At 51.1% G+C, this 57,671-nt stretch carries 53 protein-coding genes, 7 tRNA genes, 1 rRNA gene and 1 other RNA gene (1 of these 62 running past the window's edge); 55 read left to right on the forward strand and 7 right to left on the reverse strand.

Annotated features, from left to right (window positions below; translation table 11 throughout):
* The 7 genes from AB1S56_RS03355 to AB1S56_RS03385 all read left to right on the forward strand — a co-directional run.
* Positions 1-1,138, forward strand: a 23S ribosomal RNA gene (locus tag AB1S56_RS03355) (it extends 1,793 nt beyond the left edge of the window).
* Between the two features lie 178 nt (positions 1,139-1,316).
* Positions 1,317-1,393, forward strand: a tRNA-Met gene (locus tag AB1S56_RS03360).
* Between the two features lie 3 nt (positions 1,394-1,396).
* Positions 1,397-1,472, forward strand: a tRNA-Val gene (locus AB1S56_RS03365).
* Between the two features lie 10 nt (positions 1,473-1,482).
* Positions 1,483-1,559: transfer RNA gene (locus tag AB1S56_RS03370), tRNA-Asp, on the forward strand.
* Positions 1,560-1,619: 60 nt separating this feature from the next.
* Positions 1,620-1,695, forward strand: a tRNA-Phe gene (locus AB1S56_RS03375).
* A gap of 10 nt (positions 1,696-1,705) precedes the next feature.
* Positions 1,706-1,789, forward strand: a tRNA-Tyr gene (locus AB1S56_RS03380).
* A 6-nt stretch (positions 1,790-1,795) separates the two neighbouring features.
* Positions 1,796-1,871: transfer RNA gene (locus AB1S56_RS03385), tRNA-Lys, on the forward strand.
* Between the two features lie 197 nt (positions 1,872-2,068).
* Here AB1S56_RS03385 and ssuE read toward each other — a convergent pair.
* Complete coding sequence (ssuE, locus tag AB1S56_RS03390) at positions 2,069-2,629, reverse strand: NADPH-dependent FMN reductase (protein WP_340872497.1); 561 nt, start codon at positions 2,627-2,629, stop codon at positions 2,069-2,071.
* Between the two features lie 175 nt (positions 2,630-2,804).
* Here ssuE and AB1S56_RS03395 point away from each other — a divergent pair, with 175 nt between their 5' ends.
* From AB1S56_RS03395 to AB1S56_RS03505, 23 genes are all read left to right on the forward strand, one after another.
* Entirely contained in the window at positions 2,805-3,959 is a 1,155-nt protein-coding gene (locus AB1S56_RS03395; protein ID WP_340872498.1) for a helix-turn-helix domain-containing protein, read from the forward strand.
* A gap of 98 nt (positions 3,960-4,057) precedes the next feature.
* A complete protein-coding gene (locus AB1S56_RS03400) occupies positions 4,058-5,179 on the forward strand; it encodes a sn-glycerol-3-phosphate ABC transporter ATP-binding protein UgpC (RefSeq protein WP_340872499.1) in 1,122 nt (373 codons plus the stop codon).
* 135 nt (positions 5,180-5,314) lie between these two features.
* Positions 5,315-5,872, forward strand: coding sequence for a sigma-70 family RNA polymerase sigma factor (locus tag AB1S56_RS03405; protein WP_340872500.1), 558 nt, complete (start codon positions 5,315-5,317; stop codon positions 5,870-5,872).
* Positions 5,847-7,289: a DUF4179 domain-containing protein gene (locus AB1S56_RS03410; protein ID WP_340872501.1), complete on the forward strand. Its 1,443-nt coding sequence runs from the start codon at positions 5,847-5,849 to the stop codon at positions 7,287-7,289. Before AB1S56_RS03405 ends, AB1S56_RS03410 begins: the two co-directional genes overlap by 26 nt.
* A gap of 135 nt (positions 7,290-7,424) precedes the next feature.
* A complete protein-coding gene (hprK, locus tag AB1S56_RS03415; RefSeq protein ID WP_340872502.1) occupies positions 7,425-8,363 on the forward strand; it encodes an HPr(Ser) kinase/phosphatase in 939 nt (312 codons plus the stop codon).
* 63 nt (positions 8,364-8,426) lie between these two features.
* Positions 8,427-9,470, forward strand: a complete 1,044-nt coding sequence (lgt, locus tag AB1S56_RS03420) for a prolipoprotein diacylglyceryl transferase (protein ID WP_340872504.1) — start codon at positions 8,427-8,429, stop codon at positions 9,468-9,470.
* A gap of 43 nt (positions 9,471-9,513) precedes the next feature.
* Positions 9,514-10,173 carry a pyrophosphatase PpaX gene (gene ppaX / locus AB1S56_RS03425; RefSeq protein WP_340872505.1) on the forward strand — a complete coding sequence of 220 codons (660 nt, stop codon included), beginning with the start codon at positions 9,514-9,516 and terminating at the stop codon, positions 10,171-10,173.
* Entirely contained in the window at positions 10,170-10,661 is a 492-nt protein-coding gene (locus AB1S56_RS03430; RefSeq protein WP_340872506.1) for an acyltransferase, read from the forward strand. The genes ppaX and AB1S56_RS03430 overlap by 4 nt, the downstream gene beginning before the upstream one ends.
* 235 nt (positions 10,662-10,896) lie before the next feature.
* Positions 10,897-12,120: an ATP phosphoribosyltransferase regulatory subunit gene (locus AB1S56_RS03435; protein WP_340872507.1), complete on the forward strand. Its 1,224-nt coding sequence runs from the start codon at positions 10,897-10,899 to the stop codon at positions 12,118-12,120.
* Positions 12,117-12,761, forward strand: coding sequence for an ATP phosphoribosyltransferase (hisG, locus tag AB1S56_RS03440; protein WP_340872510.1), 645 nt, complete (start codon positions 12,117-12,119; stop codon positions 12,759-12,761). Before AB1S56_RS03435 ends, hisG begins: the two co-directional genes overlap by 4 nt.
* A gap of 88 nt (positions 12,762-12,849) precedes the next feature.
* Entirely contained in the window at positions 12,850-14,136 is a 1,287-nt protein-coding gene (gene hisD / locus AB1S56_RS03445) for a histidinol dehydrogenase (RefSeq protein WP_340872511.1), read from the forward strand.
* Between the two features lie 56 nt (positions 14,137-14,192).
* Positions 14,193-14,792: an imidazoleglycerol-phosphate dehydratase HisB gene (gene hisB, locus AB1S56_RS03450; protein ID WP_340872512.1), complete on the forward strand. Its 600-nt coding sequence runs from the start codon at positions 14,193-14,195 to the stop codon at positions 14,790-14,792.
* Between the two features lies 1 nt (position 14,793).
* Positions 14,794-15,429, forward strand: coding sequence for an imidazole glycerol phosphate synthase subunit HisH (gene hisH, locus AB1S56_RS03455; protein WP_340872513.1), 636 nt, complete (start codon positions 14,794-14,796; stop codon positions 15,427-15,429).
* 27 nt (positions 15,430-15,456) lie between these two features.
* A complete protein-coding gene (gene hisF / locus AB1S56_RS03460; RefSeq protein WP_340872514.1) occupies positions 15,457-16,215 on the forward strand; it encodes an imidazole glycerol phosphate synthase subunit HisF in 759 nt (252 codons plus the stop codon).
* Entirely contained in the window at positions 16,215-16,886 is a 672-nt protein-coding gene (gene hisIE / locus AB1S56_RS03465; RefSeq protein WP_340872515.1) for a bifunctional phosphoribosyl-AMP cyclohydrolase/phosphoribosyl-ATP diphosphatase HisIE, read from the forward strand. Before hisF ends, hisIE begins: the two co-directional genes overlap by 1 nt.
* 134 nt (positions 16,887-17,020) lie before the next feature.
* The gene (locus AB1S56_RS03470; protein WP_340872516.1) at positions 17,021-17,971 is read left to right on the forward strand and encodes a ribose-phosphate pyrophosphokinase; all 951 of its coding nucleotides are present in this window, start codon (positions 17,021-17,023) and stop codon (positions 17,969-17,971) included.
* Positions 17,972-18,218: 247 nt separating this feature from the next.
* A complete protein-coding gene (locus AB1S56_RS03475; protein ID WP_340872517.1) occupies positions 18,219-19,982 on the forward strand; it encodes a tetratricopeptide repeat protein in 1,764 nt (587 codons plus the stop codon).
* A 22-nt stretch (positions 19,983-20,004) separates the two neighbouring features.
* Positions 20,005-20,967 (forward strand): thioredoxin-disulfide reductase, encoded by a 963-nt coding sequence (gene trxB, locus AB1S56_RS03480; protein ID WP_340872581.1) that lies wholly within the window; start codon positions 20,005-20,007, stop codon positions 20,965-20,967.
* 180 nt (positions 20,968-21,147) lie between these two features.
* Positions 21,148-22,098 carry an ROK family glucokinase gene (locus AB1S56_RS03485; protein WP_340872519.1) on the forward strand — a complete coding sequence of 317 codons (951 nt, stop codon included), beginning with the start codon at positions 21,148-21,150 and terminating at the stop codon, positions 22,096-22,098.
* 13 nt (positions 22,099-22,111) lie between these two features.
* A complete protein-coding gene (gene rapZ, locus AB1S56_RS03490) occupies positions 22,112-22,999 on the forward strand; it encodes an RNase adapter RapZ (RefSeq protein WP_340872520.1) in 888 nt (295 codons plus the stop codon).
* 14 nt (positions 23,000-23,013) lie between these two features.
* Complete coding sequence (locus AB1S56_RS03495) at positions 23,014-24,000, forward strand: YvcK family protein (protein ID WP_340872522.1); 987 nt, start codon at positions 23,014-23,016, stop codon at positions 23,998-24,000.
* Between the two features lie 6 nt (positions 24,001-24,006).
* Positions 24,007-24,948 (forward strand): DNA-binding protein WhiA, encoded by a 942-nt coding sequence (whiA, locus tag AB1S56_RS03500; protein ID WP_340872524.1) that lies wholly within the window; start codon positions 24,007-24,009, stop codon positions 24,946-24,948.
* A 94-nt stretch (positions 24,949-25,042) separates the two neighbouring features.
* A complete protein-coding gene (locus tag AB1S56_RS03505; RefSeq protein ID WP_340872526.1) occupies positions 25,043-25,312 on the forward strand; it encodes an HPr family phosphocarrier protein in 270 nt (89 codons plus the stop codon).
* Positions 25,313-25,847: 535 nt separating this feature from the next.
* On the opposite strand, the gene clpP is transcribed toward AB1S56_RS03505, so the two are convergent.
* Both clpP and AB1S56_RS03515 read right to left on the reverse strand, forming a co-directional pair.
* Positions 25,848-26,429, reverse strand: coding sequence for an ATP-dependent Clp endopeptidase proteolytic subunit ClpP (gene clpP, locus AB1S56_RS03510; RefSeq protein WP_340872528.1), 582 nt, complete (start codon positions 26,427-26,429; stop codon positions 25,848-25,850).
* Between the two features lie 898 nt (positions 26,430-27,327).
* Positions 27,328-27,402: transfer RNA gene (locus AB1S56_RS03515), tRNA-Arg, on the reverse strand.
* Positions 27,403-27,619: 217 nt separating this feature from the next.
* Between AB1S56_RS03515 and AB1S56_RS03520 the strand changes: the two genes are divergently transcribed.
* The 6 genes from AB1S56_RS03520 (at position 27,620) to eno (ending at position 34,771) form a co-directional block, all read left to right on the forward strand.
* Positions 27,620-28,645: a sugar-binding domain-containing protein gene (locus AB1S56_RS03520; protein WP_340872529.1), complete on the forward strand. Its 1,026-nt coding sequence runs from the start codon at positions 27,620-27,622 to the stop codon at positions 28,643-28,645.
* A gap of 97 nt (positions 28,646-28,742) precedes the next feature.
* Complete coding sequence (gap, locus tag AB1S56_RS03525; RefSeq protein WP_340872531.1) at positions 28,743-29,747, forward strand: type I glyceraldehyde-3-phosphate dehydrogenase; 1,005 nt, start codon at positions 28,743-28,745, stop codon at positions 29,745-29,747.
* 151 nt (positions 29,748-29,898) lie between these two features.
* Positions 29,899-31,083: a phosphoglycerate kinase gene (pgk, locus tag AB1S56_RS03530; RefSeq protein WP_340872534.1), complete on the forward strand. Its 1,185-nt coding sequence runs from the start codon at positions 29,899-29,901 to the stop codon at positions 31,081-31,083.
* Between the two features lie 46 nt (positions 31,084-31,129).
* On the forward strand, positions 31,130-31,885 hold the full coding sequence (gene tpiA / locus AB1S56_RS03535) for a triose-phosphate isomerase (RefSeq protein WP_340872536.1): 756 nt from the start codon (positions 31,130-31,132) through the stop codon (positions 31,883-31,885).
* Position 31,886: 1 nt separating this feature from the next.
* Positions 31,887-33,425: a 2,3-bisphosphoglycerate-independent phosphoglycerate mutase gene (gene gpmI / locus AB1S56_RS03540; protein WP_340872537.1), complete on the forward strand. Its 1,539-nt coding sequence runs from the start codon at positions 31,887-31,889 to the stop codon at positions 33,423-33,425.
* Between the two features lie 53 nt (positions 33,426-33,478).
* A complete protein-coding gene (gene eno / locus AB1S56_RS03545) occupies positions 33,479-34,771 on the forward strand; it encodes a phosphopyruvate hydratase (protein ID WP_340872538.1) in 1,293 nt (430 codons plus the stop codon).
* A gap of 67 nt (positions 34,772-34,838) precedes the next feature.
* Here eno and AB1S56_RS03550 read toward each other — a convergent pair whose 3' ends face one another.
* Both AB1S56_RS03550 and AB1S56_RS03555 read right to left on the reverse strand, forming a co-directional pair.
* Positions 34,839-35,099 (reverse strand): hypothetical protein, encoded by a 261-nt coding sequence (locus AB1S56_RS03550; RefSeq protein ID WP_340872539.1) that lies wholly within the window; start codon positions 35,097-35,099, stop codon positions 34,839-34,841.
* 17 nt (positions 35,100-35,116) lie between these two features.
* A complete protein-coding gene (locus AB1S56_RS03555; RefSeq protein WP_340872540.1) occupies positions 35,117-35,779 on the reverse strand; it encodes a TetR/AcrR family transcriptional regulator C-terminal domain-containing protein in 663 nt (220 codons plus the stop codon).
* A gap of 169 nt (positions 35,780-35,948) precedes the next feature.
* On the opposite strand from AB1S56_RS03555, the gene AB1S56_RS03560 reads away from it, so the two are divergent.
* The 8 genes from AB1S56_RS03560 to AB1S56_RS03595 all read left to right on the forward strand — a co-directional run bounded on the left by AB1S56_RS03560 (position 35,949) and on the right by AB1S56_RS03595 (position 44,151).
* A complete protein-coding gene (locus AB1S56_RS03560; protein WP_340872542.1) occupies positions 35,949-37,142 on the forward strand; it encodes an ABC transporter permease in 1,194 nt (397 codons plus the stop codon).
* A gap of 187 nt (positions 37,143-37,329) precedes the next feature.
* Positions 37,330-37,566 (forward strand): preprotein translocase subunit SecG, encoded by a 237-nt coding sequence (secG, locus tag AB1S56_RS03565; protein WP_340872543.1) that lies wholly within the window; start codon positions 37,330-37,332, stop codon positions 37,564-37,566.
* A gap of 162 nt (positions 37,567-37,728) precedes the next feature.
* A complete protein-coding gene (gene rnr / locus AB1S56_RS03570) occupies positions 37,729-40,740 on the forward strand; it encodes a ribonuclease R (RefSeq protein WP_340872545.1) in 3,012 nt (1,003 codons plus the stop codon).
* A 279-nt stretch (positions 40,741-41,019) separates the two neighbouring features.
* A complete protein-coding gene (locus AB1S56_RS03575; protein WP_012772186.1) occupies positions 41,020-41,220 on the forward strand; it encodes a cold-shock protein in 201 nt (66 codons plus the stop codon).
* 481 nt (positions 41,221-41,701) lie between these two features.
* Positions 41,702-42,184 carry an SsrA-binding protein SmpB gene (smpB, locus tag AB1S56_RS03580; RefSeq protein ID WP_340872553.1) on the forward strand — a complete coding sequence of 161 codons (483 nt, stop codon included), beginning with the start codon at positions 41,702-41,704 and terminating at the stop codon, positions 42,182-42,184.
* A gap of 255 nt (positions 42,185-42,439) precedes the next feature.
* Positions 42,440-42,805, forward strand: a transfer-messenger RNA (tmRNA) gene (gene ssrA / locus AB1S56_RS03585).
* Between the two features lie 398 nt (positions 42,806-43,203).
* Positions 43,204-43,662: a hypothetical protein gene (locus tag AB1S56_RS03590; RefSeq protein WP_340872556.1), complete on the forward strand. Its 459-nt coding sequence runs from the start codon at positions 43,204-43,206 to the stop codon at positions 43,660-43,662.
* A gap of 138 nt (positions 43,663-43,800) precedes the next feature.
* Complete coding sequence (locus AB1S56_RS03595) at positions 43,801-44,151, forward strand: hypothetical protein (protein WP_340872558.1); 351 nt, start codon at positions 43,801-43,803, stop codon at positions 44,149-44,151.
* A 366-nt stretch (positions 44,152-44,517) separates the two neighbouring features.
* On the opposite strand, the gene AB1S56_RS03600 is transcribed toward AB1S56_RS03595, so the two are convergent.
* Together AB1S56_RS03600 and AB1S56_RS03605 are read right to left on the reverse strand one after the other, a co-directional pair.
* Positions 44,518-45,204 carry a DUF2628 domain-containing protein gene (locus tag AB1S56_RS03600; protein ID WP_340872560.1) on the reverse strand — a complete coding sequence of 229 codons (687 nt, stop codon included), beginning with the start codon at positions 45,202-45,204 and terminating at the stop codon, positions 44,518-44,520.
* A gap of 62 nt (positions 45,205-45,266) precedes the next feature.
* The gene (locus tag AB1S56_RS03605; RefSeq protein WP_340872562.1) at positions 45,267-47,015 is read right to left on the reverse strand and encodes an S-layer homology domain-containing protein; all 1,749 of its coding nucleotides are present in this window, start codon (positions 47,013-47,015) and stop codon (positions 45,267-45,269) included.
* Positions 47,016-47,242: 227 nt separating this feature from the next.
* Between AB1S56_RS03605 and AB1S56_RS03610 the strand changes: the two genes are divergently transcribed.
* The 11 genes from AB1S56_RS03610 to AB1S56_RS03660 all read left to right on the forward strand — a co-directional run bounded on the left by AB1S56_RS03610 (position 47,243) and on the right by AB1S56_RS03660 (position 57,575).
* A complete protein-coding gene (locus AB1S56_RS03610; RefSeq protein ID WP_340872564.1) occupies positions 47,243-47,599 on the forward strand; it encodes a helix-turn-helix transcriptional regulator in 357 nt (118 codons plus the stop codon).
* Between the two features lie 329 nt (positions 47,600-47,928).
* Positions 47,929-48,138, forward strand: a complete 210-nt coding sequence (locus AB1S56_RS03615) for a hypothetical protein (protein ID WP_340872565.1) — start codon at positions 47,929-47,931, stop codon at positions 48,136-48,138.
* Positions 48,139-48,404: 266 nt separating this feature from the next.
* Entirely contained in the window at positions 48,405-48,593 is a 189-nt protein-coding gene (locus AB1S56_RS03620; RefSeq protein WP_340872566.1) for a hypothetical protein, read from the forward strand.
* Positions 48,594-48,707: 114 nt separating this feature from the next.
* Positions 48,708-49,322, forward strand: a complete 615-nt coding sequence (gene radC, locus AB1S56_RS03625; RefSeq protein WP_340872567.1) for a DNA repair protein RadC — start codon at positions 48,708-48,710, stop codon at positions 49,320-49,322.
* A gap of 141 nt (positions 49,323-49,463) precedes the next feature.
* A complete protein-coding gene (locus tag AB1S56_RS03630) occupies positions 49,464-50,204 on the forward strand; it encodes a hypothetical protein (protein ID WP_340872568.1) in 741 nt (246 codons plus the stop codon).
* Positions 50,205-50,755: 551 nt separating this feature from the next.
* Positions 50,756-51,703, forward strand: a complete 948-nt coding sequence (locus AB1S56_RS03635; protein WP_340872570.1) for a hypothetical protein — start codon at positions 50,756-50,758, stop codon at positions 51,701-51,703.
* On the forward strand, positions 51,700-52,614 hold the full coding sequence (locus AB1S56_RS03640) for a hypothetical protein (protein ID WP_340872572.1): 915 nt from the start codon (positions 51,700-51,702) through the stop codon (positions 52,612-52,614). The genes AB1S56_RS03635 and AB1S56_RS03640 overlap by 4 nt, the downstream gene beginning before the upstream one ends.
* A gap of 95 nt (positions 52,615-52,709) precedes the next feature.
* The gene (locus tag AB1S56_RS03645; RefSeq protein ID WP_340872574.1) at positions 52,710-53,555 is read left to right on the forward strand and encodes a recombinase family protein; all 846 of its coding nucleotides are present in this window, start codon (positions 52,710-52,712) and stop codon (positions 53,553-53,555) included.
* A gap of 93 nt (positions 53,556-53,648) precedes the next feature.
* Positions 53,649-55,250 carry a recombinase family protein gene (locus AB1S56_RS03650; protein WP_340872576.1) on the forward strand — a complete coding sequence of 534 codons (1,602 nt, stop codon included), beginning with the start codon at positions 53,649-53,651 and terminating at the stop codon, positions 55,248-55,250.
* A 270-nt stretch (positions 55,251-55,520) separates the two neighbouring features.
* Positions 55,521-56,801 carry a three-Cys-motif partner protein TcmP gene (gene tcmP / locus AB1S56_RS03655; RefSeq protein ID WP_340872578.1) on the forward strand — a complete coding sequence of 427 codons (1,281 nt, stop codon included), beginning with the start codon at positions 55,521-55,523 and terminating at the stop codon, positions 56,799-56,801.
* 30 nt (positions 56,802-56,831) lie between these two features.
* The gene (locus AB1S56_RS03660; RefSeq protein ID WP_340872579.1) at positions 56,832-57,575 is read left to right on the forward strand and encodes a phage Gp37/Gp68 family protein; all 744 of its coding nucleotides are present in this window, start codon (positions 56,832-56,834) and stop codon (positions 57,573-57,575) included.
* Positions 57,576-57,671: the final 96 nt, after the last annotated feature.

Consider the following 57,671-nt stretch of genomic DNA (forward strand, 5'->3'; position numbering starts at 1 on the left):
TGAAAAGGCCCAAGCGACTGTTTAGCAAAAACACAGGTCTGTGCGAAGCCGTAAGGCGAAGTATACGGGCTGACGCCTGCCCGGTGCTGGAAGGTTAAGGGGAGCGGTTAGGGGTAACCCGAAGCTGTGAACCGAAGCCCCAGTAAACGGCGGCCGTAACTATAACGGTCCTAAGGTAGCGAAATTCCTTGTCAGGTAAATTCTGACCCGCACGAATGGCGTAACGACTTGGGCGCTGTCTCAACGAGAGATCCGGTGAAATTTTAATACCTGTGAAGATGCAGGTTACCCGCGACAAGACGGAAAGACCCCATGGAGCTTTACTGCAGCTTGATATTGGACTTTGGTACGATCTGTACAGGATAGGTGGGAGCCTATGAAGCCGGAGCGCCAGCTTCGGTGGAGGCGTCCTTGGGATACCACCCTGATCGTATCGGAGTTCTAACCTGGTACCGTGAAGCCGGTACAGGGACCGTGTCAGGCGGGCAGTTTGACTGGGGCGGTCGCCTCCTAAAATGTAACGGAGGCGCCCAAAGGTTCCCTCAGAATGGTTGGAAATCATTCGAAGAGTGCAAAGGCATAAGGGAGCTTGACTGCGAGACCTACAAGTCGAGCAGGGACGAAAGTCGGGCTTAGTGATCCGGTGGTACCGCATGGAAGGGCCATCGCTCAACGGATAAAAGCTACCCTGGGGATAACAGGCTTATCTCCCCCAAGAGTCCACATCGACGGGGAGGTTTGGCACCTCGATGTCGGCTCATCGCATCCTGGGGCTGAAGTAGGTCCCAAGGGTTGGGCTGTTCGCCCATTAAAGCGGTACGCGAGCTGGGTTCAGAACGTCGTGAGACAGTTCGGTCCCTATCTGTCGCGGGCGCAGGAAATTTGAGAGGAGCTGTCCTTAGTACGAGAGGACCGGGATGGACGTACCGCTGGTGTACCAGTTGTTCCGCCAGGAGCACCGCTGGGTAGCCAAGTACGGACGGGATAAGCGCTGAAAGCATCTAAGCGTGAAGCCCCCCTCAAGATGAGATTTCCCAATTAGTAAGACCCCTTGAAGACGACGAGGTTGATAGGTTCGGGGTGGAAGCACGGCAACGTGTGCAGCTGACGAATACTAATCGGTCGAGGGCTTATCCTAAAGAATAATCAGCTAAAAAGTTCAGCAAACTTTCGTATCCAGTTTTCAGGGCGCAATTGAGATGCCTGAGTGGACAAGCTCCACGAAGACGGTGAAATTGCACATGACATTTGGTGATGTCATTTCCTGACCTTACATGCGACCCCGAGCGCTGTAAGTGACACTATCGGGGACATGTGGCGGTGTAGCTCAGCTGGCTAGAGCGTACGGTTCATACCCGTGAGGTCGGGGGTTCGATCCCCTTCGCCGCTACCATATGGAGGATTAGCTCAGCTGGGAGAGCATCTGCCTTACAAGCAGAGGGTCGGCGGTTCGATCACGTCATCCTCCACCATATTTACTCAGGAGCTGTGGTGTAGAGGCCTAACATGCCTGCCTGTCACGCAGGAGACCGCGGGTTCGAATCCCGTCAGCTCCGCCATTTTATACCAACAAGTGGATGTTATATGATTCTAATATGGATTCATTTGCAGGAAAGTAAGGCTCGGTAGCTCAGTCGGTAGAGCAGAGGACTGAAAATCCTCGTGTCGGCGGTTCGATTCCGTCCCGAGCCACCATCTATGTTGTGGAGGATTAGCGAAGTGGCCAAACGCGGGAGACTGTAAATCTCTTCCTTCGGGTTCGGTGGTTCGAATCCATCATCCTCCACCACTTCTAGAGCCATTAGCTCAGTTGGTAGAGCACCTGACTTTTAATCAGGGTGTCGTAGGTTCGAGTCCTACATGGCTCACCAGTTTTTTCATAAGGTGAATGCAGGAGAGGCGATGCCTCTCTTTTTTGTTTGTATAGGGATATGAGGCAGTGTTACGTAGAGATACAGCAATGACATGAGTGTGGCTTTGCTGCGGATACACCCAAAAAGCTTCAAGGGGGCAATGATGACTGTGTCCCCTTGAAGCTTTTTTTGGTATGCGGACCCCAACGCTTGACCTACTGTACAGAAGATCTGAGCTGAAGCTCAGCCACAAGCTCCTGCACGGATGCTTGCAACCGTTCGGTGACTTCCTCATTCAAGTCGAAGGCAGTCTCGTTGGCATCACTCTGAATCCGATTGATCTGATTATCTGTAGCATATACGCCTCGAATGAAATGACGAGCTCCCATAGAAGAAAGCACGGGCTTCAGCGAATAGTCGATTGACAGCATATGAGCCAAGGTTCCGCCGATGAACAGTGGAAGCACCAGCTTACCCTCAAATCCTTTCTGCGGCAGCAGATCCAAATATGTCTTGAGTACACCGGTGTAGGAGGCTTTGTAGACAGGGCTTGCAATGATTACGGCTGCAGCCTCCTCCACCAGCTTGTTCGCTTCAACGATGGCTGGACTGCCGAACCGAGATTGGATCAGATCATCTGCGGGCAACGTGACGACTGTTATGGTCTTGGATGGGTACCCGCTTTGCTCAAGCTCGCGGCGAACAAGATCAATCATGCCATTTAATCTGGAGGCAGCATTCGGACTTCCCGATATGATGATTATGGGCTTGGACATGTAAAGCTTCACTCCCTGTCATGGTTTGGATAACTGTTGGTTCGAGCGTATCATGTAAGGCCAGCGGGGTCAAACAACGTTTCCAGCTTCATGGAGGGCTGAATTGTTCAGGGATGTTATGTTACAATTATTCAAATAGAGCGAGTACTATTCAGGTCATGGGGAGTGGAGCAGGATGAGCACAATGGAATGGCTAAGGCCGCTGCAGCATATTTTGAACAGCCCGATACAGCTTTTGACCATAAATGTGTCGGAGTGGAAAGCGAAGGTTGCCATTGCTGAAAGTGTTCCCCCAGGTATACCGGCTAATGTCTCCATAGCACCAGGCGGTTGGGCGCAGCATATGGACAAGCTTTGGATGGTAGCGGAGTATGATGGAGGAGACCGGGTTACCGTTCTAGAATTGGAAGGCGCCAAGCTGACTGAGAAGGAGAAAGAGCTGATTAGCTGGACGCTCCAGCTGGCCAACGCTCCCAGCGCTAAGGGGACGAAACAGAACAGCCATCTGACGGAGTCGGAGAAGCAAGCTCATAAAATCGGTGAATGGCTTCAGAAGCAGCTTGAATCGGAGGAACCGAACTATTCCATGCCGGATCATCTGACGGTCGGGAGCCGATTGTATCATGAAATGATTCCCTTTCTATTGGTGACCGAGCACGCCAATACGAGACAAGACGTCTATCCTGAGCTGGAGAAGCTGCTGCGCTCTTTCCTGTCAGAGGAGATATTGCTCATACCGCTGAAGAGCCAGGAATGGCTCATTTGGGGACCTCTATCCCTGCTGAAAGATGAGGATTCCGATTTTGCCGGTGAGCCTACAGAAGAGGAGACGTTGGAGGACAGCTTAACCTCGATCGCGTTTGGTCTTCATGAAATGCTCGCAAGCGAATGGCTGGGCGAATGCCATCTAGCAGTGACTCAGCCTGTATCTCCGGCTAAGGGAATGGTGGAGACGGCTATTGTGCTGAGAGAAACCATTAGCCTGGGCCGAAGGTTCCATGTCGGCACCAATATTCATCTCCCATGGATGCTGCAGCTAGAGAGGCTGCTGAACGCGATTCCTGAATCCAACCGTTCCAAATATTTGGAGCTGTCGCTCAAGCGGGCAGATCTGTTCGTGGAAGCGGAGATGCTGGCTACGCTGGAAACGTTCTTTTCACTGGACTGCAATGTAAGCGAAACAGCGAAAAAGCTGTATATCCACCGCAACACGCTGCTATACCGTTTGGACAAGCTCAAGCAGGAGACTGGACTTGATGTGAGGCAATTCCGGGATGCTGTGCTGGTGAAGATCATATTGCTATTGTACAAAGTTACGAAAAGGAATTAGTTTTTTTGTAAAGTATGTGCATAGTCATATGCCTCGCTGTGAGTTAAGATAAGTGCATAAGAAATTTAACGAAATTCTTTTTTAGGGGGAAACTAATCATGGCAGGCGTACGCTTAGAAGGCATTTACAAAAAATATCCGGGTTCCGACAAAGCATCTGTAACAGATGTAAACCTCGACATTAAAGACAAAGAGTTTCTTGTATTGGTTGGTCCATCCGGCTGCGGTAAATCGACGACTCTTCGTATGATCGCAGGTCTGGAAGAAATCTCGGAAGGTAAATTGTTCATCGGCGACCGCCTCGTGAACGACGTTGCTCCTAAAGATCGCGACATCGCGATGGTATTCCAATCCTACGCCCTGTACCCGCATATGAACGTGTACCAGAACATGGCGTTCGGTCTGAAGCTTCGTAAATTCAAAAAAGCAGACATCGACAAACGTGTTCGTGAAGCTGCTAAAATTCTTGACATCGAGCATTTGCTGGATCGTAAGCCGAAAGCTCTCTCCGGTGGTCAACGTCAGCGCGTTGCCTTGGGTCGTGCGATCGTCCGCGAACCACAAGTATTCTTGATGGACGAACCGCTCTCCAACTTGGACGCGAAGCTTCGCGGTCAAATGCGCGCAGAGATTTCCAAGCTGACAAAGCGTCTGGAAACAACAACAATCTACGTAACGCATGACCAAATCGAGGCTATGACAATGGGTGACCGCATCGTTGTTATGAAGGACGGCTTCATTCAACAAACGGCTTCCCCAGAAGAGCTTTACAACCATCCGGTTAACATCTTCGTTGCAGGCTTCATCGGCGCTCCGTCCATGAACTTTGTAACAGGTACGCTGGCTGAGCAAGGCGGCTCTGTTCGCTTCAAAGCTCCAGGCGTTGACGTTGTAGTACCAGAAGGCAAAGCGGCTACGCTTCGTTCCAAAGGCTACATCGGCAAAGAAGTTATTCTGGGCATTCGTCCTGAGGACATCCATGAAGAGCCAGTATTCCTGGAAGCATCCCCTAACACGATCGTGAACGCGAACGTTGAGGTTGCTGAGAACCTTGGTCACGAAATGTACCTGTACCTGAACGGTATCGGCACAGACACTGTTATCGCACGTGTAGACGGACGTTCCGGCGTACGCGACGGCGCTAGCGTGAAGCTCGCTCTTGACATGAACAAGACTCACCTGTTCGACAAAGAGTCCGAACTGAACATTTTCGAGAACTAATCCCCCTTATTATAGAAGGAGCCTTCGGTTGATACCGTGGGCTCTTTTTTATTTGCCCAAGATTAAAACCGTTTGATGAGCTGCAACGTCTAATCCATAACCACATGATGAGCTGGCAGTACGGGGAGGGAAGACATGAGCCATGAAAAGAGTGGTCGAACACGTATATCGCTATTCGACGATGAGGATGTATTAATGAGCCGAATAGGACTGGAAAAAAGTAAAATGTTCGGCATTGCTTACGCCTATATGCGAAATGAGCAGGATGCGCTTGAAGCGATACAAGAAACAATAAGCCGAGTCTGGATCAAGAGGTCAGGGCTGCGCGATGAGAACTATTTTGCAACCTGGATGATTCGAATTCTTATTAATGTCTGTATGGACGAGAGGAAGAAACGGAAACGAGAGCGGTTGATGACGAATATTCCCTTGGGAAGTGTACCCTTCCCCCAGCAGGAAACGGATGATCGGATCGGCATGACAGAGCAGATTGCGAAGCTTCGCCCCAAATACCGGATGGTCATCGTGCTGAAATATTATCGGGATATGACGATTACAGAGATCGGAGAGCTGCTCGACCGGCCTGATGGCACGATTCGTACTTGGCTTCACAAGGCGTTGAAGGTGCTGAGAGAGGATATGAATGTGGGAGAGGAGGGCATGAAGCATGAGCGACTCGCGAAAAAAGGTTAGGGAAGAAGCGGAACATAAGGAAAATTTAGAGAAGGTACTTGGATTTGATGAAGACGAGTCTTATCATGATATAGTTGAAAAGCTTCGTGAAGATAGCTTTCAAATGGACAACAGGATAAGGTTGATGAGCTCAGAATGGGAACAGAAAATAGACGCAAGCATTATAATGGGATTGCAGGTCGGGAAACGGCGCGGAATCCGTTATAGGGGGAGCAGATTTAGCATTCAACTGGGAGCAGCAGCTATTTGCATGCTGTTGCTGCTTACGGCATTCGTGCGGATCTCTCCGACATTTGCCGCCTTCATGAAGGAAATTCCGGGCTTTAGCGGATTTGTTGAGTTGATCTCCTATGATCAGTCACTCTCATCCGCAATCGAAAATGAATATTTGCAGCTCGTAGGAATTTCAGTTGAAAAAAATGGGTATAAGCTTACTGTGAATGGCGTAATTGCAGATTCCCAGAGACTTGTTCTTCTCTATACTGCAGAGGGACCAGGGATAAATGAAAAAAACTCAACTTTTCTTCCCTATGAATTAAAGAATGAGAAGGGACAGGAGCTTTCTGCAGTCATTGCTTCCTCTCACTACTATCGAGAATCAAAGCATAATAATGAGGTTGTTCAAGATTACCTTGATATTTTAATGTCCCCTGATACTCCTGTCCCGCAGCAACTAAACTTCCGATTAAAGCTTGGAGAGGAGTGGCTGGAAGTAGACGTCCCAATCGACCATTCGGAATTTGTTGAAAGAGAAGAGCGAATAAATATTAATCAAGAAATTGAGATAGAGGGACAGAAAATCGTTATAGAAAATGCCATAATCACCCCTCTTCAAGTAGCGATTTCGTTTAAAGCGGATCCATCCAATAAAATGAGACTTAACCACTTCATCGATCTACAGCTTGTCGACGAACGAGGACGTACGTATATCACGAACAGCGGAATGGGTGATCTGGATAACAGCATCACCAGAAATTTTCAAAGCCCCTACTTTCAGAAGCCTAAGAAGTTAACTCTAAGTGCCAGAGGCATTCATCTATCGGAAAGAGATTTAAGTCTGACGATTAACACCGAAACAGGTGAAACATTGTCTGCGCCAGACAATAATTTGAAGCTTATAGGCACGAGCAGCAATACTGATACGTTGATTCTGGAGCTGCTCTTGAAACAAAATGATCCTGAAGGATCTAGAGTGATGTATACGTTGTTTAAAAGTGAGGGTACTTTCAAAGACGCGGAAGGAATAGAATACAACTTGGAAGACAGTGGAAATGTAAGCATGCGATGGGATAGCGGATCTAATGAAGCAACTTACTCCTACAGCATTCCCAACAGGAGTTATGCACAGCCGCTAACCTTCAAGATTGAAGAGTATCTCGGGTACGCCTTGCAGGACATCAAGGTTAAGATTAAATAAACGGGAGGCGCTTGCGCGGCGGGAAACGTTGCGTTTGGCGCCTTTTTGCATTACGATGAAGACATTGGAAAAATCCAGATCTTACATAACGCTGATGATAGAGCATGCAGCCTGCAAATGAAGGAGGTCCATACATTGCCGAAAAAAGTGAAAGTATCGGAGCTAGTGAGACAGTTTCAACTTGAGATCGTAGCCGGCGAGGACGGACTGAAGAGAAGCGTGACGGTGGATGATTTGTACAGACCGGGCTTGGAGATGGCCGGCTACTTCCATTACCATCCCGCTGAGCGCGTGCAGCTGCTGGGCAGAACCGAAATTTCGTTCCTCAGTATGCTGGATAGCGAGGAAAGGAAAAACAGAATGGTACGGCTCTGCGACGAGGCGACGCCATGCATTATTTTGACCCGGGGACTGGAGGCGCCGCTGGAGCTGGTAGAGCAGGCCAACGCCACGAACATTCCGCTGCTCCGCAGTAATGTCGCTACTACCATTCTCTCCAGCCGGATTACGGACTTCCTGGAGCATAAGCTTGCCCCAACGGCGACCATTCACGGGGTGCTTGTTGATGTGTACGGCGTCGGCATGCTGATTACAGGCGGCAGCGGCATCGGCAAAAGCGAAACCGCGCTGGAGCTGGTGAAGCGAAGCCACCGTCTTATCGCGGATGACGCGGTCGAAATTCGGCAGACGTCGGATGGCCAGCTGCACGGTACAGCGCCTGAGCTGATCCGCCATTTGCTCGAAATTCGCGGGCTGGGCATCATTAATGTGATGACGCTGTTCGGAGCCGGTGCAGTCCGCACCCAGAAGCGAATTGGTCTGGTTATTAAGCTGGAGAACTGGCAGCAGGACAAGCAATACGACCGCCTGGGGCTGGATGAGGAGACAACACGAATTATCGACACGGACATTCCGCTGGTCACCATTCCTGTTCGTCCGGGACGGAACTTGGCTGTCATCATTGAGGTGGCGGCGATGAACTTCCGTCTGAAGCGGATGGGCTATAATGCGGCGCTTCAATTCACGAACAAGCTGACCGAAACGATCGCCGATGATATCGATGATTACGATTGAGCGGCTGCTGCTTCAACCTGAATGGTGGAAACGGAAATCAAGTAGAGGGAGTCGATAAGAGGAATGCTTACGTTAGCCATTAACCCGGTCGTATTCGAGCTGGGGGGATTGTCCATTCGATGGTATGGCCTAATTCTCGGCGCAGCCGCGCTGGCTGGCCTGCTGTTAGCGGTATGGGAAGGCAAGCGCTTCGGCATCAAGCCAGATTTCTTCATGGACCTGCTGCTGTTCGGCGCGCCGTCGGCAATTATTGCCGCACGTATCTATTATGTGGCGTTTAAGTGGGAAGATTATAAGGACAATCCGATAGACATATTCAAAATATGGGAGGGCGGCATCGCCATCTACGGCGCGATTATCGGCGCTTTCATATGCGGTATTATCTATGCGAGATACAAAGGCTACAGCTTCATCCGCATCGCTGATATTTGTATGCCATCCATTCTAATCGGCCAGATGATCGGCCGTTGGGGCAATTTTATGAACCAGGAGGCGTATGGCGCGCCGGTGGGAGAGGACTTCCTTCGCAATACGCTGCATATCCCATCGTTTATCGTGGACCATATGTTTATTGTGGATCAGGCGTTCCCAGGCGGAGCCTTCCGCCACCCCGCATTTCTATATGAGTCATTATGGAGTCTGGTGGGACTCGGCATTCTGTTTGTTCTGCGCCGTCAGAAGTTTCTGCGCGCGGGCGAGCTGATGGCTTCTTATTTCATCTGGTATTCCATTGGCCGGTTTTTGATCGAGGCGCTAAGAATCGATAGTCTGGCATTTATCGGACCTAGCTGGCTCGCCTCTCTTATTAACGGGCTATGGTCGCCGATGGATGCAGTGTTCGACGCAGGCTATCTCGATCCGTCCTACGGCAATATCCGTATTTCGCAAATGCTGGCACTGCTGCTAATCCTGGCGGCTATTGCCTTTATCGTGATCAGACGATTGAACGGCGGCCCGAAGGTGTACTACTCGGATCCCGTTGTGACGACGAAGCCTGAAAGAAATGGTATGGTGACAGACACGGCTCCTGCTGCAAGCGAGCAAGCGGTTGAGCCGGTGAACACGAAGCCGGAGTCGGGCGGCGAATCGGATCCGCCCAGAGCGTAACATGCCAGCGTGATTGGCTATTTTGAAGGAGGCTTCAAGCAACATGAGACAAGTACGGACGATGCTGTTCGATCTGGACGGCACCATACTGGACACCAATGAATTGATTATACGCTCTTTCCTGGAGGCGCTGAAGGACTGCGTGCCGCAAGGATTCTGTCGTGACCATATTATTCCCAGCATGGGACAGCCGCTGGAGCAGCAGCTGCGTCTGTTCTCCGGCTTGGAGGATGTCGCGCATCTCGTGGCGGCTTACCGGGAAGTGAACCTGAGGCTGCATGACGAGCTGGTGACGGTGTTCGCCCATGTGAACGAGGTGCTGGAGACACTTCATCAGCAAGGCGTGCAGATCGGCGTCGTGACAACCAAGATGAGAATGACAACCGAAAAAGGGTTGAAATACGTGGGCATCTACGACTATGTGGACGCGATTGTGACCATTGATGATGTCGTAAATGCCAAGCCGCATCCGGAGCCGGTGCAGAAAGCGCTGGCGCTGCTGAACGCGGACCCTGCCTCCACCATTATGGTGGGCGACAGCTCCGTCGATATGCAGGCTGCCGTAGCCGCTGGCGTTACCGCAGTGGGCGTGGCATGGTCGCTGAAGGGTGCCGAGGTGCTGCGGAATGCGGGCGCCGACTATGTCATTGACGATATGCGTGAGCTGTACGCATTCTCGGAGGCAGGGGCTGAGACGGTGTGAGAAACGTCGAGCGCTACCCCGTCGAAGGCCCCAATGCCTTGTGGCAGCTATATTCGACGGTGAGCAGAATAAAGGCGGTTCGTAATTTCATCGCGATTCAAATATCCCGCTATTGCCCGAGTCTCCCCATGAAGCGTTGGATTTATCGCCGACTGCTGGGGATGAAGGTTGGCGAGCATACGGCGTTTGCGCTGATGGTGATGGTGGATGTGTTTTTTCCGGAACGGATTACGGTAGGCCGCAACACGATTATCGGATATAATACGACGATTCTTACGCATGAATATTTGATCAAGGAATATCGTCTTGGAGATGTGCGGATTGGCGATGATGTAATGATTGGGGCGAACTCCACGATTCTGCCCGGTGTGACGATTGGGGATCGTGCGGTTGTCGCGGCTGGCACGTTGGTACACAAGGACGTTCCGGAAGGCGCCTTTGTTGGCGGCAATCCGATGAGGGTCATCGAGCGGCGGGGCGAAGGGTAGCTTGCGGCTGAGGAAGAGGATATCCATTCAGGCTTGGAAACGGGGTGCTGCGCTTAGCGCAAAAGCTCCCGAAGCCGGATGGATATCCTCCTTTTTTGCCAATAGGGGTGCAGGCGAAATTGGCTTGACGCGCCAGCAGCGTTCGTGCTACTATAGCAACTAACATCTTTATTTTGGTAGTATGGTAACATATTAACGCTTTAATATAATAAAGGATATAAAAAGGGGAACGGTTATGTCTAAACCTAAAATGTTCGAGAAGCCGATCGGCGTCAAGGATTATTTGCCCGATGCGGTTCGGAAGCTGCGCCAGATCGAACGGGATGTGCTGGCCTGCATGCGCAGATGGGGCTATGAGCAGATTATTACGCCTACAATGGAGTTTTATGATACGGTTGGCACGGCCAGCTCGACCTCGGATCAGAAGCTATACAAGCTGCTAAATAATCGCGGCACAACACTGGTGCTGCGCTCAGATATGACGGCGCCAATCGCGCGTGTCGTCTCTTCGCTGTTGAAGGAAGCGGAGTTTCCGCTTAGGCTGTCCTATCATTCTAATGTGTTCCGCTCCATTGAGGAGGAAGCGGGACGCGAGGCGGAGTTTTTCCAGACAGGTGTGGAGCTTGTAGGGGATTCGTCGGCGGAAGCGGATGCGGAGGTTGTGGCGCTTGCGATCGCCTCGCTGAAGGCGGCAGGCGTGGAGCGGTTCAAAATCGCGATCGGCCATGTCGGATTCCTGAACGGGCTGTTGGGCGAAGCGCTGCCGGGTCGCGTGGAGGAGCAGGAGCTGCTGAAGAGCTGTCTGCTGGGCCGGGACTATGTGGGCTACAGGGAAGAGCTGCGCAAGCTCTCGCTTGAGGAGTCGGTTCAGCGCGAGCTGGAAGGCATCCTGAGGCTGCGAGGCGGAGGCGAGATCTGCGAGCAAGCGCTGCAGGTAAGCTCAGACGAGACGGCTAGAGCGTCGATCAGCCATCTGTGCGACATCTGGGATGCGCTGAAGGCGTATGGCGTAAGCGAGCATGTCCTGATCGACCTGACGATGATCGGCGACTTCTCTTATTATACGGGCATGACCTTCGAGGGTTATGCGGCGGACCTGGGCTTCCCTGTCGTGAGCGGCGGACGCTACGACAATCTGCTTTCGCAGTTCGGCCGACCTGCGGCGGCTACGGGCTTTGCGCTCAAGACGACAAGAGTGCTGGAGCTGCTCGGAGCCGAATCGGAGGAGCCGGAGGCGCGCACGCTGATTGTATACGACGCCGAGGGCCGCAACGCCGCGCTGGCTGAAGCCTCAAGGCTGCGCAGCCTTGGCGTCATGACGGTGGTGGAGCGAATGAGCTGGCATGACCCCCTGGAGGAGCAAGCGGCGGGCGAGAGATTTTTGGCATATAAGGGTGTCCTGTACTCTTCCGTACTGCAGTATGTGAATGGATCGGTGAAGGGAGGCGGCTTGCAATGAGCGCAGCAGAGAAGGAAGTACTGAAGGTCGCCATGCCCAAGGGCAGAATCTATAAGCAGGCATTAAAGCTGTTCCGCGAGGCGGGAATCCCGATTCCTGGCGATTTCGACGATACGCGCAAGCTCATTATCGAGCAGCCGGAAGCCAATATGGAGTTTATTATGGCCAAGCCGGTGGATGTGCCGACCTATGTGGAGTACGGCGTGGCGGATATCGGCATTGTGGGCAAGGATGTGCTGATGGAGGAGGACAAGGATGTCTACGAGCTGCTGGATCTGGGTATCGCCAAATGCAGAATGTCCGTCATTGGCCTTCCCGACTGGAAGCCGGCCATTCATCCCCGCGTAGCGACCAAATATCCCAACGTGGCTTCGGCGTACTTCCGGGAGCTGGGGCAGCAGGTTGAGGTTATTAAGCTGAACGGCTCCATCGAGCTGGCGCCGCTGATCGGCCTTGCTGACCGCATTGTCGATATGGTGGAAACGGGACAGACGCTGAGGGAAAACGGGCTGGTGGAGTTTGAGTCCATCTTCGGCATTACAAGTCGTCTGATCGCGAATCGCGTGAGCTACCGAATGAAGAACGACAGCATTCAAAGCTTGTGCGATAGGCTGGAAGAGACGATTGCGTCTAAGGTATAAGACTTGGAAATCGATGAATCTGCTGCTGCAATGCCGGTAGAGGTATTGGCAGGGATGAGAGCAAGCGGGAGGAAAGGGGCGTTGGCAGATGCGTATCATGCGCGCGGAGCAATTTGGATTGAAGCGTGAGGTGGAGTACGGTACACCGGAGCAGAATGAAGCGGTCCTGCGGATTGTGGCGGACTTGAAGGCCGAGGGCGATTCGGCTTTGCTGCGATATACAGAGGAACTGGACAGGGTGAAGCTGGACGCGTCACAGCTGCGCGTGACGCAGGAGGAGATTGAGGCGGCGTACGAACGGGTCGACGCTGCGTTTCTGACGGCGATCCGGGAGGCGGCCGTCAATATTCGCCGTTTCCATGAGAAGCAGCTGCGTAACTCATGGATGGATCTGCAGCCGGACGGGACGATGCTGGGCCAGATTATGCGCCCGCTGAAGCGGGTGGGCGTCTATGTGCCTGGCGGCAAAGCGGCGTATCCCTCGTCCGTGCTCATGAATGTGATTCCGGCACAGGTAGCGGGAGTGCCGGAGATTGTGATGGTGACGCCGCCTGCGACCGGCGGCAAAGAGGGCATCGACCCGTACATTCTTGTGGCCGCCGCGGAAGCGGGCGTCCGGGAGCTGTACCGGGTCGGTGGAGCTCAGGCCATCGCGGCTCTCGCGTATGGCACGGATTCGATTGCTCCGGTCGACAAGATCTGTGGACCGGGCAATATCTATGTGGCGCTGGCGAAGCGCGCCGTGTTCGGCGCCGTCGATATCGACAGTATCGCCGGGCCAAGCGAGATTGTGGTGCTAGCCGACGAGACGGCGGACGCTTCCTACGTGGCAGCGGATCTGCTGTCGCAGGCGGAGCATGACGAGATGGCTTCGTCGGTACTCGTGACGCCTTCCGCTGCCCTGGCAGAGGCGGTGGCCGCCGAGGTGGAGCGGCAATTGAAGGAGCTGCCGCGCGAGGCAATCGCTCGCAGCTCTATCGACCAGTACGGCGCCGTGCTGCTGGTCGATTCGCTGGAGGATGGCATTGCCGTCGTGAACCAGCTGGCTCCGGAGCATCTGGAAATTCTGACCGTGGATCCCATGAAGCTGCTGGGCTTTATCGAGAACGCGGGCGCCATATTCCTGGGGCCGTATAGCTCGGAGCCGGTGGGGGATTATTTTGCAGGGCCGAATCACATTATCCCGACGAACGGAACGGCTCGCTTCTCATCGCCGGTGAACGTGGACGACTTCCTGAAGAAGTCGAGCCTCATCTACTACAGCAAGGAAGCGCTGATGAAGAACGGCGAAAGCATTATGACGCTGGCGCGCCATGAAGGTCTGGAGGGCCATGCTCGCGCGATCGGGATCCGTTTGGAGAAGGAGCGGGAGTAGGGCCGCTGGCTTGGAGTGTTCAGTTACAAAGTAAATAGAAGAAAGCAGGGGTTGCGATGGCAGAACAAACGGTACGCGAGGCGTCGGTCGCGCGGAAGACGAATGAAACAGATATTACTTTGAAGTTTGCGGTGGATGGTACGGGCCAGGCGAAGCTGGAGACGGACGTGCCGTTCTTGAATCATATGCTGGACCTGTTCGCCAAGCACGGCCAATTCGACCTGACAGTTGACGCGAAGGGCGATATTGATATCGACGACCACCATACCGTTGAAGATATCGGCATTTGTCTCGGGCAGACGCTGCGCGAGGCGCTGGGCGACAAGCGCGGCATTAAGCGGTATGCGAGCGTGTTCGTGCCGATGGACGAGGCGCTGGCTCAGGTTGTCATCGACGTGAGCAATCGGCCTCACTTCGAATATCGCGCACAGTATCCGTCCTCCCAGGTCGGCAGCTTCTCCACGGAGCTTGTGCACGAGTTTCTGTGGAAGCTTGCGCTGGAGGCGCGTATTACGCTGCATGTCATCGTTCACTACGGTCAAAATACACACCATATGATCGAGGCCGTCTTCAAGGCGCTGGGCCGCGCATTGGACGAAGCGACCAGCATCGATCCGCGTGTGACGGGAGTGCCTTCAACGAAGGGAGTGCTGTAGCATGATCGCGATCATCGACTATGGCATGGGCAATCTGCATAGCGTCAGCAAAGCGGTGGAGCGTCTCGGCTATGAGGCGGTCGTAACAGCGGACCCGCAGACCATTCTGGAGGCCGACGGCGCTATTCTGCCTGGTGTGGGCGCATTCGGCGACGCCATGCAGAATCTGCGCAATACAGGGCTCGATGAGGTGACGAGGTTCTACGCCGCGTCGGGCAAGCCGATGCTGGGCATTTGCTTAGGGATGCAGCTGCTGTTCAGCGAGAGTGAGGAGTACGGCCAGCATGAAGGCTTGAAGCTGCTGCCCGGCGCGGTCATCCGCTTCAACGGAGACTTCAAAATTCCGCACATGGGCTGGAACAAGCTGAGCTTCCTGCAGTCAGAGTCGCCATTGTTCAACGGACTCGACGAAGGGCATGTCTATTTCGTGCATTCGTTCCATGCGAAGCCGGAGCAGTCCTCGGATCTGCTCGCCGTCACGGATTACAACGGTCCCGTTACCGCCATTGTCGGAAGGGGCCAAGTGTTCGGCATGCAGTTCCATCCGGAGAAGAGCGGCGATCTGGGCATGGCCTTGCTGGGTAATTTCCTTGCCTTGACCCGCAGCGCCGAATCGCAACAGCGGACTGCGCAATAGGACAGGGCGGAGAGAGGAGAAAACAACATGCTGGCGAAACGAATTATTCCATGCTTGGATGTGAAGGACGGCCGCGTGGTCAAAGGCGTTAATTTCGTTAACCTGCGAGATGCGGGAGACCCCGTCGAGCTGGCGGCGATCTATGACCGCGAGGGCGCAGATGAGCTGGTATTCCTGGATATATCGGCTTCGGTAGAGGGGCGCGCAACGATGATCGAGGTGGTGAAGCGCACCGCCGGCGAAATTACGATTCCGTTCACGGTGGGGGGAGGCATCTCCCATGTGGACGACATGAAGCGCCTGCTTCGGGCTGGCGCGGACAAAATTGGCATTAACACAGCCGCTATCCGAAATAAAACGCTGGTATCCGACGGCGCGCGCCGCTTCGGATCACAGTGCATCGTCGTTGCGATCGACGCCAAATTCAATGCTGAATGGGGCGAGTGGGAGGTCTACACGCACGGCGGCAGGCAATCCACAGGCATTCGCGCCCTGGAATGGGCCAAGGAAGCGGAGCGGCTGGGAGCGGGCGAGTTGCTGCTGACGAGCATGGACGCCGACGGCACGAAGGACGGCTTCGACATGAAGCTGACCTCCGCGGTATCGAATCTCGTAGGCATTCCTGTCATTGCATCGGGAGGAGCGGGACGCGTGGAGCATTTCCATGAGGTGTTCCAGCACGCCAATGCGGATGCGGGACTGGCCGCCACTATCTTCCATTACAAGGAAATGACGATACAGGAAGTGAAGGACGACCTGCGGGAGAAAGGAGTCGAAGTCAGATAATGAATAGCTCGGACATTCAAGGTCAAATTAAATGGGATAGTCAGGGTCTCGTTCCGGCGATTGTGCAGGACGCGATCAGCAAAGAAGTGTTAATGATGGCTTATATGAACGCGGAATCGCTGCAGAAGTCGATCGAGTCGGGCTCGACCTGGTTCTGGAGCCGCTCGCGCGGCGAGCTGTGGAACAAAGGAGCAACCAGCGGCCATACACAGCGTATCGCTTCCATGGCATACGATTGCGATGGCGACACCTTGCTGGTGCGTGTCGTGCAGCAAGGTCCGGCTTGCCATACGGGCAGCTACAGCTGCTTCTTTAACGGGATCGAGGTGCAGGGCGCCGAGCTCGCTGCTGAGGCGAACGCTGACCGCTTCGGCATACTGGGCCGGCTTGAGACGGTCATTGCGGAGCGTCACGCGGAGCGGCCGGCCGGCGCATATACGACTTATCTGTTCGAGAAGGGCGTCGACAAAATATTGAAGAAGGTCGGAGAAGAATCCGCCGAGGTCATTATCGCCGCCAAAAATCAAGACAATGTGGAGCTGAGAAGCGAAGCCGGCGATCTGCTGTTCCATCTCATGGTGCTGCTGCGCGAGCGCGGGCTGCCTCTGGACGAGATTATGGCTGAGCTGGAGAGCAGGCACGGCAAACCGACCACAAATAAGATGAGATAGTCATGACTTTGTCGAAAATTAGCCCCAATCCTTTTTTGAATTATCGGTAAATCCATGTATAATAGGACGGGTAAGGGTAATTTTTTGTGCAAGATAAATAAGAATCAAATGGTTGAAACGCTCAGGAGGGTATCATGTTAAGCGACAAGGTGCGTATTTTTTCGGGTTCGTCCAACCCGGTGTTAGCGCAGAAAATCAGCAACGAGCTAGGACTCAACCTCGGCTCGATCAAGTTGTCCCGTTTCAAGAGCGGTGAGATCTATGTCCATTATGAAGAAACGATCCGCAATTGCGACGTCTTCCTCGTGCAGTCATTCTCTCATCCGATCAATGAGCATTTTGTCGAATTGCTTGTTATGATCGACGCGGCGAAGCGCGCATCCGCAAGAACGGTCAATATTATTATGCCGTACTACGGATATGCGCGTCAGGAGCGCAAAGCGGCTCCGCGGGAACCCATCTCGGCGAAGATGCTGGCGGATGTGCTGACGACGGTAGGCGCGACGCGCGTCATTACGATTGATCTTCATGCTCCGGCGATTCAAGGCTTCTTCAATATTCCGGTGGACCATATGACGGCGCTGGATCTGATCAGCGATTACCTGAAGTCCAAAAATATTAAAAATCCGGTTGTTGTCTCTCCCGATGCGGGACGCGCCTCCACGGCCGAGAAGCTGGCGAACTACCTGGATACATCCTTTGCGATCATGATTAAGAAGCGTTCCGCCCACAACGAATCCTCTATTACGCATGTTATCGGTGATGTTGAAGGACAGACGCCGATTATTATCGAGGATTTGATTGATACTGGCGGCACGATCGTCAATGTTGTTGAAAGCCTGAAAGAAAGAGGCGCGGAGGATGTCTATGTCTGCGCTACGCACCCGCTATTCTCCGGAAATGCAATTGAGCGTCTTGATCATTCCAATATTAAAGAGGTTATCGTCACGGATTCCATTATGCTGCCCGAGAACACGCCTGACCGGTTCAAAATATTATCGGTTGCGCCGCTGCTCGCGGAGGCAACGCGGATTATTCTGGACGGCGGCTCCATCAGCACCCTGTTCAAAAACAAAGGCGTATAAGGCGGCTCCGTCCGCTGCCGCCCATAATGGAATAGCATGATCAGAAATCGCGGACGGCGCTTTAGCTGCTCGCGATTTTTTTCTGCCACATTTTCTTTATGTGTGACGACGGCGGTGCTGTGATATAATCGAAAAAACGTAACACTTGAGCGAATGCTTACGAAGTAAGTTTCACTGTCGTGAAACTTTAAGCCAATGCTTACGAAGTATGTTTTGCTACGCAAAACATTGGAGGAGGTGCCTGCGAATGAAGGGGAAGAAGCGTGTGGCTGTGAGCGGAGAAACAACCAACATTATACCGATTCAGTGGGACGCGACGTTTTTCTTCGAGCGCGCGGTACGTTCCTTGGATCGGTACCATTATGACAAAGCGCTCAAATATTTCCGCAGGGCTGTGGAATATGAGCCGGACAATCCCGTGAACCATTGCAATATGGCCGGCATTATGTCCGAGATGGGCAACTACGGGGACTCCAACGATATCCTGAGCTGGATCTTGGAGGAGCTGGACCCTACGATGACGGAATGCCACTTCTATATGGCGAACAATTACGCGAACATGGATATGTTCGAGGCGGCGGAGCGTTCGCTGGTGAAATATTTGCAGGAGGACCCCGACGGACAATATTTGGATGAGGCGGAAGAGATGATGGAGCTTCTGCATTACGAGCTGGAGCGGCCAACGCAGCTGACCAATATTAAGTCTCGCCAGGGCATGGTGGAGCATGATCGCGCTCGCGCCTTGCTGGAGGAAGGGAAGTTCACGGAAGCTGTGCGCTTGCTTGAGGAGATTACCGAGCAGCAGCCAGATTTTCTCGCCGCCCGCAATAACCTGGCGCTTGCCTATTATTATATGGGCTTGTTCGATAAAGCGAAGGGCAGCATCGGAGGGGTGCTGGAGCATGAGCCCGGCAATCTGCACGCGCTGTGCAATCTGGCGATCTTTTATCAGCATGAAGGGGACCAGGAAAGTCTGGAGGCGCTTGTGAAGCTGCTGGTCAAAACCATGCCGTTCCATCAGGAGCATGTGTTCAAGCTGGCTACCACGATGGGCATTCTGGGCGAGCATGGCGTAGCTTATCGACATTTCGCACGGCTGATCAAGGATGGAGACGGCCAGCAGGACCCGTGTCTCTTCCATTATGCCGCTGTTGCAGCGTTCAATACGGGCAAGCTGAAGGATGCTGAGCGTCTATGGCGCAGCGCCATGAAGTGGGACGCAGAGTCCGAGGTGCCGCGCTACTACTTGGAGCAGCTGAAGCTGCTTCGCAACGGCAGGCCGTCGGCGCCGGTCAGCTACCACTATCATCTCCCGTTCGAAGAGCAGTTCAAGCTGTGGGAGAGGTCCGAGGACGGCATGCCTGATCTTCTGAAGAAGGATCCGCTTGTGCGGTCGTCGTTCTTCTGGGCGCTTCGCCATGGCGATCAGCATACGAAGCTTCAGGTTATTCAGGCTTTCGGCATGATTGCCGACAATGAAGTGAAGGATGTGCTGCGAGCATTTCTCCTGGAGGCGGAAGAGGACGATTATTTGAAAAAGATCGCGATCTTCGTGCTTCGCACCATCGGCGTGCAGGAGCCGCTTCAGACCATGCTGGAGGGCAAGCTGACGGTAATTGAGCCCAATCGCATGCCTTCCGAGCTGCCGGAATGGGATGACAAGTGGGAGGCTGTGGCGCAGGCCGCTATCAGCCGCATGAGCAAGCATTATGATCTTGTGCAGCAGCATGATATGATGACGTTATGGGTAGAGTTTCTAACGCGTGTGTATCCTCGCGTTCCGAAGCTGTCGAAGCCGGACGGCTGGGCAGCTGCGCTGGAATATTTGACGGCCAAGATGCATCGCAGAGCGATCTCCTATCACGAGGTGTCCGTAAGATACGGCACATCTATTGCGACGGTGAGCAAGCATGTGAAGCTGATTGACGAGGTATGCGGCATCAAGGAGAAGATGAGGACGATCAACGCTGTCCTGTTCTCCAAGCAAGCCAAGGAAACGACGGATGAATGAAATTGTTGACGAGGTGAAGATCATGTACAAATCTATTATTATCGGTACGGGCCCTGCGGGGCTGACAGCGGCAATCTATCTGGCTCGCGCGAATATGAACCCGCTCATTATTGAAGGACCGGAGCCCGGCGGACAGCTGACGACAACGACGGATGTAGAGAACTTCCCCGGCTTCCCGGACGGCATCATGGGTCCTGAGCTGATGGACAATATGCGCAAGCAAGCGGAACGGTTCGGCGCCAAGTTCATAACCGGCTGGGTGAACAGCGTGGATATGTCGGAGCGTCCCTTCAAGCTGCAGGTTGAGGGACAGGGCGAGCTGGTTGGCGAAAGCCTGATTATCTCCACAGGAGCCTCCGCCAAGTATCTGGGCATTCCAGGCGAGAAGGACAATGTCGGCAAGGGTGTCAGCACCTGCGCGACATGTGACGGATTCTTTTTCCGCGGGAAAAAGATCATTGTTGTGGGAGGCGGCGACTCCGCTATGGAGGAAGCGAGCTTCCTGACGAAATTCGCCACGAATGTGGAGCTGGTCAATCGCCGCGAGGAACTGCGAGCTTCGAAGATTATGCAGGACCGGGCAAGAGGAAACGAGAAGATCAGCTGGTCCTTGAACCGTACGCCAGTTGAGGTCGTAGCGAACGGCATGGGCGTCACCGGCCTGAAGGTGCGTAATAATGAAACGGGCGATGAGGAGCTCATCGAGACGAACGGGATCTTCATCGCGATCGGGCATACGCCGAATACGAAGTTTCTTGCGGGACAGATCGATACGGATGAGCATGGTTACATAAAAGTGAAGCCGGGCTCCACTGAGACGAACGTTCCAGGTGTATTCGCCTGCGGCGACGTACAGGACAGCAAATATCGTCAAGCCATTACGGCTGCCGGGAGCGGATGTATGGCCGCGCTTGACTGCGAACGGTTCCTCGAAGGCAGCATCACGCATGACTGGAGCCAATCCAGCTCTGAAGCGAAAGCTTAACCGCACTAGTAACAGAAACGTCCAGGGGGCAGCGCCATCGTTGCTCCCTTTGAAATTGTGGGCGCCTGATTTCCCAGCAGCCGCAAGGCTTGAACAGGTCTGGCGAGCGCTTGACCGAACAACAATCAACGCTTATAGTTGGAACAGGAACTCTAACATTGTGGATGAGGTGGCTTTGTCATGTCTGAGAAGATTTATATTGGAGTCGACGTAGGCGGCACAACAATCAAGGTTGGCATTTGCGATGCGGAAGGCCAGCTGCTGCACACGTACGAGGGTCCTACAGGAACGGGGCTTGGAACGGACGTCATCCTGAAAAATATTGCCGATTACGCGCGGAGGATTGTCGATGAATCTCCATTCCAATGGGAGCAGGTTGAGGGCGTAGGCGTAGGGATCGCCGGCTTCCTGGACATTCCAAAAGGATTTATTAAGTTCTCCGCCAATCTATATATAGAGAATACGGATCTGAAGGGCTATCTCGAGAAGGAGCTTCAGAAGATTGTGAAGGTGAACAACGACGCCAATGTGGCGGCGCTTGGCGAAGCCTGGGCTGGAGCGGGCAAGGGCGTCGACAACTGTGTCTGTTACACGCTTGGCACTGGCGTGGGCGGCGGCATTATTATCGGCGGACGGATTGTGGAAGGCTACGCCAGCATGGCCGGCGAGCTGGGGCATATCAATATCGTGCCTGATCTGGAGGCTATTCAATGCGGCTGCGGCAAGATGGGCTGTCTGGAGACGGTCTCCTCGGCTACAGGCATTATTCGTATGGCGAAGGACGCGGTAGCGCGGGGCGACCGCACATCGTTGACCGAGGTGCCTAATATTATGGCGAAGGATGTCGTTGACGCGGCGAAGGCAGGCGATGAGGTGGCGTCGCGAATCGTAAGCCGCGCGGCCTATTATTTGGGCCGTTCCATGGCTACAGTAGCGATTCTGCTCAACCCTCAATATTTTATTATTGGCGGCGGCGTGTCGAAGGCGGGCGATTTCCTGTTCGACCAAATTCGCGAGGTATTCGAGAAATATACGCTGGATCCGGCCAAGGAAGGCGTGAAGGTCGTGCCGGCTACGCTCGGCAACAACGCTGGCGTTGTAGGAGCGGCTGGACTTATTCTAAGAGGATAGCGGGTGAATACTCATGGAAGCGACAGCAACATTGGCAAAGCTTGTGATCATAACCGGCATGTCTGGCGCGGGCAAAACAATCGCTGTCCAAAGCCTTGAGGATTTAGGGTTTTTCTGCGTCGACAACCTCCCTCCGGTGCTTATTCCGAAGTTTGCGGAGCTGATTGAACAGTCGAACGGAAAGATCGGGAAGGTCGCGCTGGTTATTGATTTGCGCGGACGTGAATTTTTTACAGCGTTGTCGGAATCTCTTGCATATATTAAAGAACATCATACTATCAGCTGCGAGATATTATTCCTCGACGCGACGGATGAGGTGCTTGTTCAACGCTACAAGGAGAGCCGTCGCCGGCATCCGCTTGCGCCGCAGGGACTCCCGCTGGAAGGCATTCATAACGAGCGGCGTCTGCTGGAGGATCTGAAGGGCTCAGCATCCCAGGTGATTGACACAAGCAGCCTGAAGCCGCTGCAGCTGAAGGAACGTATTATATCGCATTTCACCAACCTGGAGCATAACAGCTTGTCCGTGAATGTCACGTCCTTCGGGTTCAAATACGGCATTCCGATCGACGCCGATTTGATCTACGACGTGAGGTTCCTGCCTAACCCGCATTACGTCGAGCATCTGCGTCCCAATACAGGGCAGACGCCTGAGGTGTACGATTACGTTATGAAATGGCCGGAAACCCAGGCGTTTCTAACCAAGCTCCTTGATATGCTGCAATTTCTTATTCCGCTGTACCGCAAAGAAGGGAAAAGCCAGGTTGTGATTGGAATCGGTTGTACGGGCGGGAAGCATCGTTCCGTCGCCATTGCGGAATATTTGGGCCGAATGCTCGGCAGCAGCGATACGGAGCGTGTGCGCGTAAGCCACCGCGATTCCGAGCGCGATAAGCACTGACGCGGGGTGAATGCATGCAGACGATACAAAAAGTAGTCAGGCGACCCAAGATTGTCGTCATTGGAGGCGGAACGGGATTATCCGTTATGCTTCGCGGCCTGAAGGAGAAGCCGCTCGACATTACGGCCATCGTAACGGTGGCGGATGACGGCGGAAGCTCCGGCATCCTTAGGAGCGAGCTGCAGATTCCGCCTCCCGGCGATATTCGGAACGTCCTGACCGCGCTCGCGGACGCAGAGCCTCTCCTGACGGAGGTGCTCAAGTACCGCTTCCCGAGCGGCACGGGCCTTGCGGGCCACAGTCTTGGCAATCTGATGCTGGCCGCGATGACCGATATTTCCGGCGACTTCGTTACCGGCATTCGCAGGCTCAGCCAGGTGCTTGCGGTGCGCGGACGCGTCCTGCCGGCCTCCGACCGAGCGATTGTGCTGAATGCCGAGATGGAAGACGGCACGATCGTTACAGGGGAATCCATGATTCCCAAGGCCGGCCAAAAGATCAAGCGGGTTTTTCTGGAGCCGTCAGACGTCGAACCGCTCCCGGAGGCTGTTGAAGCCATCGAACGGGCGGATGCCATTCTGATTGGTCCGGGCAGCCTCTATACAAGCATTATGCCGAATCTGATTGTGCCGAAGCTGGCGCAGGCGATTCTGGAATCCGAGGCCGTCAAGCTGTTTGTCTGCAACGTCATGACGCAGCCGGGCGAGACGGACAATTATTCGGTCAGCGATCATCTCGATGCTATTCATGCTCATATTGGCCATCATTTATTCGATTATGTCATTGTGAACGACGGTGAAATTCCTCCACAGGTGGAGACGCAGTATGCCGAGCTGGGGGCGAAGGCCGTTCATCTGGATATTGACGAGGTGGAGCGCCGGGGGTATAAGGTTATTGCCGACAGGCTGGTGCTGTTCCAGAGATTTCTAAGGCATGACGCGGAGCGGCTTAGCCATCATATTTATAAGCTGGTGGAGAACTGGATGTTAAGAAAGAGGTGAGGTAGAATGTCTTTTGCGGCGCAAACCAAAAAAGAGCTGACATTAATCGAAGCGGATAGCTGCTGTGAGCGCGCCGAGCTGTCGGCCCTCATACGGATGAACGGTTCGGTCAGTCTATCCAGCCGCAAGGTCGTTCTGGACATCTCGACGGAGAATGCAGCAATCGCAAGACGAATCTATACGCTTATCAAAAAGCATTATGAGGTCCACGTGGAGCTTTTGGTGCGGAAGAAGATGCGGCTTAAGAAAAACAATGTCTACATCGTCCGGATGCCTGCTGGCGTTCAGGAGGTGCTGAGCAGTCTGCAAATCGTCTCGGAGGGCTTTATGTTCAAGAGCGGCATCGACAGGGACATCGTTCGTAAGCCTTGCTGCAGACGCTCCTACCTGCGCGGCGCTTTCCTTGCAGGCGGTTCCGTGAACAATCCAGAGGGCTCGTCCTACCATCTTGAAATTTCATCTATGTATGAGGAGCATTGCGGATCGCTCGTGGAGCTGGCGAACAAATTCGATTTGAATGCCCGGTGCATTGAGCGGAAGAAGGGCTTTATCTTCTACATCAAGGAAGGTGAGAAGATAATCGAGCTGCTGAGCATCATCGGTGCGCATCAGGCGCTCTTCAAGTTCGAGGATGTGCGAATTATGCGCGATATGCGCAATTCCGTGAACCGGATCGTCAATTGTGAGACGGCCAACCTGAACAAGACGATTGGCGCGGCGGTGCGGCAGATCGACAATATTAAGCTGCTGCAGAAGGAAGTCGGGCTTGAAAGCCTGCCGGATAAGCTGCGGGAAGTCGCTGAGATCCGGCTTCAGCATCCCGATCTGAACCTGACCGAGGTAGGCGAGATGCTGCGGGGCAAGGTCAGTAAATCAGGGGTTAATCACCGGCTCCGCAAAATTGACGAATTAGCTGAAAAAATCCGGAGTGGGACAACTTTTGCCTAGTGCAAAGACTTGTATAATGATATAATAAATTGTAATTGGCTTATTTTTTCCGTGGATGTTCACGTATGAGTAAAATATAGGGGGTATGATTTCCATGACAAGGCTTCCGGTTGTCGTTCGTTTGAAGACGGGGCTTCATGCGAGACCAGCAGCGCTATTCGTTCAAGAAGCGAACAAATTCTCCTCCGAGGTATTCGTAGAGAAGGACGATAAGAAAGTAAACGCGAAATCGATTATGGGTATCATGAGCTTGGCGATCAGCTCAGGTACTGAAATTTCGATAAGTGCGGACGGATCGGACTCGGAGCAGGCTGTAAACGCTTTAGTCTCACTCGTCAGCAAGGAAGAGCTGGAGAACCAATAACCAACGAAGGAAGCTCAGTAACGACGCCGGCTGACGGGTCATGCGGGCTTCCTTTTTTAGTTGGCAGGGCAGGTATAGATGCGCGGTTCGGGTGTGCCGAACGGCGTATTTTTTGTGTGCTGAACGGAGTTGGGATGGGGTGTGAGTAGCTTGATGTGAGGGGATTTGAACGAAAAATCGTTCAAATAAGTGCCGCGCGGGCTGGGAGTGAGGCAGATTGAACGAAATATCGTTCAAAAGCTGGACCAAGTAACTGTATGTGTGTGGTTTTGAACGAAATATCGTTCAAATAACTGGTGCAGGAGCACGAAGTGAGGCGCTTTGAACGAAATATCGTCTAAAATGGTGCGGATGTGCCCGATGTGAAGGGAATTTGAACGAAAGATCGTTCAGATATCAGGATTGGTGCTGGGAGCGACGGGATCTAACTTCAATCAGGCTAACATCCAAGAATAAGTGTTTGCATCCATCCCATGTGAGGCTGCACGCATAAAAAAACCGTCATCCCAGGATGACGGCTGGTGAGAAGAGAAGCTTATACCTTCTCGATAACTTTATCGACGAGACCGTATTCCTTGGCTTCAGCAGCGCTCATGAAGTAGTCGCGATCGGTGTCCTGCTCAATGCGGCTAAGCGGCTGGCCGGAACGCTCCGCCAGGATATGGTTGAGCTTGTCGCGCATCTTCAGGATGCGGCGTGCGCGGATCTCAATGTCGCTTGCTTGGCCTTCGGCTCCGCCGAGCGGCTGGTGAATCATCACTTCGCTGTTCGGGAGCGCGTAACGTTTGCCCTTCGCGCCTGCAGTCAGCAGGAATGCGCCCATTGATGCGGCCATACCTACGCAGATCGTCGACACGTCCGGCTTGATGTATTGCATCGTATCGTAGATAGCCATGCCGGCTGTAATGGAGCCGCCGGGGCTGTTGATGTACAAGGAAATGTCTTTGTCCGGATCCTCAGCAGCAAGGAACAGCATCTGAGCGATGATGGAATTGGCCACCACGTCATTCACACCTGAACCAAGGAAGATAATGCGGTCCTTCAGCAGGCGGGAGTAAATGTCGTACGAACGTTCCCCGCGGTTGCTTTGCTCGATTACCATAGGCACAAAATTCATTCTTAACCAATCCTCCTTAAGTGTTTGCGAAGCAAACGAGGCTTCGAAAGCATAGGCTTAGTGTTTGCGAAGCAAACGCAGCTTCGAAAGCAAGCGTATATCCGCAAGTTTCCACTCCAAAAAGTGTATCCCTATAATAGCCCATTCAAACGAAAAAGTCAAAGATGGTCAAAGAATATCCTTCTTCTAAAATACAGGCAATGGGGGGTTCTCCCCCGATAGCCACACGTCTGATCGTTATTGCGCTAAATAGCTGCGATGAAGATCTGATAGCGATCCCACGTGTGGTTATGGAGCCGCACCAGCCCTACCGTCCATCGATAGCCACACGTCAGTTCGTTATTGCGCTAAATAGCTGCGATGAAGATCTGATAGCGATCCCACGTGTGGTTATGGAGCCGCACCAGCCCTACCGTCCATCGATAGCCACACGTCAGATCGTTGTTGCGCTAATTAGCTGCAATTGAGATGCGATAGCGATCCCACGTGTGTTTATGGAGCCGCACCAGCCCTACCGTCCATCGATAGCCACACGTCAGATCGTTATTGGGCTAATGAGCTGCAGTTGAGATCCGATAACGATCCCACGTGTGGTTATGGAGCCTTACCAGCCCTCCCGGCCCGCGATAGCCACACGTCAGATCGTTATTGCGCTAATTAGCTGCAATTGAGGTCCGATAACGATCCCACGTGAGGCTATGGAGCCCACCAGCCCTCCCGCCCCCCCTGATAGCCACACCGCACCAGCCCTCCCGTCCATCGATAGTCACACGTCTAACGCAACAATTATTATTGGATTAACTTGTGTAGATAGCTGTGTATAAGATTGCTTATGTAAAATGCCTACAAAAAAGCCGCTCAGCTTTTTTCGCTGAACGGCTGTACGTATTCGTTAAGTTGGCGCGCCCGCTAGGAATCGAACCTAGATCTCAGGCTCCGGAGGCCTACGTCATATCCATTGGACCACGGGCGCATAAACAAAAAAACAGTAGCAAAAATGATTATATGACATTCGGCGGATGAAAGCAAGCGGGTAAGCAAAATTAAAATTGTGAAAATCGTGACAGTAATCGCTTTCATATGTGCTGGGGCACTTGCGGGGAAGGCGCAATTCCAGTAATATAGAAGTGGGACTAAAAAGGAACATATGGGACGTATTCAGTCCCAGTTGACTGATGGAGTGAAGGAAGATGCGAGAGCTCATTGAACTGCAGCAGCAGCTTGTGCCGGATCTTCTGGAGGTCATGCGGAAGCGGTATATGATCCTGCATCAGGTCATGCTATCGGACACAATCGGACGTCGGACGCTGGCGAACGCGCTGGATATGACGGAGAGGGTGCTCCGGGCGGAAACCGAATTTTTGAAAGAGCAAGGCCTGTTGGAGATTGACTCCGCAGGAATGCGAATCAGTGAGCGTGGACGGAGCATGCTGGAGCAGCTTGAGCCGCTCTACAAGTCGATGTTCGGCTTGTCCGAGCTGGAGGAGAGGCTTCGCGCAGCGTTCGGTCTATCCCAGGTTGTTATTGTGCAGGGCGATTCCGAAACGTCGGTACAGACGAAGCGGGAGCTTGGTCGCGCAGCCTGCCAGGTGCTCAGGTTGAAGATTCATCCCCGCGATGTGGTGGCTATAACAGGCGGTACAACCCTGTCGCACGTAGCGAATCAGTTGACGCCAACCCCGGCGATGAAGGACATCTGGTTCGTGCCGGCCCGAGGCGGTCTCGGCGAAAGCCTCGACTATCAGGCCAACACATTGGCGTCGACGATGGCCAAGCGGACAGGCGGCAATTATCGACTGCTGCATGTGCCGGACCACTTGGGCGAGGAAGCATTCGCGTCGCTTATGCAAGAGCCGAACATCAGGGAAATCGTCAGCGTTATCCGCAGCGCGCGCATTGTGGTGCACGGGATCGGAGACGCGATGGTAATGGCGAGGCGCAGAAAGCTGGAGCTCGATGTCGTAGAAGCGATGAAGGCGGACGGTGCGCTGGCAGAGGCATTCGGGTTTTATTTTGACCGGAGCGGGGCTGTCGTTCACAAAATGCAGACGGTAGGATTACGACTTGAGGATATTGTGAACACTGAATGTGTTATTGGCGTAGCAGGCGGTCAGGGCAAGGGAGAAGCGATAGCGGCGGTCATGCGTTTCGGGCATAATGACGTGCTCGTGACGGACGAAGCGGCGGCGCTTGAGATCGTCAAGCTGCTGGACTGAGGGCAGCGGAGAGAGGCATCATGACGAGAAGCGGCAAGGGCCGCGGACGTCTTGAAATATATTTTGCAATACAATAATGCTTAGGAGGAAACAAACAATGGTTAAAGTTGGTATTAATGGTTTTGGACGTATTGGTCGTAACGTATTCCGCGCGGCGCTGAACAATTCTGAAGTGGAGATCGTAGCGGTGAACGACCTGACTGACGTTAACACGCTGGCTCACCTGCTCAAATACGATACAACTCACGGTGTTCTGGACGCTACTGTAGAAGCCAAAGAAGGCGCGCTGGTTGTTAACGGCAAAGAAATCAAAGTATTCGCTGAGCGCAACCCTGCAGACCTGCCTTGGGGCTCCGTAGGCGCTGAGATCGTTGTTGAATCCACAGGTATCTTCACTGCTAAGGAGAAAGCCGAGCTTCACCTGCAAGGCGGCGCTAAGAAGGTTATCATCTCCGCTCCAGCTACAAACGAAGATATTACAGTGGTTATCGGCGTTAACGAAGACAAATACGATCCGGCTGCGCACACAATCATCTCCAACGCGTCTTGCACAACCAACTGTCTGGCTCCTTTCGCAAAAGTATTGAACGATAAATTCGGCATCGTTAAAGGTATGATGACAACTGTTCACTCGTACACAAACGACCAATCCGTGCTTGACGTTCCTCATAAAGACCTGCGCCGCGCTCGCGCTGCAGCTGAGAACATCATTCCTTCCTCCACAGGCGCTGCGAAAGCTGTTTCGCTGGTACTGCCTGAGCTGAAAGGCAAGCTGAACGGTATGGCTATGCGCGTTCCTACGCCTAACGTATCCGTAACGGATCTGGTAGCTGAGCTGAAAGTAAACGTAACGGTTGAAGAAGTAAACGCAGCATTCAAAGAAGCCTCTGAGACTTCCCTCAAAGGCATCCTGAACTACAATGAGCTGCCGCTGGTATCCAGCGACTACAACGGCGACCCGGCTTCCTCCACAATCGACGCTCTGTCGACTATGGTTGTTGAAGGCAACATGGTGAAGGTTGTTTCCTGGTACGACAACGAGTGGGGCTATTCCAACCGCGTAGTTGATCTTGCTGCATATATCGCAAGCAAAGGTCTGTAAGGAAAGAAAGCTGACGGGCCGCGGCTCCTTACGGAGAGCTTCGGCCCTTGGTTTGCGCCCTCGCAGGGCCTGACCTCTAGGCGTTCCTTCCTTGATGCAAGGGAAGGGGCGCCTTTACTTATGTGAGACCACATTCGGGGAGGATTTTACGATGAACAAGAAGAGTATTCGCGACGTAGCAGAGCTGGCGGGCAAGCGCGTATTCGTGCGTGTGGACTTCAACGTGCCAATCGAGAACGGTCAGATTACAGACGACAAGCGGATCCGCGAGACGCTGCCAACGATTAACTATCTGATCGAGAAGGGCGCTAAGGTTATTCTGGCGAGCCATCTCGGCCGTCCGAACGGTGAAGTGGTAGAGGAGCTGCGCCACACGGCTTCCGCAGTGCGTCTGTCCGAGCTGCTGGGCAAGACGGTAGCCAAAGCGAACGAAGCGATTGGCGATATCGTCGAGACGCAGGTTGCGGCGATGAACAATGGCGACGTCCTGCTGCTGGAGAATGTACGCTTCTATCCTGGCGAGGAGAAAAATGATCCTGAGCTGGCGAAAGCGTTCGCGAAGCTGGCTGACCTGTTCGTCAACGACGCGTTCGGCGCCGCTCACCGCGCTCATGCTTCCACAGAAGGCATTGCGCACATCCTGCCTGCCGTGTCCGGTCTGCTGATGGAGAGAGAGCTTGAGGTGCTGGGCAAAGCGCTGAACAACCCTGAGCGTCCGTTCACAGCTATCGTAGGCGGCTCCAAAGTGAAGGACAAAATTGCGGTTATCGACAAAATGCTGGAGATCGCCGACAACATCATCATCGGCGGCGGCCTCTCCTATACGTTCTTCAAAGCGCAAGGCCATGAGATTGGCAAGTCCCTGGTGGACAACAGCAAGCTGGATCTGGCGCTCGAGTTCATCGAAAAAGCGAAGAAGCTGGGCAAAAACTTCTACATCCCTGTAGACGTTGTGGTTACGGATGACTTCAGCGCGGATGCGAACACGCAAATCGTGGGCATCGACGGCATTCCTTCCGACTGGGAAGGCATTGACATCGGTCCCAAAACGCGTGAGCTGTATGCGGATGTCATCAAAAACTCCAAGCTGGTTGTATGGAACGGACCAATGGGCGTATTCGAGATCGAGCCGTTCTCCCATGGCACGCGCGCGGTAGCACAAGCAACTGCGGAGACTTCGGCCTACACGGTTATCGGCGGCGGCGATTCCGCTGCAGCGGCTGAGAAGTTCGGTCTGGCTGACCAGATGGACTTCATCTCGACAGGCGGCGGCGCTTCCCTGGAGTTCATGGAAGGCAAGCAGCTTCCGGGCGTAGTAGCTCTTAACGACAAATAAGCAGAGGCTTTCGAAAACTTCGAAAACTTAAGGGGGATTACCGAAGATGAGCAGAACACCTATTATCGCTGGCAACTGGAAAATGTTCAAAACCGTCTCCGAAGCGACGGCATTCTTCGCGGAAGTGAAGGGCAAAGCAGAGGTAGCGGGCGTGGAGAGCGTCATCTGCGCTCCATTCACGGCGCTTCCTGCGCTTGTGGAAGCGGCGAAAGGCACGACGATCGCTATCGGCGCGCAGAACGTCCACTTTGAGGACAATGGCGCGTTCACGGGCGAAATCAGCGGCTCCATGCTGAAGGAGCTGGGCGTGAAATACGTCATTATCGGCCATTCCGAGCGCCGCGCTTACTTCGGCGAAACGGACGAGATCGTGAACAAGAAGACGGTTGCGGCATTCAAGCACGGCCTGACACCTATCGTCTGCGTAGGCGAGAAGCTGGAGGAGCGTGAGTCCGGCGCAACAAAGGAAGTGTGCAAGGTTCAGACGGAGGGTGCGTTCCAAGGCCTGTCCGCGGAGCAAGCGGCTGAAGTTGTGGTTGCCTACGAGCCAATCTGGGCGATCGGTACGGGCAAATCCTCCACTTCCGAAGACGCGCAAGACGTTATCGGCTATATCCGCACTGTTATTGCGGGTCTGTACGACGAAGCGGTAGCGGCGAAGGTTCGTATCCAATACGGCGGCAGCGTGAAGCCGAACAACGTATCGGAATACCTCGGCCAAGCGGATATCGACGGCGCGCTGGTAGGCGGAGCAAGCCTTGAGCCTGCGTCCTACATCGCTCTGATCGAGGGGGCCAAGTAAGATGTCCCGCAAACCGGTAGCACTTATTATCCTGGACGGCTTCGGCCTTCGGAATGACGTGACGGGCAACGCGGTTGCGCTAGCGAACAAGCCGAATTACGACCGTTACTGGGCGCAATACCCGCACACAACACTGACGGCTTCCGGTGAAGCGGTTGGTCTGCCTGACGGCCAGATGGGCAACTCCGAGGTTGGCCATCTGAACATTGGCGCGGGCCGCATCGTATACCAGGATCTGACGCGCATCAGCAAGTCGATTCGCGAAGGCGAGTTCTATGAGAATGAGACGCTGCTTGCTGCCGTCAATCATGTGAAGGCGAGAGGCAAGAAGCTTCATCTGTACGGCTTGCTGTCCGACGGCGGCGTTCACAGCCACATCGCTCACCTGTTCGCGCTGCTGGAGCTCGCGAAGAAGGAAGGGCTGACAGAGGTTTATGTGCATGCGTTCCTGGATGGCCGCGACGTTTCGCCTGACAGCGCCAAAGGCTACGTGGAGCAGCTGCAAGCGAAGATCGAGGAGCTGGGCGTAGGCCGCATCGCGACGGTGCAAGGCCGTTACTACGCGATGGACCGCGACAAGCGCTGGGAGCGTACGGAGAAGTCTTACCGCGCGATGGTATACGGCGAAGGCCCTCAATACATCGATCCCGTGCAGGCTGTCGAGGAATCTTACGTGTTGTCCGTATATGACGAGTTCGTCATGCCGACGGTTATCGTGGGCGGCGACGGCAAGCCGGTAGGGCTTGTGGAGTCTGAGGATGCCGTCATCTTCTTCAACTTCCGTCCGGACCGCGCGATTCAGCTGTCTCAAGTATTTATGAATGACGATTTCCACGGCTTCGACCGCGGCGTTAATCATCCCGTTGGTCTGCACTTCGTCTGCTTGACGCTCTTCAGCGAAACCGTAGGCGGCTATGTCGCGTATTCTCCGAAGAATCTCGACAACACGCTGGGCGAGGTGCTGGCGCAGAACGGCAAGACGCAGCTTCGCACGGCGGAGACGGAGAAGTATCCGCATGTGACATTCTTCTTCAGCGGCGGCCGCGACAAGGAGCTTCCGGGCGAGACGCGTGTGCTGATCAATTCGCCGAAGGTGGCGACGTACGATCTGCAGCCGGAGATGAGCGCTTACGAGCTGGCGGCATCCACCGTCCGTGAGATTGAAGCGGATAAGCATGATGCGATCATCCTGAACTTCGCGAATCCCGACATGGTGGGACACTCCGGCATGCTGGAGCCGACGATCAAAGCGGTAGAAGCGACGGATGAGTGCCTGGGTCAAGTGGTTGAAGCGGTGCTTGCCAAGGGCGGCGTCTGCATCATCACGGCGGACCATGGCAATGCTGATATGGTGTTCGACGAGAACGGCCGTCCGCATACGGCGCATACGACGAACCCGGTTCCTTTTATCGTAACGAGAGAAGGCGCGTCGCTGCGCGAAGGCGGCATTCTGGCGGACATTGCGCCAACGATGCTGGACCTGCTGGGACTGGCGAAGCCAGTTGAAATGACAGGCTCGACATTGCTTGGTCAGAAATAGTAGACTAGGGATTGGGAAAATTTTAATTCAGGAATAAAAGGAGAGAATTCACTATGTCCATTATCGTTGACGTATACGCACGCGAAGTGCTGGATTCCCGCGGGAATCCAACTGTTGAAGTTGAAGTAGCTCTGGAGTCCGGCGGCAAAGGCCGCGCGATCGTGCCATCCGGCGCGTCCACTGGCGCGTACGAAGCCGTTGAGCTTCGCGACGGTGACAAATCCCGTTACCTGGGCAAAGGCGTAACCAAAGCTGTTGATAACGTTAACTCCATCATCGCTCCTGAGATTATTGGTCTGGACGCGCTTGATCAAGTGGCTATCGACCGCAAAATGATCGCTCTGGACGGCACGCCGAACAAAGCGAAGCTGGGCGCTAACGCAATCCTTGCGGTATCCATGGCTGTAGCTCGCGCGGCTGCTGACGCTCTGGATGTGCCGCTCTACACATACCTTGGCGGCTTCAACGCGAAAACTCTGCCAGTGCCAATGATGAACATCATCAACGGCGGCGAGCATGCTGACAACAACATCGACGTACAAGAGTTCATGGTTCTGCCGGTTGGCGCTTCCGATTTCAAAGAAGCTCTTCGCATCGGCGCGGAAATTTTCCACAACCTGAAAGCTGTACTGCATGACAAGGGCCTGAACACGGCTGTTGGCGACGAAGGCGGCTTCGCGCCGAACCTGGGCTCCAACGAAGAAGCGATCACAACAATCATCTCCGCCATCGAGCGCGCTGGCTACAAGCCTGGCGTGGACGTATTCCTGGGCATGGACGTTGCTTCCACCGAGTTCTTCAAGGACGGCAAATACGTGCTGGCTGGCGAAGGCAAATCGTTTACGCCTGCTGAGTTCGTAGACCTGCTGGCTTCGTGGGTTGAGAAGTATCCAATCGTATCGATCGAAGACGGCTGCTCCGAAGACGACTGGGAAGGCTGGAAGCTTCTCACTGAGAAGCTGGGCAGCAAGGTTCAGCTCGTAGGCGATGACCTGTTCGTAACGAACACTGAGCGTCTGTCCTCCGGCATCGAGCAAGGCGTGGGCAACTCCATTCTGGTTAAAGTGAACCAAATCGGTACGCTGACTGAAACCTTCGACGCGATCGAAATGGCGAAGCGCGCTGGCTACACAGCGGTTATCTCCCATCGTTCCGGCGAGTCCGAGGACAGCACTATTGCGGACATCGCGGTTGCGACGAACGCTGGCCAGATCAAAACAGGCGCTCCTTCCCGTACGGACCGCGTAGCGAAGTACAACCAATTGCTTCGCATCGAGGACCAACTGGGCTCCACAGCTCAATACGGTGGCAAAGCGGCATTCTACAACCTGAAAAACTTCAAATAAGCCATAACGGTAACTTGGCAAGCGGTCCGCCCTTCGGGGCGGGCCGCTTGTTTTAAGCAGAAAAAAGCTATTCCCCGAGGTTCACGACCCCGAGGAATAGCTTTTTTTGTCCACATTGCATGTGAAGGAAAGTGTAAGCTATACCGCTAATGAGCGCGACCGACAGTATGGCGGCAAGACCATAGAACAGCGTCAGCAAGGCTGCGAGCTTCAGCCTTCCCCGAAGCTCGGCCTTCTGGAACCGGCCGTAAGCGCCCAGAATGACGGGCATGCTGAACAAGAGGGTGATTGCCGTCGTATAGAAGCCGGGATGCATACCTAGATACAAACGCCGGATGCCTTCTCTTAGTTGAGCCGCTGGCTCTCCAGGTACTCGCGTATCGACTCCCTGTTCTCCCGCGTAATACCTGCTACGTAACCTGGGCCAAGCAGGGTCATCTGCGCCAGGAAATATGCCATCTCCTTCGGAGGCGTCTTCATCCCGCTCTCCAGCCAGTTCTGAATAACACCGAGGTGAGCGGAGCTGACGTATGCGGTCAAGTATTCGGCAGGCACCAGCAGCTCGCCGCCGATGGTCGTCAGAATAGGCAGGGAGCGCCGCTTGATCACTTCCTTGATCTTCTTCTGGAAGGAGGGATCTCCCTTAGGTCCCAGGATTACCTTCATGAAAGCGGCATTCTCTTGTATGAGCTCGAACAGCTGCTCCACGAACGGAAGCAGCGTCCAGTTGCTCATCTGCTTGTTGTAATTAGCAGCGACCTTGAGGAAGCTGGTCTCCGCAAGCCCCGTTATTTCGTTGATCAGCTCCATCTCGCTCTGCTCCAGCAAATCGTATTTGTCCTTATAGTGGATATAGAACGTCCCCCGGTTAATGTCGGCCCGTTCCGTCAGGTCCTTGACCGTAATGCCGTCAAAGCCCTTCTCCTCCATAAGCTCCGTAAGCGCGTCGCGAATCATCCGTTTGGTCCGTACTACGCGGCGATCTACATGCTGCTGTTCCTCTTTCATCTCCTTAACCTCCTTACATAAGCTGCTAATCAACAGATGATCGTATGGTGTTCAGAAAACGTCACTCTGCTCTATGTTGATTATTGTGTTCCTTAGCCAACCGATTATAATGAACATTATGAACGATAATCAACACGGTGTCTATTAAAAACGAGGAGTGTGTTCCGAGATGACCGTTTTAAAAAATAAGCTGATCATAGCCTCTCCGGTTATTGCTCTGCTTGTTGTATTTATCTTTTCGCTGACGCTTATGCCAAGCGCGACGATGAAGCCGGCCGACCTGCCGGTTGCAATCGTGAACCTGGATGAGGGAGCCGACCTGCCGGATGGCTCAAAGCTGAAGCTGGGCGAAGCTATCGCGGCACAGATGGGGCAGGGGGCCGCTGGCACAGGCGATGAGGCCTCTCCCGTGAAGTGGGTGGGGGTAAGCAGCTATGAAGAAGCGCGCAAAGGCTTGAACGAGCAGTCCTATTACGCTGCGGTGATCATACCGGCCGACTTCAGTCGGAAGCAGGCTTCGCTTCGCTCTCCAGAGCCGCAAGCGCCGGAGCTGGAGGTGCTTGTGAATCAAGGCATGAACGCCACGGCGGCCTCTATGGTGACGCAGATGGTGAATGGGATGCTCGGCGGGATGAATGCCAAGCTCAGCGCGGAGCTGTTCGGCGAGCTGGAGAGCCAAGGCGCTATGCTGACTCCGAAGCAAGCCGCGGCTATTGCGGCGCCGATCGCCAGCAAAGTGACGAATGTGAACGAATTCGGCACAAGCGCGGCAAGAGGCAATGCACCCATCTCGCTGTTCCAGCCCATCTGGATGGCAAGCATCGCGGGCGCTGCGATTACGACGCTGGTCGTCGGCCAAACGATCGGGCGAGCGGGAGTAAGCCGTCGTGATAAGCTGCATGCCAGACTGGCGCAGCTTGGAATCGGTATAGTGATCGCCTTGCTGGCAGGCTTCACCATGGCCTGGCTCGCAGACGGCATGCTCGATCTGAACGTGCCAAGCGTGGGAGACATGGGACTATTCTTAGCGCGGTCTGTGCTTGCGTTCTTCCTTATGATCGCGGCTGTACTGAGCTGGACAGGAATTCAGGGCATCGCGCTGTTCGTCCTGCTATTGTTCTTCGGGGCGCCTCTATTGTCGCTGCCGCCTGAGTTCATGAATGGGTTTTACCGCGACTGGATTCATTCCTGGATCCCAATGCGGTTCATGGTTGATGGTCTGAGAGAGCTGTTCTTCTTCGGCCAAGGCTTCAGTTTAAATGGTCCAGCGCTTGTACTGGCAGGGATTGCTGTAGTGAGCTTTGTCGTGCTGCTGCTGTCCGTCATGAAGCCGGGTGGAGTGAAGGGTGCAGCAGCGCCATGATCATTGCAGCTTCGCCCAGCCCGTGCTGGCGGAGGAAGTAGCCAAATTTCGCGCTCATGCGGAGTAGGTTGTATTTTGACAAGAACGGTGAAGGATGGATAATAGCTAGTCCTATTGTAAATAACAAGCTAATATGCTATGATGAGCTTATGTGTTTTTACGAGCGGTTACGCTGGAGGTGGATTGAATGGAAGTCACATTGAAGATCCTGCTTGTATTGTTCTCGATCGGCTTGATCGCGGTCGTCCTGCTGCAGAAGGGCAAGAGCGCTGGTTTGTCCGGTGCCATTACGGGCGGTGCTGAGCATTTGTTCGGCAAGCAGAAGGCGCGTGGTCTGGACCTGTTCCTGCAGCGTCTGACGGTTGCTTTGGCAATTGGATTCTTTGTGTTGTCCCTGGTGGTATCCTATTTCGTCCAACAATAGTCCGTATGATGAAGAGCGAGGCCTTTGGTCCTCGCTTTTTTTTGCGTTTTTTTTCAAGGAACGGGATTGCGGGTATGCAAGTCGTGTATACTACATGGTATATGGCAATCTATCAACCGTCTGCGAGAGTGAAGGCAGATCGGTTCTTGAGGAGATTAGAGCATGGAGAATCGTGAGCAGGAATTGCTGGATTTTATGAGGGAGACGGCTTATAAGCCAATGACCTATCAGGAGCTGGAGACGAGCTTCGGCATAGAGGGTGCAGCGGAGTTCAAGGAGTTTCTGAAGCTTCTGAATAAGCTGGAGGATGAAGGAAAGGTCATTCGTACTCGGAATGAGCGTTACGGCGTGCCGGAACGGATGAATTTGCTGCGCGGCAAGCTGCAGGCTCATGCCAAGGGGTTCGCGTTCCTGCTGCCGGATGTAAAGGATCATCCCGACGTCTACATACACGCCAACGATCTCAAGAGCGCGATGAACGGCGATATTGTGCTGGTGCGCATTACCTCCCAAAGCGAAGGCGGCGGCCGCATGGAGGGCGAGGTTGTTCGTATTGTGCAGCGCGCCGTCACGCAGATCGTGGGCACATTCGAGAATCATGAGGCGTACGGCTTTGTTATTCCTGATGACAAACGGATCAACCGGGATATTTTCATCCCGAAGGGCGGCTTCCAGGGTGCGGTTACGGGGCAAAAGGTCGTCGTTCGCATCGTTGTCTATCCAGAGGGGCGCAGTGCGGCTGAAGGAGAGATTCTGGAAATTCTCGGCCACAAGAACGACCCCGGTGTCGATATTCTGTCCATTATTCGCAAGCATCAGCTGCCGGAGAGCTTTCCGGATGAGGTGATGGCGGAGGCGGAAGAGGCGCCGGATACGATTACGGAAGAAGAGATCGTGGAGCAGGGCCGTCGCGATCTTCGGGATGAAGTGATTGTGACGATTGATGGCGAGGATGCCAAGGACCTGGATGACGCTGTACACGTGAAGATACTGGAGAACGGGAATTATCTGCTGGGCGTTCATATTGCGGATGTCGGCTATTATGTGCGGGAGAGATCCGCGCTTGATCAGGAGGCGTTCCGCAGAGGCTGCAGCGTCTACTTGACCGACCGCGTCATTCCCATGCTGCCGCATCGGCTGTCGAACGGCATCTGCTCGCTGAATCCGCAGGTGGATCGGCTGACGTTGTCCTGCGAGATGGAGTTCGATGCGGGGACGCTGAAGCGTGTTCGCCATGATGTATTCACCAGCGTCATTCGGACCAAGGAGCGTATGACCTATACGAACGTGCGCCGCATTCTTACGGCCACGGAGGAAGAGCCGGAGACGGAGCTCAAGGAGCGTTATGCCGACCTGCTGGAGATGTTCGGGCTTATGGAGAAGCTGGCTATGCGGCTGCGCGCCAAGAGGATGAAACGCGGAGCGATCGACTTCGACTTCCAGGAGTCCAAGATTCTCGTTGACGAGAACGGCAAAGCCGTCGATATTGTGAAGCGGGAGCGTTCCGTAGCGGAGCAGATTATTGAGGAGTTCATGCTGGTGGCGAATGAGACGGTGGCGGAGCATTTCCACTGGCTGCGCGTCCCGTTCCTGTATCGGATTCACGAGGATCCGGATCAGGACAAGCTGCTTACGTTCATGCAGTTCGCGGCGAACTTCGGATATGTGGTGAAGGGCGGCAAGGGCAATTCAGTTCATCCGCGCGCGCTGCAGACGCTGCTTGAGGACATTCAAGGGAAGAAGGAAGCGACAGTCATCTCGACGATGATGCTTCGCTCCATGAAGCAGGCCAAATACGATGCCGAGAGTCTGGGGCACTTCGGCCTCGCGGCGGAGTTCTATTCCCACTTCACCTCGCCTATTCGGCGCTACCCCGACCTCGTTATCCACCGCATCATACGGGAGGTCATCGAGGGGGGCGGCACGCTGACAGAGGCGCGTCACGAGGCGCTGACGGCGCGTATGCCGGACATCGCGCAGCATTCTTCGGAGCGGGAGCGCGTGGCGGTTGACGCAGAGCGGGACACGGATAAGCTGAAGAAATGCGAATACATGCTGGATAAGGTCGGCGAGGAGTTCGACGGCATTATTAGCAGTGTCACGAGCTTCGGCATGTTCATCGAGCTGGAGAACTCGGTGGAGGGGCTTATTCGTCTCAGCGATATGAACGACGACTATTACCACTTCCATGAGCTGCACATGGTGCTGATCGGTGAACGGACATCCAAGGTGTACCGGATCGGCGACGAAGTGAAGATCCGTGTCTCCCGTGTCGATATGGAGGAATATAATATCGACTTCGAGATGGTGGATATGAAGCCTCGCGGCAGCTATCGGGGCGTAGCCGACTCTGGCTTCGGCGCAGGCGGTCCGCGCAAGCGCGGCGGGTATGGCAGCCGCGGGGGAGATCGCGGCGGAGCCGGAGGAGCCGGAGGCGGCCGCTTTGGCGGACGCGGAGAGCAGGGCGGCGGTCGCAGCGGGGGCGGACGCAGCGGGGATGGTCGCGGCCCAGGCGGACGGCCGGGAGCGGCGGCAGGAGGCCGCGCGGGCGCTGCCGCTGGTGCGCGTGCTGGCACTGGCACTGGTGCGCGTACTGGCGCTGATGCGCGTGCTGGCGCTGGCAATAGTGCGCGTACTGGCGCTGATGCGCGTGCTGGCGGCGGATCGGATGCCGGAGGGCGCCGCGGGAAGTTCAAGCGCGGAGGGCCGGAGGGCATCCAGGCAGGCCGCAGCGGAGGACAGGGCGAGGGCGGCAACCCGTGGCAGAGGGGCGTTGACCCGCTGGACGACAGCGCGTCAGTCCGTGAGGACGACGGCAGCTGGATCGACCAGCGCGCTGCTGAGCTGGAAGCGGAGGGCAAGCCGCGTATGGATATGTGGGGCCTGCCGATCCGGGGCGCAGGCAGTGGTGCTGAGAGCCGCCGAGAAGGCCGTGGAGGCGGCAGGCAGGGCGCGCCGAGGGAGCATGACGGCGGCCAGGGCGGACGCTCCGGAGGCGGCGCCAAGAAAGGCGGCGGCAAGCGCAAAAAAACGACCACAAGCGGCGTGTTCAAGCCAGGCGATTCCGGAGTCTCGGCAGCAAGTCCCGAGGGTGACGGCAAGAAGAAAAAGCGCAAGAAAAAAGGCGATTTAAACAACGCAACAGCTGCTTTTGTCCGCAAAAAACGGAAGTAGTCCAGCATCGATAAACCATGTTCATAGGGACGGCATCTTCCCAATCCGGATGGGTAGAGTGAAGATGCCGTCTTATGGACATACTGGGAAAATATATTTAGGCTTGTCGCTTGCTTTTTGCTGGCTGGAATAGTATACTCAAGGCAATCGGATGAGATGACCCTGTATTCACATATTGAAAAGGGTATCATTAGCGTCATGACACCTTTTTCAATGTGTGAATTTTTTGTTTAAAGACAAGAGGCGCATATTAATTTAATTTTTTTGGAGGTATTCCACATGCAACAAGGTACAGTTAAATGGTTCAACGCAGAGAAAGGTTTCGGCTTCATCGAAGTTGAAGGCGGCAACGATGTATTCGTACATTTCTCCGCAATCGTTGGCGAAGGCTTCAAAACTCTTGAAGAAGGCCAACGCGTTGAGTTCAACGTTGTTCAAGGCAACCGCGGACCACAAGCTGAGAACGTAGTTAAGCTGTAATAGCTTAATTCGTTGGAGGACCGTTTCCGGCACCGCGCCGGGGACGGTCTTTTGCTGTTTTTGGAGGCTGAGCTCTGCCACTACCCGCTAACTGGTGATAAACCTGTAAGATACTGCTATACGCTGCCGTCTAACTTTGTAATTTGGCTTAAATGATGCAATTGTACATCAATTTCAGACCTGAGAGCCTCCTGGCGTTGAAATCATGCAAAAAGTGCAGCAATTTCGGTCGAAAGTGGCTGATACGGCTGTTTGGTGTCCGAAATGATGTACCGGGTACAACATTTTACGCTGAATGGGGCCCTTGATCGTAAATTCATGTACATTTGCATGATTAGCTGAGATGCAACGTTGATTCCACAGGAGAGATTGGTTTAAGCGAAACAGTACCGGCGCGAGTTGTTGATTTTACCAGTGGAAGTTGCTACAATGAACCAACAGAGACGGTGGTCGAACCACCGGGCAAGAGAGGTGAACTAGCATGGCGGCCAAGAAAAACGACGGCAAGCAGCTCGCTCAGAACAAGAAAGCGTCCCATGACTATTTCATCGAGGATACTTTCGAGGCGGGCATGGTGCTTACGGGTACTGAGATCAAGTCGCTGCGGACGGGCAGGGCGAATATTAGCGATGCGTTCTCGACGATCCGTAACGGCGAAATCTTTATTCATAATATGCATATCAGTCCGTTCGAGCAGGGCAACATCCATAATCCGACGGATCCTACCCGGACGAGGAAGCTGCTGCTGCACAAGGAGCAGATCAACAAGCTGCTGGGTCTGTCGAAGCGGGAAGGCTATGCGATTGTGCCTCTGAAGATCTACGTGCGCAATGGCTACGCCAAGCTGCTGATTGGACTAGGCAAGGGCAAGAAGCAGTTTGACAAACGCGATACTGCTGCAAAGCGGGACGCACAGCGTGACATCCAGCGTGCGCTGCGTGAGAAGCAGAAGGTGGCAAGATAGTCCTGTACATCCATGGGTGACAGCCGCCATGGCTGCCAGTAATCCCTTCGTGATTTTTGGAGTGGAATTGTGATATACTAAGTTTGTGCCAAGGAAGCACAGCAGCAACACGCAAGATGAAACAAGCAATACGCAAGATCAGATGCTTGACTCGCAGTTAGTCATGACATCGTTAATCCTGGAGTTCCCTGCTTCATGTGCTAGACGTCAGGTTGTCCGGCTTCGCCTGGATACACGCTGCGGCTATGCCAATTAGGGGGCGTTTATGGATTCGACGGGGATTGGACGAGCGCGTGCCAGCGGGTAGCAGGGAGTCGTCTGCTTCATCAACGCTAAAGCCAATTAAATGGCAAACAACAAACAAACTACGCTGTAGCAGCTTAATAACCTGCTCGCGTGCTCTCGCTCTGTATCGCCCATGTACCGGGATGAGGGCCCAACTTTAGTGGGATACGCTGTCACATCTCCGCCTGGGGTGTGCTGAAGAAGACAATCAGGCTGACCTATAGAGTACCGTGTTGCAGGGGGACTCCGTAGGTGACATCAAAACTGCAGCTACACCCGTAGAAAGCCGTGTGGCGTGGTCTTCGGACAGGGGTTCAAATCCCCTCGCCTCCACCAATACTATCAGAGGAGACACCTTGTTAGGTGTCTTTTTTGCATTCTCGGAATACATAGCGGTTAGAAAATGGCGTCGTTATCGGGTTTGTGAGGCTTGTAAGCATGAATCCGAGGAATCTCGGAAGGGATACGTTGTGGTGGGGCGATGGATAGCGAGGAAATGGAAATAAAAGCGAATGGTTGCTCGAATGTGCTTGAAAAAGAAAAACACCCAGCTCTGCCAACGAGGCTGAGAAGGGTGTTTTATGAGTATAACCAGCTCTGCTGATGAAGCTGAGAAAGCTATACTCAACCGTAGTATTTCTGTATAATCATAATATTATGTGCGTCGCAGAAAGTCAAGCGAAGGTTGACCCAGTAGACATTGCATAATTAATGATAGATATAGGATGTGTAGGATGAGCTACAGAATCTATTTTGACGAAGCCAATAAGATAGACCAGCCTGAAAAAGTTTATTCATACTATGGAGCATATGGTGGCAGCGAACAAGTAATGACGGAAATAATTCGCACTGTGCAAGACATCTTTGATGAATTGGGCACCAAAAGCGAACTGCATTTTCGCGAGTACAACCATGACAAGCATTTGGAGAAGTACTTCAAGGTTCTTAATCATATTACTAACGAAGAAATCAATTTAAATCTTCTTGTAGTCAATAACACGGAGGCTCAATCCATCGCACGGCAACTCGATCTAACGACAATGGAGTTGAGGAGTTTGTTCTACATTAAAATACCGGAGCGGCTCTTCTATGGTGTTACACGCCAACTCTCCGATCAAATGGACGTCGAGATTAAAATCGACCACAATGATGAATACGATGCACTTGAGCTGCATTCCAAAATCAAAGAGTAGATGAATGCCCACTCCGTTTATAGAAACAAAAGATATAAAATCACATCAGTTGAGTCCGAAAAATCTCATGAGTCTATTCCTCTGCAAATTATTGATACCTTTATGGGAATTGTCGTGTTTCTGATGGAGCAAAGCTATATGGGACAGTCGGATGCTGTACGAGTGAAGAGCGACCTTATCTATCGCTTTCTATCTCATGGAAATAACGTGGAGAGGTTCCAGAGCCAAATTAAGTTGTATGCCTGGAATGGCAGTGAAAACCTCTCCGAACTATCCATCGGTAATTACATATCAAGATTCATGGTACATAAGACACTGTATGATGTAGTGGAAATGAATAAGCTGCAAGCCATCCGATTACGAAATCCTGATCTGACATCCAATGAATATCGAAAGCTGATGGAGTATTCTAATTCCCGCTTCCGGATGCTGCTGGGATATTTGGATGAACTGGATGGTAAGGGAAGGAATACCTTTCTATTGCGTTAATTGTTTTACTGGACTTTGTTCTGATACCCCGCCTATCGGCGTTTTACGGTAACAATAAACCGAACATTTCGCAAAAAGCCTCATTTGGGCGTGGTATACACACTTGTTGAGATTTCTCTTCCAGTACTAGCATCTAGCCCCGGTACAATCACAGGCATCCTTGAGTTTCCTATTCTTCATCGAACATGTTTTACGAACCACTTTGTATCTATCGAGAGTATACGTTTATTGTAACCCTACTACCTATAAATACAGAAATATTATTAGATTTGAAGTAAAGGAGTAGTGCGATAACTACTCCTACGTTCATCGAGTCTTGCCTCACATTGCTATCGTGACGGTGCGATCCGTCTCATGTAGTAACATTTAGTAACCATTTATTGCGGTATCGAATACAAACCAAACGATCAGCAGCACTGTCGATAGTATACAAATAAAAAATGCGGCAAGGAAGCTTGTACCGCCTGTTCGTGTCAGTGCAAGCGAGAGTTGATGATGGTCTGTAGATTTGGACTGAAGACGTCGTATATGACGTTGGGAGTGGTTGTAATACCACTTATTCGCATCCATTCCAAATATGAAAGGCATGATGAAGGTTATCGCTGCAAGTACTACTGCAATTAAGCCAACCATTAGCCATATAGCTGATGAATCCGTAGATATTGCTAGATTGATTAATCGCAGCAACGATACAGAGATAAATCCAGCAATGACAACGGCGTAATAGATAGCCAACTGTCTATTCATTTTGCGATAAGCAAGCCAAAGAGGCCCAAAGAAAAATGCGGCCCAATTCCACCCTGCACGTTTCTGAGGAGATGCAGCAGAGTGCCACTTTTTGAGGTAATAATGACGGTTACTGTCTACAAATGATTGTAGCATCTCTCCGTCCGATAATGACTCGTATTGTTTGTTTAATGACGAGGATGAGTATGTAGCGACATCTGATCGAGTCGCAATCGTTGCCTCCGATGATTTGTTCAAGCTTTTGCCGCAGGTGGGGCAATACCTGGTTTCTTCATTAAATGTAAGACTGCACTTGGAGCAGTACATGTCACAACCTCCAATAAGTATATGTATTTGATAATCGGGAGCGATATGCCCCCGAATGTATATTATAGGTTGATGCGTCGAATGGCTTTGTTATCGTCGTCGTAAACAATGACGTTGCTTTGATTATCAAAATAGAGATGATTGATTTTGCGTATAGGCCTGCCGTCATTATAAACGAGATCATTGCCATTGATGAATGTGCTTAGCTTTCCATTTGTAGTGAGCTCATATATGGTTGATCCAATCGATGTGTAGAACTTTCCATTATAGTTAGTGACACTATCGTAAGTATTGCCACGCAGGGATACTACGGTTTCTACTTTGCGGGGGAATAGAGATATCTTGGACAGTGCACTGATGCCGGTATCGAAAATAAAAACTTCATTGCCGCTAACAATGGCGTCGCTACGACCGTATAGGCTAACACCAGTTTGATCGTAATCTTGTCCTATCAATTCGGCCTCTTCCCCTTGTTCCCCAGTATAGATAGCATCGCCGTTCCATGACCAGTCATAACCATAAGTAATCTCCCCCCCTCCAGCCACAGTAAGAAAACTCATCTTGATGCTTGTACTACTATAACCAACCTTGTGATCTTCATCAGCTCTAAGCACGTAGGTTGCCATGGTCACATTGTTCGTAATGTCGAATACGAAATCGTTGTTAAATTCCCCTCGTTTTGAGCTTAGCCCAAGTAAATATAGTTTATTGTCACTCAAACTGTATCCGAGCATGGAAGGGACAAAATACTCATGATCATAGGATCGTAGTTCTTGATCAGCAGTTGAATGCGTCCAATCGAATTGTGTGTCTATAGTTTTAAACGTCTCAACAGTTCCGTTGGAGTTATTGAATCGGCGAATCTTGCGTGCGGTTGAATCGAGAAAATATACATTGTTATTCTTATCGACAATCATGCTATCGACTCGATTTATCTTTGCCATTCTGACTGGGCCGTCTATACCACCTGGCCCAATCCCGCCGACAAGAGTATCAACTGTAAACTTGGCAGCCGGTTCCGTTTGAGAGGGATCTTCAGGTGTTGTCGGTGTAGAAGGCTGTCCTGGTTGCGTTTCTGGTGGCGTAGGTGTGGTTACATTATCATCATCACTGCCTACATCCTTATTGTCGTTGCCATATTGATAGGCTCGCCATAACATTACGGTTGCTTCTGCCCGCGTGACCGTAGCTTGCGGACGGAATGTCTCATCCGGGAAGCCGGAAATCAATCCATTCTCGACCGCTAAGGCAACATAGTCTTTTGCCGATTCGGAAATACCTGCATAATCCTTGAACATGGCTTCAATTGTACTGTGATCAGGCAAGCGGCTCACATTGTATCCTTTTAGCTTGACGAGAGCGACGGCAATATCTTCACGCAAAGCCGGGGCAGATGGATTGAATATGTACTCTTTATTCGCTGTCCGATACCCGGTCATATAGTCTTTAACGGCTTCTACGAATGGTGAAGCCCAGTTTGTTACTGGAACATCAGAGAATGAGGAATAGTTGACCTTCTTTGCTTGAATACCTGATGCTGTTACCATGATCTTTGCGAATTCAGCTCGGCTAATGGTATTGTTGGGTCTAAACTTATTATCAGGGTATCCGTTGATCACCTTTCGGTTCACCATTTCAGCAATGTACTTATATGCCCAATGCGTTGTCGGTAGATCGGTGAATGATACAGCTGGTGTAGTTTCCGTGGCATTTTGCCATTCCTCACCATATCCAGGAAGTGCCGCTGATGACGTGCCGACTATACCAAACATTAATATAAAAGCAACTAACAGAGTGGTCATTCTTTTCATAGGTCAGGTCTCTCCTTCTTTTTGGAATGTCTGAAGTTATGGTTAGTTACGATAGCTAGCTATTGCTTTAAAGTTGAATATACCCCCTTCAAAAAATGTAGAATCTTGGCAGTAACTTAACAGGGACATTATACAATATTTACCCTTATAAGTGTAGTTCAATTGTCGCTATAATAGGATAAGAGTCTCATTCACACTCTACTATGCTGAAGTAGAGGTGATTCAGAATGGAATTTAAGTATATGGTAGGTGAACAAATCCGAAGGGTACGGAAACTCAGAGGAATGACACAAGAACAGTTGGCGGAACAGTCCGGCCTCAGCTTCAGTTATGTAAGTGACGTCGAAAGAGGTACCCGCAACATTTCACTGGAATCGTTAGAAAAGATCATTAATGCTCTGGGAGTACGGCCCAATCAGCTGTTCGAAGAAATAGATGTATTATCGGATGCCTATAATGATGGTGCCCGCAACAAAATAGAGGAATTGAACACCCTGCTCAGTGATAGGCAAATTGAAGATGTTGACTTTATTTTGAAGATTGCCCGTGAATTTCTGATTACAATCGACCGGAAGAATCGTTGATAACCAAATCGCCTTATAGAGGGTAAAATATACATATTTTCTTGGGGTACCACCATGCATTTAGTAATAGGGGTGGCTTGTTGTTTCATGCCCCACCCGGTTACATATGGACTGCTTTCTGCTGTTATACAGCGGATGGCAGTCCTTTTTATTTTGCAGGCAAGTTGTATGACAACGAGGACATGGAGTTCGTGTTGTCGTCTTGCCACATTCGATAGCTATTGGTCTGAGCTTCATAATCATGCATTGTACCTGCGGATGAGCGGGCTTATTTGCGTTACAGAGAGATTCGCCGGAGTGAGAGTACGGCAAACGGGAGGTGAACACACATGGTGGTTAAAAAGGGATTGCCTGAACCGGTTGTTACGGTTTTGAGAAGGCTTGTTATGAATGGTGACGCAAAAATTGCAGGTTTTGTCCTTCATACGTATTGCCGCCGCATTTACGGCGTTGATGAAGAGACTGCAACACGCTGGATGCTGGCGTACTTTCGTCGCGAGTTTGCTCATATCAACCAAGTCGTGGAAACGATTCGTTAATGCCAAATGATGTAGCAAGGAATCTGAAAGAAAGGAGTTACGACAAATGAATTACGAAGCTCTTCGGTCCAACAGTCAGAAGGAGTACCTTGGATACTGCGATCAAAAAGGATACGTATATAGCGTTAAGATCGATGCTGGAACATACGCTGTTGTCGCTCTCAATAACGCGAAAATTACCGTATTGATTACGTACACTGTTCAGCAGCCGTTATTAGTTAATGAATGAGCGTCGTTTAGCAATGAATTCAAAGGAGGTGAGGCAAATGCCGATGTTACAGGAGCTTGTGCAGAAACGTAATCAGTTAAAGGAAGTATTGCTGATGATGGATAAAGACGGAAGCCTTGAAAGCGAAGAAGGAAGAATCTACTGTCAGCTTCTTGTCCGAGTCACGGTCATTCAGCTTGAAATCGAAAGTCTACTAAACAAAGAAAAAATCGCCCCCACAAAATAGGAGCGATAAAGAAAAATCATATTGTCTTCATCATACAAAAGATCATTATATTTCGCAATAGGAGATGTCCGCTACAATGGACGTCTCTTATTCGCATTTACGGAGGTATTTCATATGAAAGTATATAGCTTACCATCGATTAAAACTCTTTTTGCCGAAGTATTGGCGGAGAAGGAAGGCTCCTACGTTGTTAGTGAAATCTTTTCCCGCTTCCCTTCAGTGATTGAACTAATGAATGTTACCGAGCAGGAGCTTGTCACCATTAAGGGCATTGGAAGAGTACGTGCCCGACAAATCATTGCCGCTCTGCAATTAGCCCGGAAATTGAGTGAGCCCGTTCACACTGCTCCTTATATCATTCGTTCGCCAAAAGATGCTGCCAATCTTCTTCAGCCGCATCTACACTATCTACAACAGGAGCATTTTGTTGTTATATTTCTCAATACGAAAAACCATGTTATCGGACAGCCTGAGACAATCTCAATCGGCTCTCTGAACGCGGCTATCGTCCACCCGAGAGAAGTCTTCCGTATTGCCGTCAAATGCTCAGCGGCATCTATCATCGCTTGTCATAATCATCCGAGCGGCGTAGTTGATCCTTCTCCGGAAGACATACAATTGACGAAGCGTTTGATGGAGGCGGGAGATATTATGGGAGTGTCTGTGCTCGATCACATTATTATCGGTGACAATCGATTTTTAAGTTTGAAAGAACAAGGTTTGATGTAACGACTCAAAGTAAGAACCACTTGATCAAATTATAAAGCTGGATATAGAAGGCGATTGTCTGCACCGGCGTCGCCTTGCTATTCTCACCTCATAGGCTGACCGTATGTCTGCCTCATACAATACATTCTGAAAGGATTGATTATGGAAATGCTAAAACATGGTCTCCCAGCTATCGTTGAAGTCAAAGAAACACGCATGGTTCATATGAAACCTGCTTCTCCTCGGCAAACTGTCATCAGTAAAGAAGTCGTTGAACTGAATGTAGCTGACGGCGATTACAATTATGTTATCATCATCAGCAATCAAGAATATGACTTGAAGCAATCCTTCTGGCTGAAATGGTTTGAACGAATAACAGGCTTGAAGATCAGGTTTTTTGATTCATTCATGAACGGTACTCCTAACCTATTGATCGACAAGGTTCAAAGGATATCGTACATTCATCGAGACCTCCTACGCTTGCGAATAACGCAATTTATGACATTGATAAAGCAGATTGCCGATGTACTTGTAAATGGCACATCAGTAGCCTTCCAGAGACTTCAGGGGAGCATCGGGAGGTGGTCTTCCGAGCTTTCGGTAGTTTCGCATCGCCAATTCATTACCGTAAAACATACATCAAATGGATTGCAGTTACCTGCATCATTCAAACTGTCTGCCGATGATTACTATGTTAATCTTATTGCGTATGACAATGAACTGTTACTTCGTACCGCAAATTACAGTATGTCAGCGGCGGTTGATACTCTGCTGCCGCTAACCGTAATCGAAGTGATGATAAGGTTTGACGGTATTCTTCTGGAGATACAGTTGCCCAAAGAGCTTCAAGAGGCATTGGTTGGCGTCGATACTATTCAGTTTGACTTAAAGAAGTTGCATTGAAATATAGTTTAGCGGCGTTCTTTTCTATGTTGAAAACATTATACATTTCTTTCACAAAGCTTCCTTAACAGGAAGTTTCTGTTTGTTCTTAATACAATCAGAGGAGTCATCTTCCCATGGATGCACTATCAGAGAAATATGAAATGCTCGTTACTGATCTGGCTATATTGTATCATCAAATTGAATCATGCCGTAATTTCACCATACTGCTTCTGAATAACGCCGACAGTAGCAGCGATGATTTGAATGCAGGTGTAAGCAGGTACGTCATAAATAACCACCCTCTCCGCTCCCTGAGGGAGGACGCAAAGGATTACCACCCTTTGCAATCCCGTCGCTCGCCGCTGGGCATCCCAGCAACAAGTTGCTGGAGCTAAGCAATAGCGTGGGAGAAGGGAGACGCCTCATCAAGGCTATAATGAACTCGCTACGCTCGGCCTTGACGGGCTACAGTCGCTATTGTAAATCGAGGTGCGGAGGGAAGTCTCTCCCTGTTTTCTTTTATATTAATCTGTTTTAATAGAAATAACAGATTATAGATGGAGGCAGACATGAAAAAGTTGCGAAGCTTTAGCTCGATGTATGTAAACGATAATCAGAATACGAGTCATTTTCAACAATGTTCTTCTATGTTTATTATGCCTAGAAAGATTATCTCTAATATTTACCCGGATTTCCCCAAAGACGAGACGTTAAAGATATATACGTATCTATCCATGCATTGTGCCTCTACCGATATAAACGGCCAGGTGCCGGGTGATGTATTCATTGGTAAACAACGAATTGAAAAAGAACTGAATATGAGCACAGTTACAGTTAACAAATCGTTGGATTGGTTGGAAAGCCGTCACTTTATTTTGAAGACTAGGCAGAAGAAAGGTAGGACAGTATTACGTAGAGTCTTGGCGGCCCCAGATTATTTACCGGGGAGTAGTGGCTCCTTTTACAGTTGTTCGAATATTGAGCGAACCACTGAGGGATTAAAGGCTCATAATCACGGATACATTATGTTGCCGTCAAAGCTGTTTACGACACAAATGCTCTCCGCTTCTAATGCGAAGCAATCGCGGTTCATGGGTAGGCCCCCGATTTGGGAGCAATCACACTGGAATCAGCGTAAACTGAAAATATTGATGCTGCTCTACTCACATTTTTGGCTGAGATACTTTGGCGGAATTGATCCTAATGTTGTAAGAGTAAAACATAATACTAACACCGGTGAAGGCTATATCGATGTTCATGAGTCCTTCTGTTATGAGGTGAAAGAAGATCCGAAGAAAGTTGAAATAACGATTGCCTCGTTTGTGGAGCGAGGAATGTTTAAACCGGTGTCGGTGCTGCTCAGAGACATGGGAGATGGAGAGTTTGCATTTGTGGAGGACATCAGATCATCATATTCCCCTAGCAAGAAAGAAATGCAAATGTGTGTTCTGCGACCAACTTTCATATTTGAAAAACAAGTAACTGATTATAAGTTGGGAGGTGTGCTTATTCCATGACATCACATATGCAGAAAATACAAGTGGATTCTGTGTACGGTTCTAATATCTTGGTTGAAACTGACGGTCAATCACGAATTATTATAAATGAAGCACCACACGGATTTATCCATGAATCTGATAACAAAATGCTCCGCCATCAGTTCACGAATATGATGGTATTTCAAGAGAAGCTGTCCATGTTGTTCAGAGCGAGTCTTAAAGCTGCGGCAATATCACTCCCGCTGCCGCCCAGCAAGTATGGAGTGAAAGTGCATTTGATATCATCCCGTCGAATCAGAGACTTACCAATGGCAGTGATTAAGGCAACGAAAATGACCTCCCCTCTGCTCAATGTTCTAAAGTCTGTGATTGATTCGCTAAATGGTCAAGTGATCAGCAATGACAATCAGCTCTATAGTGCAGAGATCGTATATGATCAGACGCCGAAAGCAGGATTAGATTATCTTGAAGTGGAGCTGTTTGAAGTAGTGAAAAGATCCAGCAAATCAGTAGCTCGCATAGCGACGGAAGTTTATATCGTTCCCAAGGAGCCACCGATAGTTTATGATGCTCCAGATAAGTATATGCTCTTCAGCGATCTGCAGTGTACTCAAATTGCGGAGCCGCTCAAGTCGATGGTAAACCTACCAAAGCTTCCATCGTATCATATAGATTTGCAATTCGTTGGGGACGTCGAAACTCGCGATATTGATAATATGTCGAAGACGTATTGGCCTATCCTTAATGAACTTGGTCTTGAGGACGACGATATGCATCGTATTACCATAACAAAGTGGGTCAACAAGAAGAAGGTGGGGCAAATCGGAATAGAGGTACTTCCCAATACGTTACATCATGGAAACATACCAAAAAGCCCGACAGGACAAGCCGTGAGAGGCAAGAAGCAGCCAGGTGTAAAGACTATCTAAAGAGTAAGCATTCTATATTTGAAATACTTATCCGGTCTACTTGTAGGTCGGATTTTTGTTTTAAAAAATAATTGTTTCGAGAGGAGTATTATTAAATGAACATCGTCATCTATCTGAGAGTATCATCGGAACAACAGGCAGAGCGTGACCTGTCGATTCCGGCTCAACGGGAAGCATTGCAGCAATATGCAGATGAACGCGGATGGCGTATCGTCGACGAATATGTTGACGAGGCGAAATCAGCGAAGAATGATGCGAGACCAGATTTTCAGCGTATGGTTGCTGCGGCACAACAGCCGAACAGAAACTTCGAGGCTATCGTCGTCCATAAATTTGATCGTTTCAGTCGGAAGCGTGAGGACCATATCGTGTATAAGGCCCTGCTCAAGAAGCAGGGTGTTTTTGTGTTATCAGCCACCGAGCCGACTGAACCGGAAACGCCTCACGGTATGCTGCTTGAGGGAATGCTTGAGGTCATCAGTGAGTTCTATAACGTTAATCTAAAGCATGAGACATTAAAGGGCATGAAGGAGAATGCGTTACAAGGATATCATTGCGGCGGTCGCGTCCCATTCGGCTATCGACGAGTTCAGCAGGGTGTTAAGGTTACCTATGGACTCGGTGCAGATGATGAAGTTCAATTGGTACGACAGATGTTCCAAATGGCTGCAGAAGGAATGGGAGGGAAACGTATTGCTCGTATATTAAATCAGGAAGGAATGCTGAAGGGTCGCCGCTGGCTTCCGTCTACCGTTCTTGCAATACTCGATAATCAAGCGTATTTAGGCTACCGAGTATGGAATAAAAAACCTGTTGCAGGCGGTCAGTCTCTTTCACAGGAGCATCTGATTATAACCAAAAAAGCCCATCCTGCAATCATTGACGAAAAGCTCTGGAATACAGCTCATGCGTGTTTGAGGTTAAGAAAGCAGTCCAAGTAATTAAAACGATTTGAACGCAGCAGGTATGCCGTCAGTGCGGTGTGCCTGCTATTTTTTGTGCCTAAAAACCATTATACGAAGGAGTCGTTGAAAATGAGAGTAGCCATGTATGTACGTGTGTCGTCTGATCGTCAAGCCGAAAAAGAGCTGTCGATTCCAGCACAGATGAAGGCCATTCAACAATATTGCCAGAGCAAAGGTTGGGTAATCGTCAGTGAGTTTATTGAAAAGGGGCGATCAGCTAAAACGGACGAACGAGCGGAGTTTCAGAAGATGATTGCAATCGCTAAACGTTCCAATTGCCCATTTGAAGCTGTTGTCGTACATAAGTTTGACCGTTTTTCCCGCAAGCGTGACGATCATGTGATCTACAAGGCATTGCTTGCTCAAGTGGGCGTGAAGGTTATATCAGTGACCGAACAGACAGAGGCAGAAACGCCGCAGGACATGCTGCTTGAAGGTATGCTGGAGATCATGTCGGAGTTTTTCAACGCAAACTTGGCTGTTGAGGTGCGTAAAGGGATGACGCAAAATGCGAAGCTTGGCTACAACAACGGAGGTACGCCACCTTACGCCTATCGGACAGAGCATATTGCAATGAGCAGCCAGAAGACCAAAGCAGTTTGGGTATTGGGCCCGCGTGAAGAGATCGACGTCGTCAGGTCGATATTCAATCAGTACGCTAATGAAGGTGCCGGGTATAAGAAGATCGCGTCAAGACTCAATGAAGATGGTATTCCGGCACAGAAGGGCGGGAAGTGGTCAGCGAGTACGATACGTGCAATTATCTACAACGAATCATACATTGGCCGCAAGGTGTGGAATAAGCAGGACTATCAGACGAAAGGGAAGAAGTGGCGTGATCGTTCAGAATGGATTATTACGGAGAATGCTCATCCTTCAATCATTACTGAAGAACTGTTTAACAAGTGTCAGGAGAACGCTCGTAGGAGAGACAGTGGCGGCGGCGAATCGCATAAACCGTTTCAATTAAAGGGGGCGTCTCCATTTTGGCTCCGAGGCATTATAGTATGTGATAAATGTGGGTCGCGAATGGTCGGAAACTCCAATTCAGCACGAAAGAAGGGCGGTGGACAGAAATACTACACCTGTGGTGGTTATTTGCGGAAGGGCAAGGAGTTCTGCTCGTATGTTGGCTGGCGTAAGGAGCGTGTTGAAGAGGTCGTAACCAACAAACTCCGGATCACGCTGCTGCGGCTGTCGATGGATAATCAGCTTGCGGATGAGATACAGCGTTACTACAACGAGAAAAACAAAAGTCAGATGCAGCGGGCAGCAACTTTGGAAGCAGAGGTTGGATTTCTACAGAAACGTATTGAGACCGTTGAGGACGATATACGAGCAGGAAGAGCGAAGCCGTATCATCAGGATATGCTGGATGAGATGCAACAGGAGCTAACGGAGAAGCAGCAGGAACTGGATGTGCTTTTGTCGAGCCTACAGGGTGTCTCAGTACCAGAGGAATACATTGCATCTGCCAAATATGACATGCAGACGATGATCGGACTGCTGGATGCAGAAGTGCCGAATCCGCAAATGCTGAATCAGTTGGCGGCGAAGTTTGTATCGAAGGTGTTATTTCAACGGGAGACAAAGAAGCTGTATTTGACGATACAGTTGCAGACGGATGGAGAGGTCTTGTTAGAGAAGACGATAGTAGCAGAAATGTATTGATTACCTAATTATTTGAAGAGGCAATTGGAGCGGTTAGATCATAAGGTGATTAACGTGAAGTGACAGAGTTTTTTGAGTGTCGTACCACGGGAGTAATCATATGCAGTAAATCTATGAGATCAGAGCACCTCAGTGTTTTTAGGTAGGATGCTCTGATTCATATTTTTCTGGCAGTGTTATTTATACGGATGTAGATTCAGTCTATGTTATAATGCTTATAACAGCTTAGTCGGACATAGGAAACCCTAATCCTAGAGGTGAATCCGATATATGAAAGTTAATGATAAGCATTTTGAGAAGAAGGATATTCAGACAATCCTTAAGCATATCTTACTTAAGGACTATTTAACTCGATGGGCTAATGTTTTTATGAAAGCTTCTATTAGTACGTCTATTAAGAAATGTCACTTTGTAGATTGTTTTGCGGGTAGAGGAACTTTTGAGGACGGTCAAGAAGGGTCCCCATTAATTGCAATAAACAAATTATTTAATTTACAACGTGAATTTCAGTACAAGAGGCAATGTCGTTTTTTTATTCATACGGTAGAATTGTTGGATGATTATCACAATATGCTTCAGCAAATGGCTCAAACCTCTCCGTTTCCTGCACAAATAAATAACTATTGTGGTGAGTTCAAGTCTCATGTGACAAGTTTGCTATCTTCTACAGCAGGCTCTCCTGCTTTGTACTTTGTAGATCCATTTGGTTATAAGGGTGTACATATGGCCGATATTATAAGGATCTTGTCTGAACGAGCACACGAAGTTCTCATTAATGTAATGAGTTATTCTTTAGTCAGAAACTATAGAATTCAGAACAATCATGTGGAGTTATGTAATTTCTTTGGTATTGACGTATTGCCTCCAAACATTTCTGAGTACATCAAAATGGCTTCAAGTAAAGATATTATGGAAAACCAAGTAAGTAGAAGTTTGTTTGAAAAGTTGGAGGATCAGATTATTGATTTATACATACACCGTTTGAAAAGCAATTTTAATGAGCCTGTGTATGCACTTAAGAAACGAATCTATAGCCCCTTAAACCCTAATGTATATTTTCATTTGGTATTTGCAACGAGGAGCAGGGCTGGATTGATTGAGATGAAGAGTTCAATGGTGACTTTTGAACATCTGCGTCTCAAGGCCGAGGATGCTTATCATACTACTACCGGGAGCATTAAAATGTTATATGCAGACGATCTCTTTTCAGAATCAACTTATGCTAGATTGTATGATTACTTCGACTTTGTAAAAGAGATAATGCAACATTTTAATAACACTGAAACCACGTATGGTCAAATAATCGATTACTTCCTGCAACAGTCTCCACTTCCTTTCCGTGATGAAAGTAATCAAAAGAGTATCTATGATTTCAGTGCTCAATTATTTAAGAAGAATAGCTGTGTAGTTGCTTCATCACAATCGTTTGCAAATTATAAAGAAGCAGATAGCTTATCATTGAAAATCAAATTTCCAGTAGATTACTTGAATCGTATTTCACAAGCTGGGCCAACGATGGAGCAGATGGATATATTTAATGATATCTTTTAAACAGAGTACGTTGATACGAGGAGGTGGAGTATGGCTACGAATTCGAACATTGAATGGACAGAAGCGACCTGGAATCCAGTTACAGGATGCACTAAGATATCAGAGGGATGTAAACATTGCTATGCCGCAACTATGTCGAAACGATTGCATGCAATGGGTAATCCAAGGTATAGCAAGGGGTTTAATTTAACCCTTCATAATGACCTTATAGGCCTCCCGCTCACTTGGAAAAAACCTAAAATGATATTTGTAAATTCAATGTCAGATCTATTCCATAATGACGTTCCACTGGAGTTTATATTGCAAGTGTTTGAGACGATGGAAAAAGCGTCCTGGCATACTTTTCAAATCCTTACTAAACGTTCTGACAGGCTTTTGGAACTATCATCGAAATTACCATGGCCAGATAACGTATGGCAAGGCGTGAGTGTTGAGAATGAGAAAGTAACATTCAGAATCGATCATTTGAGGCAAACTCCTGCTAAGATTAAATTTTTATCTTTGGAGCCATTGATTGGGCCTTTAGATCATTTGCAATTGGAAGGGATTGATTGGGTTATTGTTGGCGGTGAATCTGGTCATGGTGCGAGACCGATGGAAGAGCAGTGGGTGGTAAGTATCAAAAACCAGTGTGTAGTTAATGGTGTGGCATTCTTTTTCAAGCAGTGGGGTGGTGTACAAAAGCATCGAACTGGCAGAGTTTTGGAGGGTAGAACATGGGGAGAATTTCCTCAAAACATTAGAAATGTCCCTCAAACAATAGAAAAGAATTGATAACTAAGTGATTTAGAATAATCAGAAATATAGCACGTGTATACTGATTTGAAAAAGAAGAGGGATTTTGATGTTTTTGTCGAAATCTTGTTTTAC

This window comes from Paenibacillus sp. PL2-23, from assembly GCF_040834005.1.
Classification (GTDB): domain Bacteria; phylum Bacillota; class Bacilli; order Paenibacillales; family Paenibacillaceae; genus Pristimantibacillus.

Coding starts and splice junctions, on each gene's coding strand:
- AB1S56_RS03560 (WP_340872542.1), top strand. CDS start 35,949: ATGACCGTTTTAAAAAATAAGCTGATCATAGCCTCTCCGGTTATTGCT.
- hisD (WP_340872511.1), top strand. CDS start 12,850: ATGCGTATCATGCGCGCGGAGCAATTTGGATTGAAGCGTGAGGTGGAG.
- rnr (WP_340872545.1), top strand. CDS start 37,729: ATGGAGAATCGTGAGCAGGAATTGCTGGATTTTATGAGGGAGACGGCT.
- AB1S56_RS03505 (WP_340872526.1), top strand. CDS start 25,043: ATGACAAGGCTTCCGGTTGTCGTTCGTTTGAAGACGGGGCTTCATGCG.
- AB1S56_RS03645 (WP_340872574.1), top strand. CDS start 52,710: ATGAACATCGTCATCTATCTGAGAGTATCATCGGAACAACAGGCAGAG.
- eno (WP_340872538.1), top strand. CDS start 33,479: ATGTCCATTATCGTTGACGTATACGCACGCGAAGTGCTGGATTCCCGC.
- AB1S56_RS03495 (WP_340872522.1), top strand. CDS start 23,014: ATGCAGACGATACAAAAAGTAGTCAGGCGACCCAAGATTGTCGTCATT.
- ppaX (WP_340872505.1), top strand. CDS start 9,514: ATGAGACAAGTACGGACGATGCTGTTCGATCTGGACGGCACCATACTG.
- AB1S56_RS03640 (WP_340872572.1), top strand. CDS start 51,700: ATGACATCACATATGCAGAAAATACAAGTGGATTCTGTGTACGGTTCT.
- secG (WP_340872543.1), top strand. CDS start 37,330: ATGGAAGTCACATTGAAGATCCTGCTTGTATTGTTCTCGATCGGCTTG.
- radC (WP_340872567.1), top strand. CDS start 48,708: ATGAAAGTATATAGCTTACCATCGATTAAAACTCTTTTTGCCGAAGTA.
- gap (WP_340872531.1), top strand. CDS start 28,743: ATGGTTAAAGTTGGTATTAATGGTTTTGGACGTATTGGTCGTAACGTA.
- AB1S56_RS03435 (WP_340872507.1), top strand. CDS start 10,897: ATGTCTAAACCTAAAATGTTCGAGAAGCCGATCGGCGTCAAGGATTAT.
- AB1S56_RS03555 (WP_340872540.1), bottom strand. CDS start 35,779: ATGAAAGAGGAACAGCAGCATGTAGATCGCCGCGTAGTACGGACCAAA.
- AB1S56_RS03470 (WP_340872516.1), top strand. CDS start 17,021: ATGTTAAGCGACAAGGTGCGTATTTTTTCGGGTTCGTCCAACCCGGTG.
- AB1S56_RS03605 (WP_340872562.1), bottom strand. CDS start 47,015: ATGAAAAGAATGACCACTCTGTTAGTTGCTTTTATATTAATGTTTGGT.
- AB1S56_RS03635 (WP_340872570.1), top strand. CDS start 50,756: ATGAAAAAGTTGCGAAGCTTTAGCTCGATGTATGTAAACGATAATCAG.
- AB1S56_RS03595 (WP_340872558.1), top strand. CDS start 43,801: ATGGGACAGTCGGATGCTGTACGAGTGAAGAGCGACCTTATCTATCGC.
- pgk (WP_340872534.1), top strand. CDS start 29,899: ATGAACAAGAAGAGTATTCGCGACGTAGCAGAGCTGGCGGGCAAGCGC.
- clpP (WP_340872528.1), bottom strand. CDS start 26,429: ATGAATTTTGTGCCTATGGTAATCGAGCAAAGCAACCGCGGGGAACGT.
- hisF (WP_340872514.1), top strand. CDS start 15,457: ATGCTGGCGAAACGAATTATTCCATGCTTGGATGTGAAGGACGGCCGC.
- trxB (WP_340872581.1), top strand. CDS start 20,005: ATGTACAAATCTATTATTATCGGTACGGGCCCTGCGGGGCTGACAGCG.
- lgt (WP_340872504.1), top strand. CDS start 8,427: ATGCTTACGTTAGCCATTAACCCGGTCGTATTCGAGCTGGGGGGATTG.
- AB1S56_RS03630 (WP_340872568.1), top strand. CDS start 49,464: ATGGAAATGCTAAAACATGGTCTCCCAGCTATCGTTGAAGTCAAAGAA.
- AB1S56_RS03600 (WP_340872560.1), bottom strand. CDS start 45,204: ATGTACTGCTCCAAGTGCAGTCTTACATTTAATGAAGAAACCAGGTAT.
- ssuE (WP_340872497.1), bottom strand. CDS start 2,629: ATGTCCAAGCCCATAATCATCATATCGGGAAGTCCGAATGCTGCCTCC.
- gpmI (WP_340872537.1), top strand. CDS start 31,887: ATGTCCCGCAAACCGGTAGCACTTATTATCCTGGACGGCTTCGGCCTT.
- hisB (WP_340872512.1), top strand. CDS start 14,193: ATGGCAGAACAAACGGTACGCGAGGCGTCGGTCGCGCGGAAGACGAAT.
- AB1S56_RS03410 (WP_340872501.1), top strand. CDS start 5,847: ATGAGCGACTCGCGAAAAAAGGTTAGGGAAGAAGCGGAACATAAGGAA.
- AB1S56_RS03650 (WP_340872576.1), top strand. CDS start 53,649: ATGAGAGTAGCCATGTATGTACGTGTGTCGTCTGATCGTCAAGCCGAA.
- AB1S56_RS03475 (WP_340872517.1), top strand. CDS start 18,219: ATGAAGGGGAAGAAGCGTGTGGCTGTGAGCGGAGAAACAACCAACATT.
- AB1S56_RS03590 (WP_340872556.1), top strand. CDS start 43,204: ATGAGCTACAGAATCTATTTTGACGAAGCCAATAAGATAGACCAGCCT.
- AB1S56_RS03610 (WP_340872564.1), top strand. CDS start 47,243: ATGGAATTTAAGTATATGGTAGGTGAACAAATCCGAAGGGTACGGAAA.
- hisH (WP_340872513.1), top strand. CDS start 14,794: ATGATCGCGATCATCGACTATGGCATGGGCAATCTGCATAGCGTCAGC.
- AB1S56_RS03615 (WP_340872565.1), top strand. CDS start 47,929: ATGGTGGTTAAAAAGGGATTGCCTGAACCGGTTGTTACGGTTTTGAGA.
- tpiA (WP_340872536.1), top strand. CDS start 31,130: ATGAGCAGAACACCTATTATCGCTGGCAACTGGAAAATGTTCAAAACC.
- AB1S56_RS03620 (WP_340872566.1), top strand. CDS start 48,405: ATGCCGATGTTACAGGAGCTTGTGCAGAAACGTAATCAGTTAAAGGAA.
- AB1S56_RS03660 (WP_340872579.1), top strand. CDS start 56,832: ATGGCTACGAATTCGAACATTGAATGGACAGAAGCGACCTGGAATCCA.
- tcmP (WP_340872578.1), top strand. CDS start 55,521: ATGAAAGTTAATGATAAGCATTTTGAGAAGAAGGATATTCAGACAATC.
- AB1S56_RS03395 (WP_340872498.1), top strand. CDS start 2,805: ATGAGCACAATGGAATGGCTAAGGCCGCTGCAGCATATTTTGAACAGC.
- AB1S56_RS03400 (WP_340872499.1), top strand. CDS start 4,058: ATGGCAGGCGTACGCTTAGAAGGCATTTACAAAAAATATCCGGGTTCC.
- smpB (WP_340872553.1), top strand. CDS start 41,702: ATGGCGGCCAAGAAAAACGACGGCAAGCAGCTCGCTCAGAACAAGAAA.
- hisG (WP_340872510.1), top strand. CDS start 12,117: ATGAGCGCAGCAGAGAAGGAAGTACTGAAGGTCGCCATGCCCAAGGGC.
- AB1S56_RS03520 (WP_340872529.1), top strand. CDS start 27,620: ATGCGAGAGCTCATTGAACTGCAGCAGCAGCTTGTGCCGGATCTTCTG.
- AB1S56_RS03405 (WP_340872500.1), top strand. CDS start 5,315: ATGAGCCATGAAAAGAGTGGTCGAACACGTATATCGCTATTCGACGAT.
- whiA (WP_340872524.1), top strand. CDS start 24,007: ATGTCTTTTGCGGCGCAAACCAAAAAAGAGCTGACATTAATCGAAGCG.
- AB1S56_RS03575 (WP_012772186.1), top strand. CDS start 41,020: ATGCAACAAGGTACAGTTAAATGGTTCAACGCAGAGAAAGGTTTCGGC.
- rapZ (WP_340872520.1), top strand. CDS start 22,112: ATGGAAGCGACAGCAACATTGGCAAAGCTTGTGATCATAACCGGCATG.
- hisIE (WP_340872515.1), top strand. CDS start 16,215: ATGAATAGCTCGGACATTCAAGGTCAAATTAAATGGGATAGTCAGGGT.
- AB1S56_RS03485 (WP_340872519.1), top strand. CDS start 21,148: ATGTCTGAGAAGATTTATATTGGAGTCGACGTAGGCGGCACAACAATC.